This is a genomic window from Bacteroidia bacterium (genome assembly GCA_033391075.1).
In the GTDB taxonomy this organism is placed as follows: domain Bacteria; phylum Bacteroidota; class Bacteroidia; order J057; family J057; genus JAWPMV01.
Window position 1 is genome coordinate 4,208,261 of the sequence record JAWPMV010000001.1, and the last position, 57,671, is coordinate 4,265,931.

At 42.9% G+C, this 57,671-nt stretch carries 40 protein-coding genes (1 of these 40 cut by a window edge); 23 read left to right on the top strand and 17 right to left on the bottom strand.

The window, feature by feature from the left end:
- Both galU and R8P61_16745 read right to left on the bottom strand, forming a co-directional pair.
- Positions 1-688: the 5' portion of a UTP--glucose-1-phosphate uridylyltransferase GalU gene (gene galU / locus R8P61_16740; GenBank protein MDW3648717.1), read on the bottom strand. 221 nt of this gene lie to the left of the window's left edge; the window shows 688 of its 909 coding nt (coding positions 1-688); it begins with the start codon at positions 686-688; its stop codon lies beyond the left edge, outside the window.
- Positions 663-1,703: a GHMP kinase gene (locus R8P61_16745; protein MDW3648718.1), complete on the bottom strand. Its 1,041-nt coding sequence runs from the start codon at positions 1,701-1,703 to the stop codon at positions 663-665. The genes galU and R8P61_16745 overlap by 26 nt, the downstream gene beginning before the upstream one ends.
- A gap of 241 nt (positions 1,704-1,944) precedes the next feature.
- Here R8P61_16745 and R8P61_16750 point away from each other — a divergent pair, with 241 nt between their 5' ends.
- A complete protein-coding gene (locus R8P61_16750; GenBank protein MDW3648719.1) occupies positions 1,945-2,352 on the top strand; it encodes a hypothetical protein in 408 nt (135 codons plus the stop codon).
- A gap of 51 nt (positions 2,353-2,403) precedes the next feature.
- On the opposite strand, the gene R8P61_16755 is transcribed toward R8P61_16750, so the two are convergent.
- Positions 2,404-2,718, bottom strand: a complete 315-nt coding sequence (locus tag R8P61_16755) for a hypothetical protein (protein ID MDW3648720.1) — start codon at positions 2,716-2,718, stop codon at positions 2,404-2,406.
- Between the two features lie 204 nt (positions 2,719-2,922).
- On the opposite strand from R8P61_16755, the gene R8P61_16760 reads away from it, so the two are divergent.
- Both R8P61_16760 and R8P61_16765 read left to right on the top strand, forming a co-directional pair.
- Complete coding sequence (locus R8P61_16760; protein MDW3648721.1) at positions 2,923-4,644, top strand: sodium-coupled permease; 1,722 nt, start codon at positions 2,923-2,925, stop codon at positions 4,642-4,644.
- Between the two features lie 1,338 nt (positions 4,645-5,982).
- Positions 5,983-7,230, top strand: a complete 1,248-nt coding sequence (locus tag R8P61_16765; GenBank protein MDW3648722.1) for a tetratricopeptide repeat protein — start codon at positions 5,983-5,985, stop codon at positions 7,228-7,230.
- Position 7,231: 1 nt separating this feature from the next.
- On the opposite strand, the gene R8P61_16770 is transcribed toward R8P61_16765, so the two are convergent.
- Positions 7,232-8,419 (bottom strand): sialidase family protein, encoded by a 1,188-nt coding sequence (locus R8P61_16770; protein MDW3648723.1) that lies wholly within the window; start codon positions 8,417-8,419, stop codon positions 7,232-7,234.
- Between the two features lie 42 nt (positions 8,420-8,461).
- Between R8P61_16770 and R8P61_16775 the strand changes: the two genes are divergently transcribed.
- The 3 genes from R8P61_16775 to R8P61_16785 all read left to right on the top strand — a co-directional run bounded on the left by R8P61_16775 (position 8,462) and on the right by R8P61_16785 (position 11,218).
- A complete protein-coding gene (locus tag R8P61_16775; protein ID MDW3648724.1) occupies positions 8,462-9,607 on the top strand; it encodes a 5-(carboxyamino)imidazole ribonucleotide synthase in 1,146 nt (381 codons plus the stop codon).
- Between the two features lie 114 nt (positions 9,608-9,721).
- Positions 9,722-10,219 (top strand): 5-(carboxyamino)imidazole ribonucleotide mutase, encoded by a 498-nt coding sequence (purE, locus tag R8P61_16780; GenBank protein MDW3648725.1) that lies wholly within the window; start codon positions 9,722-9,724, stop codon positions 10,217-10,219.
- A gap of 231 nt (positions 10,220-10,450) precedes the next feature.
- Positions 10,451-11,218, top strand: a complete 768-nt coding sequence (locus R8P61_16785; GenBank protein MDW3648726.1) for a hypothetical protein — start codon at positions 10,451-10,453, stop codon at positions 11,216-11,218.
- 75 nt (positions 11,219-11,293) lie between these two features.
- On the opposite strand, the gene R8P61_16790 is transcribed toward R8P61_16785, so the two are convergent.
- The 3 genes from R8P61_16790 to R8P61_16800 all read right to left on the bottom strand — a co-directional run bounded on the left by R8P61_16790 (position 11,294) and on the right by R8P61_16800 (position 17,200).
- Positions 11,294-12,937: a PKD domain-containing protein gene (locus R8P61_16790; GenBank protein ID MDW3648727.1), complete on the bottom strand. Its 1,644-nt coding sequence runs from the start codon at positions 12,935-12,937 to the stop codon at positions 11,294-11,296.
- A gap of 211 nt (positions 12,938-13,148) precedes the next feature.
- Positions 13,149-15,878: an SUMF1/EgtB/PvdO family nonheme iron enzyme gene (locus tag R8P61_16795; GenBank protein ID MDW3648728.1), complete on the bottom strand. Its 2,730-nt coding sequence runs from the start codon at positions 15,876-15,878 to the stop codon at positions 13,149-13,151.
- 419 nt (positions 15,879-16,297) lie between these two features.
- Positions 16,298-17,200 carry an NAD(P)-dependent oxidoreductase gene (locus R8P61_16800; protein MDW3648729.1) on the bottom strand — a complete coding sequence of 301 codons (903 nt, stop codon included), beginning with the start codon at positions 17,198-17,200 and terminating at the stop codon, positions 16,298-16,300.
- A gap of 181 nt (positions 17,201-17,381) precedes the next feature.
- On the opposite strand from R8P61_16800, the gene R8P61_16805 reads away from it, so the two are divergent.
- The 7 genes from R8P61_16805 (at position 17,382) to R8P61_16835 (ending at position 31,061) form a co-directional block, all read left to right on the top strand.
- Positions 17,382-17,960 carry a sigma-70 family RNA polymerase sigma factor gene (locus R8P61_16805; GenBank protein MDW3648730.1) on the top strand — a complete coding sequence of 193 codons (579 nt, stop codon included), beginning with the start codon at positions 17,382-17,384 and terminating at the stop codon, positions 17,958-17,960.
- Positions 17,961-18,081: 121 nt separating this feature from the next.
- Positions 18,082-19,062 (top strand): FecR domain-containing protein, encoded by a 981-nt coding sequence (locus R8P61_16810; GenBank protein ID MDW3648731.1) that lies wholly within the window; start codon positions 18,082-18,084, stop codon positions 19,060-19,062.
- A gap of 126 nt (positions 19,063-19,188) precedes the next feature.
- Positions 19,189-22,701 carry a TonB-dependent receptor gene (locus R8P61_16815; GenBank protein ID MDW3648732.1) on the top strand — a complete coding sequence of 1,171 codons (3,513 nt, stop codon included), beginning with the start codon at positions 19,189-19,191 and terminating at the stop codon, positions 22,699-22,701.
- 10 nt (positions 22,702-22,711) lie between these two features.
- A complete protein-coding gene (locus R8P61_16820) occupies positions 22,712-24,583 on the top strand; it encodes a RagB/SusD family nutrient uptake outer membrane protein (protein MDW3648733.1) in 1,872 nt (623 codons plus the stop codon).
- A 69-nt stretch (positions 24,584-24,652) separates the two neighbouring features.
- The gene (locus tag R8P61_16825) at positions 24,653-28,012 is read left to right on the top strand and encodes a VCBS repeat-containing protein (protein MDW3648734.1); all 3,360 of its coding nucleotides are present in this window, start codon (positions 24,653-24,655) and stop codon (positions 28,010-28,012) included.
- A 5-nt stretch (positions 28,013-28,017) separates the two neighbouring features.
- Positions 28,018-29,361: a vanadium-dependent haloperoxidase gene (locus tag R8P61_16830; protein ID MDW3648735.1), complete on the top strand. Its 1,344-nt coding sequence runs from the start codon at positions 28,018-28,020 to the stop codon at positions 29,359-29,361.
- Entirely contained in the window at positions 29,358-31,061 is a 1,704-nt protein-coding gene (locus R8P61_16835) for a CRTAC1 family protein (GenBank protein MDW3648736.1), read from the top strand. Before R8P61_16830 ends, R8P61_16835 begins: the two co-directional genes overlap by 4 nt.
- A gap of 61 nt (positions 31,062-31,122) precedes the next feature.
- Here the strand turns inward: R8P61_16835 and R8P61_16840 are convergent, their stop codons facing one another.
- Both R8P61_16840 and R8P61_16845 read right to left on the bottom strand, forming a co-directional pair.
- On the bottom strand, positions 31,123-31,758 hold the full coding sequence (locus R8P61_16840) for a response regulator transcription factor (protein MDW3648737.1): 636 nt from the start codon (positions 31,756-31,758) through the stop codon (positions 31,123-31,125).
- On the bottom strand, positions 31,751-33,655 hold the full coding sequence (locus R8P61_16845) for a tetratricopeptide repeat protein (protein ID MDW3648738.1): 1,905 nt from the start codon (positions 33,653-33,655) through the stop codon (positions 31,751-31,753). The genes R8P61_16840 and R8P61_16845 overlap by 8 nt, the downstream gene beginning before the upstream one ends.
- A gap of 95 nt (positions 33,656-33,750) precedes the next feature.
- Between R8P61_16845 and R8P61_16850 the strand changes: the two genes are divergently transcribed.
- The 5 genes from R8P61_16850 to R8P61_16870 all read left to right on the top strand — a co-directional run bounded on the left by R8P61_16850 (position 33,751) and on the right by R8P61_16870 (position 38,188).
- Positions 33,751-34,473 carry a hypothetical protein gene (locus tag R8P61_16850; GenBank protein MDW3648739.1) on the top strand — a complete coding sequence of 241 codons (723 nt, stop codon included), beginning with the start codon at positions 33,751-33,753 and terminating at the stop codon, positions 34,471-34,473.
- Positions 34,474-34,599: 126 nt separating this feature from the next.
- A complete protein-coding gene (locus R8P61_16855) occupies positions 34,600-36,006 on the top strand; it encodes an RtcB family protein (GenBank protein ID MDW3648740.1) in 1,407 nt (468 codons plus the stop codon).
- 430 nt (positions 36,007-36,436) lie between these two features.
- Complete coding sequence (locus tag R8P61_16860) at positions 36,437-36,796, top strand: hypothetical protein (protein ID MDW3648741.1); 360 nt, start codon at positions 36,437-36,439, stop codon at positions 36,794-36,796.
- Between the two features lie 268 nt (positions 36,797-37,064).
- On the top strand, positions 37,065-37,256 hold the full coding sequence (gene rpsU, locus R8P61_16865; GenBank protein MDW3648742.1) for a 30S ribosomal protein S21: 192 nt from the start codon (positions 37,065-37,067) through the stop codon (positions 37,254-37,256).
- A gap of 101 nt (positions 37,257-37,357) precedes the next feature.
- Positions 37,358-38,188 carry a hypothetical protein gene (locus R8P61_16870; protein MDW3648743.1) on the top strand — a complete coding sequence of 277 codons (831 nt, stop codon included), beginning with the start codon at positions 37,358-37,360 and terminating at the stop codon, positions 38,186-38,188.
- Positions 38,189-38,192: 4 nt separating this feature from the next.
- Here R8P61_16870 and mnmE read toward each other — a convergent pair whose 3' ends face one another.
- From mnmE to glgP, 7 genes are all read right to left on the bottom strand, one after another.
- Positions 38,193-39,581, bottom strand: coding sequence for a tRNA uridine-5-carboxymethylaminomethyl(34) synthesis GTPase MnmE (gene mnmE, locus R8P61_16875; protein MDW3648744.1), 1,389 nt, complete (start codon positions 39,579-39,581; stop codon positions 38,193-38,195).
- Between the two features lie 190 nt (positions 39,582-39,771).
- A complete protein-coding gene (locus R8P61_16880) occupies positions 39,772-41,307 on the bottom strand; it encodes a DUF4301 family protein (GenBank protein MDW3648745.1) in 1,536 nt (511 codons plus the stop codon).
- Between the two features lie 70 nt (positions 41,308-41,377).
- Positions 41,378-42,394, bottom strand: coding sequence for a formylglycine-generating enzyme family protein (locus tag R8P61_16885; GenBank protein ID MDW3648746.1), 1,017 nt, complete (start codon positions 42,392-42,394; stop codon positions 41,378-41,380).
- 76 nt (positions 42,395-42,470) lie between these two features.
- Positions 42,471-43,961, bottom strand: coding sequence for an FGGY family carbohydrate kinase (locus R8P61_16890; protein ID MDW3648747.1), 1,491 nt, complete (start codon positions 43,959-43,961; stop codon positions 42,471-42,473).
- 14 nt (positions 43,962-43,975) lie between these two features.
- On the bottom strand, positions 43,976-46,045 hold the full coding sequence (locus tag R8P61_16895) for a transketolase (protein ID MDW3648748.1): 2,070 nt from the start codon (positions 46,043-46,045) through the stop codon (positions 43,976-43,978).
- A 196-nt stretch (positions 46,046-46,241) separates the two neighbouring features.
- The gene (locus tag R8P61_16900) at positions 46,242-47,405 is read right to left on the bottom strand and encodes an ABC transporter substrate-binding protein (GenBank protein ID MDW3648749.1); all 1,164 of its coding nucleotides are present in this window, start codon (positions 47,403-47,405) and stop codon (positions 46,242-46,244) included.
- An 8-nt stretch (positions 47,406-47,413) separates the two neighbouring features.
- Positions 47,414-49,066: an alpha-glucan family phosphorylase gene (glgP, locus tag R8P61_16905; GenBank protein ID MDW3648750.1), complete on the bottom strand. Its 1,653-nt coding sequence runs from the start codon at positions 49,064-49,066 to the stop codon at positions 47,414-47,416.
- A 309-nt stretch (positions 49,067-49,375) separates the two neighbouring features.
- Here glgP and R8P61_16910 point away from each other — a divergent pair, with 309 nt between their 5' ends.
- Positions 49,376-50,044, top strand: a complete 669-nt coding sequence (locus tag R8P61_16910; GenBank protein MDW3648751.1) for an SDR family NAD(P)-dependent oxidoreductase — start codon at positions 49,376-49,378, stop codon at positions 50,042-50,044.
- 406 nt (positions 50,045-50,450) lie between these two features.
- Positions 50,451-50,930: a hypothetical protein gene (locus tag R8P61_16915; protein MDW3648752.1), complete on the top strand. Its 480-nt coding sequence runs from the start codon at positions 50,451-50,453 to the stop codon at positions 50,928-50,930.
- Between the two features lie 71 nt (positions 50,931-51,001).
- Here the strand turns inward: R8P61_16915 and R8P61_16920 are convergent, their stop codons facing one another.
- Positions 51,002-51,403, bottom strand: coding sequence for a hypothetical protein (locus R8P61_16920; GenBank protein MDW3648753.1), 402 nt, complete (start codon positions 51,401-51,403; stop codon positions 51,002-51,004).
- A gap of 178 nt (positions 51,404-51,581) precedes the next feature.
- Between R8P61_16920 and R8P61_16925 the strand changes: the two genes are divergently transcribed.
- From R8P61_16925 to R8P61_16935, 3 genes are all read left to right on the top strand, one after another.
- Entirely contained in the window at positions 51,582-51,968 is a 387-nt protein-coding gene (locus R8P61_16925; protein ID MDW3648754.1) for a hypothetical protein, read from the top strand.
- A 72-nt stretch (positions 51,969-52,040) separates the two neighbouring features.
- Entirely contained in the window at positions 52,041-56,345 is a 4,305-nt protein-coding gene (locus R8P61_16930; GenBank protein MDW3648755.1) for a CusA/CzcA family heavy metal efflux RND transporter, read from the top strand.
- A gap of 11 nt (positions 56,346-56,356) precedes the next feature.
- Complete coding sequence (locus R8P61_16935; protein ID MDW3648756.1) at positions 56,357-57,526, top strand: efflux RND transporter periplasmic adaptor subunit; 1,170 nt, start codon at positions 56,357-56,359, stop codon at positions 57,524-57,526.
- Positions 57,527-57,671 lie beyond the last annotated feature (145 nt).

A 57,671-nucleotide genomic window follows, 5' to 3' on the forward strand; every position in this document is an offset into this window, starting at 1 on the left:
CTCCCCGGGGAACTATCTCCAGGTAATCAAAGATTTCGGGAGTAAGGAGATAACGGGCAGCAATGACCAGATTGGAGGGAGCTTTTTCTACCGGAGGTTTTTCTACAAACTGATCTACCTTCAAGACGCTTTCGGAGACAGACTTTCCTCCAACTACGCCATATCTATAAACCAGACTGGGGTCTACCCTTTCAAGACCGATTACGGATGAGCCATGCTCCTCATAGACATCTATGAGTTGTTTACTTACTGGCTGAGAGGTATTTGATCGAAGGATGCAATCTCCAAGAAGTACCATAAAGGCTTCATCTCCCACATGATTTCTTGCATGATTTACTGCATCTCCGAGTCCATTGAGTTCTTTCTGCCAAACGAAGTGTATCTGTGCTCCTTTACCAATAGAGCGAACCATATCCAGCAGTTCTTCTTTCTGGCTTTCCTCCAGCCTTTGCTCCAAAATAGGATGGCTATCGAAATGATCTTCTATGGCCCTCTTTCCTTTGCCTATCACCATCAGAATATCCGTCAAGCCAGATGCAATGGCTTCCTCGACCACATATTGTATGGTCGGGATATCTACGATGGGCAACATTTCTTTAGGGATGGCTTTGGTCGCAGGTAGCATCCTGGTTCCAAATCCGGCAGCAGGGATAACGGCTTTTCTAATAGCTTTGTGAGATCTCCTCATGTTTGGAAATAATTTCCGGTTTTATCACTTCTATATCTTCCTCGCTCAGGTTCCGTTTGAGTTCCTCGAACATGGATTCATTTTTATATGTACCAATAATTGCGCCACCAGAACCCGTAAATTTTGCACTAGCCCCTGTATTTCTTGCTAATTCGACCATCCGAAGATTTTCCTGGCTGATATTGATAATGCTCCGTCTCAGGTCAAAATTCTGGTCAATATAGGATCCCAGCTCATCATAAGCGCCATGAATCAGCATTACGCGTACATGATCAGAAATAGCTGTGAACTGTTGAATAGCTTCATGCACTTTTTGATCCCCTGCATTGTATCGGGCACGAAGATCATTATGTACGAGCTCAGAACCACTGGAAAGGCTTCTTCTATAAGCAATGTACAAAGGAGGTAGCTTATCAACCGGGAGGACTTCATAGGCACCGTACCCTCGGCTTTCCATCAAATCTCTATTAAAGTCCATGAATACCGGTACTTCAAAGGATTGAGCCACCCGATCCTGCAAACCTCCTTCTATTCCCAATTCTTCTCTTTCTGTAGCCAAGACCAGATTTGCCTGCAGGTGAGGAGGAATATCTATCTGATAATAGGTCTTGAGGGCTTTGATACAGGCAGTGATGATCGCACTGGAACCAGCCAGTCCCAGACGAAGTGGAATGGTACTTTGATAGCTGAGGCGAAAATTCTTTTTTTCAAGCTCTATTTCGCAGGATTTACAGTATTCTGAAAATCTTTTGATGGACGCTTTCAACAAGCGTACTCCTCCATAATATCCGAATTGATCGATATCTTCACACAACTCAGACATATTCTCAAATTTAAAGCGATCCCGGATGTGTGGAACGATTTCCAGTTTATCCGAAGGAGTAAGAACTACTTCCGCTTTAAAATTCTTAAAAACAAAGGCAATGGTTTTTCCGAAATATCCATCAGATGGATTCCCTATCAGGGCTGCTCTGGGATAAGAAGAACTTCGAATTTGGTTTTCTCTGTGCATCATTTCGTTAACAAATTCCAAAAATCTAAGGTAGAATTACTTAAAATCACGCTTTCAAGGGCCTTTTGAGCTGAGGTCTCTAAGTATCAGCCTTCCAAAAAAGCGGAACATTTTTGCTTTCTGTCAATTTTATTTCGGTACAATTTTGGTCTAATTCGGAATATACGGATGTCAAAATAATTTCAACAAGTGTTCAGTTCACAAATATGGAATCGCCTATTTTCCTCATGTCAAAAAGATCTCAATGGAAGAATCAAATAAACACTACGCGTACTTATTGATGCAAATCGAGAATTGGAAACAATTGAAAGAGGAGCTTTCCAATCATGATCGCGAAATCCTGGAATCCAGCTTATCAGATATATTCAGGCTCAAGTATGGCGATAACTTTCGATCTATTCTTCTCCATTCAGGCGAACTATTTCTTATCCTGAAAAATGAAGCCATAGAAAAAACCATCCTGAAAACTTCGGGTGAAATTAAACACCAACTGAAATCCGGATACGGATTAATTCCCCAGAAATTAGAAGTGTCAATTGTGATCGCAACCCGCCCCAAATTTATGGACTCTTATGAAGTCTTATTGTACTTGCGAAAAGTACTGAACATTTGTAAAAAAGAACAAACAAAAGATATCCTCTGTGTAGCCTAAGGCTATGCGGAAAAATATAGAAAATTCCCTTTATTTCCCACCAGAGACTTCTTATCGTTCGATATTGGCTTTAATCCTTTTACGAATATCACCTGGGGCATCTGCAAAGTCCGAAAGATTGCTGGCTTTCCAGGTATTTTTATCCTGAATTACCGGATACTGAAAAGTCGTCTTAGGGACAGATTCTTTTGCGTTGGATCTTATACTTGCAGGTACAGGAACCGTTTTCACGGGTATCTCTTCTGCGGGGACGCTTAACTGCGTTCTTTCATAACCGGCCAGCAATTGGCTACGGAAAAGTATGGCCAGGCTACAAATTGCAAGCACAGCTAGAATGAGAAGTGTATGATTAAAGAACGATTTCATACCTAATGAGGGCTATTTTATTTACCGATCTTAGAGAACCAGAAGGTTCTTTTGATCAGTACAAAATTATTGGATTTTATGATGCTTCGTAGGACTTCTTGCATGTTTGGTACAAATTATAACCGGAACAGGTTAAAGCCCTGTTTGTTTTACCCTAAATTCCTATCCACTATATTTGCATCCGATCTTGAATAGCCCAACAATATGAGTCTTTATGACTGGTTGGTATTGCTCCTGTTTTTCGCCTATATGATTTGGGATGGGAGCAAAAGCCATAGAAAAAATAATGATCTGGAAGGGATGCTATTGGCCAAAAGGAGTATGCCAGGCTGGGCACTTGGGCTTTCTATTATGGCAACTCAAGCTTCAGCCATCACCTTTATAGGCACAACTGGCCAGGCCTTTTTCTATGATATGCGATTTATCCAGGTCTATCTGGGTTTACCGCTGGCTATGATTGTACTTTCAGTTACCCTGGTTCCTTTATATAGAAGACTCAAACCTTTTACTGCCTATGAAGCTTTGGAGGAAAGATTTGGTCTGGAAGCCCGCCTGGCTACCAGTTTCCTTTTTCTCCTCTCAAGAGGTATTTCTTTGGGATTATCTATAGCTGCTCCAGCCTATCTGCTCGCCTGGATTCTTCAACTTTCTTTGGGATGGACCATCCTCATCATCGGGATCAGTACTACAATTTATACCTTATATGGTGGACTGGATGGGGTTATTAGAACGGATGTAAAGCAAATGGCGCTCCTGGTATTTGGATTGATCTTTTGCTTTAGTTGGATCATTTTAAAATTGCCGGAAGAAATCAGTATAGACAAAGCCCTTCACCTCAGTGGTGCGGCGGGTAAATTGAAAAGCATAGACTTCAGTCTTGACTCAGGAAATAAATATTCGGTGTGGAGCGGAGTTCTTGCAGGCTTCTTTCTGATGCTCTCCTACTTTGGGACAGATCAATCCCAGGTACAACGGTATCTCAGTGCAGCCAGTTTAAAAGATGCAAGAAATTCTCTCCTGATGTCTGCAGGTTTAAAAATTCCCATGCAATTTTTCATCCTGCTTCTGGGGGCCTTTTTATACTGCTTCTACTTATTTGCTGATCGTCCCTTAATGTTCCTGCCTGACAGATTACATGCCGAGCAGCCAACAGAGATCATCACTCCCCGGGATGCAGAATTTCAGTGCATACATGATGCCCGGAGAGACGCAGCCCTGACATATGCATCCAATTTAGAAGATAAACATGCACGCAGCGATTTTCTCAAACTGGACAATCAGGCCAATAAGCTTCGCAAAACAGAAATGATGTATCTGGCAGATAAGGAGCGAAACCTGAGAAATGACCTCAACTACGTCATGCCTTATTTTATCCTGCATGAACTTCCTCCCGGCATAATTGGATTGATCATAGCTGCCATACTTGCTGCAGCTCTCTCCAGTATTGACAGTTCCCTCAATGCCCTGGCAACAGTCAGTGTAATTGATTGGTACCGGAGATTAAGAAAAAGGGAAAGAAGTGATGCGCATGACCTCAAAATGACCCGATGGTTTACAGCTTTCTGGGGCGCTATTGCGACTTCTTTTGCCTTCCTCTTTGGGGAAACCGAGTCCATCATCGAACTTGTCAATCAGATGGGGAGCTATTTTTATGGACCTATTCTGGGAATATTTATCCTCCTGGCCTTTAAAAATATTAAAGGCAGATCAGCAGTAATGGGATTGGCAAGCGGTTTATTGGGGGTCTTTTTGATCGCAGGAATATTTGTAAATCGACTGGATGGAAGCCTGAGTTTCCATTTCCCCATAGGATTGATCCCTTTTAAATTCAGACCCTTGATTGAATACCTCTGGTTAAATCCCCTGGGCGTAAGTCTTACGGTTGGGACCGCCTTTTTCTACGATTTCGTCTTCCAAAAAGACTAAAAAATCAAGGGATTCATCCTTCCCTCTTTCCGTTTTTTTCGAGCAGAGCTAATTTCCCCAATAAGACAGTTTATAAGACCGAATACGGGGAATTTCTAGCTTTTCAGAAAAAGCTCCATAAAAAAAAGGCCTGAAATTTATTTCTTAGGGATAACAAAGAGAATTAAGTCGTTTAGTAGGTAAAGCTTAATTCTCCGTTCTTTCCACACCTTCTGCAATTTCTATTCAACATCCGGCAATCATTTGCTGATCGTACATGATCAGATCGCCACATATATGTAGGCGTTGGATATCATAGATACATTGAGTTTTGGGGAACGGACGGGGGAATAACGGGATAATAGAAAATTGCTTTAGGCCGGATGTCCCCTCGTCCCTTTAAAAAAGATAAAACCTCCACGTTGTTAAACGATGGAGGTTTCTTTTTTTAAAAACTAGGGGATTCAATCCCATTGGGAGAATCAACCCTAGCCCTTGCTCTTGTAATTCCAGGATTACCGTCCTGTTATGATTCAAAATTAGTAGACAGACTCATGACTGCAAGGCAAATTTCACTCCTTTAGTAACATACCCTCCCTCCTGGACAAAGCCTACGCATTTAGTCAAATCCTTTCATACGAAAATTGGAAATATCTTCTTTTTGAGTGAAATACTTTCAGTTTTTCAAATTCCCAAGAGTCAAAAAAAATTGGGAGCAGAACTAAATCTGCTCCCTGAATACAAACCCCAATCAAAGGTTCATTTATCATTTACCAGGCCTGTATCTGCTCTCTGCTTATTTCAGTCAGCCTATCGATGCTGCCCTATATAGCCCAGAGAGGCCTTTTTGTACTATAAATTTCTTGAATCGTGTAAAGGAAAGAATAAGAAAGGGGGTAAAGAAAAAACTAGGGGATTCAATCCCTTTGGGAGAATCAACCCTAGCCCTTGCTCTTGTAATTCCAGGATTACCGTCCTGTTGTGATACAATGATAGGAAGATTCTTTGGTGCATCAAGGTAGTTTTTACCTAAATGGTTACATAAAATACGCAGGATGTTTTTCTTCGATGTTGAACGGTTTTAGGCGGTTTTGGTCAAATTCCTACACCTGTGATGAAAAAAATACAGCAGGAATTGAGGAGTTCCCACAGGTCTTTATTTTGGGATTCCAAATTTTTATGCCGCTGAAAGGAAATACTATTGCCTTAAAGACTCAAAGATTATTCGGGACTCCAAACCCAGCTTAGATCTTTCCTTATTACTTAACCGACTTTCAGTAATATTTGCTGCTATTCTCATTATTTTTATTAATGGAATATACACATATTGGATTAATAGGGAAATTATTCAGAAACCAAATGAAAACGTCAGTTCTGATCATTCTCTTGCTCTCCACTCTCACATTCACCTTCTCTCAGGAAAGTGAAAAGAAAACATTACCGGATGTACACGATTACATAGCCGTAGATAAAGAACCACTTCCACTCAATCTTTATCTTGTTCAGGATAAAATAGGATATCCTGTAAAAGCCTTAAAGAATCGGATCGAGGGAAAGGTATTTAGTCGAGTGCTTGTAAACACAGAAGGGGATGTCATACAATTCGTTCTCACTCGAAACGACCATCCTGTCCTGGGTGAAGCAGTAGAAGCTGAGCTCGAGTCTCTCCGCTTTCAACCTGCATATCTTGATGGGGAGCCAATAAACTATTGGACGAATGTTCCATTCAAGTTTTACCTCAAACAGACCATAAATAGCCAGCCAAAAAAGCATAACTACCGAACGCTGGTTCAAAAAGTTTTCAAATCCAATCGCAGTAAGGCAGAACAACTGCTAACAGAAGGATTAGCCCTTTTTGAAAAGCGGGAGTACAAAATGGCTGGAAAGAACTTTAAGGAGTGTATCCAAAGAACTCCCAGGCAAAAGTCTAACAAAAGTCAGGAGATCCTGTTCCAGGCCCGATTGAACCTGGCACATGCCTATGTTCAATTGAAGAGTTGGGAATTTGCTGAAAGGCACTATACAGAAGCCATTGGATTGGCTCGGGCGATCAAATCCTCTGAGGTCGTTGATCAACATATCTGCAGCGCTTATCTGGGACGGGCTTATAGTCTTTTAAAAGCAGAAGACTACCTACGTTCTATTACAGATTATAATCATGTGAGTCGTCATTTTGAAGATAGGCTGCTTAGTCAAAAGGAAGGACAGTGGAGTTTTCCTTTCCCCTGGAGGCAGGATTTGGATTGGGTGATGTATCAAAGAGGCCTGGTTTACTTTCAACTCAATAAAAATCAGGAAGCTATAGAAAACTTCCAGAAAGTTTGCGAGTTGGAACCAGCTTCCCGTTTACAGCTGGTGGCTTTAAGTCATATGGGATTAGCCCAAAGTAAAATGGGTGATTTTGAAGCAGCTTTCAATAATATCCAGGCAGCCATCGAAATTGATGGGGATGATCCTCAGCCGTATTATTTCAAGGCAATGGTTTTGATGGAATTGGAAAGTCAGGACATGGCCTCTGACTTAATTCAACAAGCGCGAAAATTATTTGCAAAACTTGATGGAGACGGTAACGAAATCCCAAGCGCTTTTCCAGCCAATGAAGAATAATTTATAGAATTGCTTCCCACATACGGATGCGAGGAATATCTCCTTCTTCCGTGTATGCCAGATTCAGTCGGTTTCCACTTTTGATCATAATGGGAAATCCACTGGCTCTGGCACTACTCATTTCTCTCACAAGCTGAGGAGCTGTCAACGTTCCATTCTTAGTATACTTTCTTAACAGCAGCTCTCCCTGATTACTTTCATCTCTCTCCATCCAGCTGATAAAGATTTCTCCTTTATGCCAAAGTAGATCTACCCTCCCTATCGCATTTCCGCTATCTATCTGGATGGGTTTCCCAAAATTCTCTCCCCCATCCTCTGAAATAGCCAATTTTACCCTGGGGCTGTCATTAGCCATGGTGAACCAGCTTACGGCAACCCGATCACCTTCGGCTGCAACCGCCGGCCCATTGACCGGACATCCATTTATTTCCCAGCCGTCCTCAGATACCGGGCTCCCTTTGGTCCATTTTCCCTCCTTATAAATACTGCGATATATATCTCTAACTTCTCCATCGGTCCGGTCTCTGTACACCACGATTGCTCCAGAAGCCGTTTGGGTGGCATCTGTCTGACAACAATCACAGGTTCGGCCATCAATCTCCTCCTCCTCATAAAAAGAACCATCTTCCGCTATACGAGCAGTTCTCAAACTCATTTCCTTTTGCTCTGTTTTATACTTTCTGCCATCCAGCCAAACTACTGCAGGCCCGGCATTTGGAATAGAGAAAAAGCTCACAAACCCATGCTCAGTTTGAGAACTGTCTGTATAAGGCTTTCCCAAAAATTGAAAACTATCTGTTCCTGCCTTCTTTTTAGAAATGTTTACCCCATATGCATAGGTATCAGATCCTGTTTTAGCTAAATGATGGGCATAGATATCTCCATTTTCATCCATAAATATCTCTGGAAAATCAGCCCAGTTCACAAACCAGTCCTTTCCACTTGCCAGTTCCATCGTTTCAGACCAGACCTCTCCTTCACGAATCGCCATTTTCAGACGACTGATCTCCTCCCCTTCTTCTGTCCAACTCAGATACAACTTCCCATCCTTTTCCATCATTTGAGGAAAAGCACTCCCTGCTGCCATGGGTAGGTGTACCTCCGTAAAATTGAGTTTGCCGGGATTATCGGACTGAGAACAAGCAAATAAAAAAAGTAGGGCGATTATAGTAGCAAGTGTTCGGTGCATTTCCTTATTTTTTCGAGGCAATTTAATGATTAATTTCGCCGCATGAATAAGGAATTTTACAGTGGATTAAAATTAGGCGTTTTAGGCGGAGGTCAATTAGGACGTATGCTTATTCAGGCAGCAATTGACCTAAACGTTTATATAAAGGTGCTGGATCCTTCAGCGGAAGCCCCATGTAAAGCCTATGCGCATGAATTTGTAGAGGGCTCCTTGCAAGATTTCGATACAGTAGTTGCCTTTGGGCAGGACGTTGATATCCTGACAATCGAAATTGAAAAGGTCAATACAGAAGCATTGGCTGAACTTCAGCGTCAGGGAAAAAAGGTATATCCGGACCCTTCCATCATAAAACTCATTCAATCCAAATGTGCCCAGAAGCAGTATTATCTGGACCAAGGTCTACCGAGTTCTCCATTTCGCCTGATAGGCAATGCAGCTGAAATCAAGGATCATCTCGATATGTTGCCTGCTGTTCAGAAGCTGGATAGAGATGGATATGATGGCAGAGGGGTTCAGGTGCTAAAGACGGAAGCAGATCTTCCCAAAGCAATGGATGCTCCGGGATTGCTGGAGTCATTTGTTCCCTTTGAAAAGGAGATTGCCCTCATCATAGCCCGAAATGCAAAAGGAGAGGTAAAAAGCTTCCCTATAGTAGAAATGGTCTTTCATCCGGTTCATAATCTGGTAGAATATCTTTTTTCGCCTGCCGAAATCAGTCCTGCGCAATTTGAAGAAGCGGAAAACATAGGCAAACGTCTGGTAGAAGGCCTGGATTTCGTAGGATTATTGGCCATTGAAATGTTTGTAGGAAAGGAGGGAGAGATTTTGATTAATGAAATTGCTCCCAGACCTCATAATTCCGGACACCAGAGCATACGAGGAAATCTGACTTCACAGTATGAGCAACACCTCCGGGCCATCCTGGGATTGCCACTTGGAGAGACGGACATTCTAAGCCCATCTGCTATGGTAAATTTATTAGGAGCAGACGGGCATAAAGGCAAAGCTGTTTACAAAGGAATAGAAGACCTCCTGAGTATCGGAGGAGCTTATCCGCATATATATGGGAAAGCGGAAACCAAGCCTTTTCGTAAAATGGGACATGTAACTATTTTAGCGAAGGATTTGGAGCAGTTGCAAGAAAAAGTAAAGCAGGTAAAGGCGAGTTTAAGGGTAATCAGTGAGTAAGTGGGCAAGATTTAGCTTTGATGTAAAAACAAGGAATAAGAAATGGAAAGTGGGGAAGTATAGCCTGAGAATAGCGAAATTGTGGCTACACACTCAAAACCCAAAGAAAATCATATGAAAGCAAAAGTTGGAATCATCATGGGCAGCAAGTCTGATCTGCCAGTCATGTCAGGAGCGATAGAAATCCTCAAGGATTTTGACGTAGCCTTTGAAGTCAGTGTAGTCTCTGCCCACCGAACTCCCGAACGCATGATGGAATATGCAGCTTCTGCTCGTGATCGGGGCCTAAAAGTCGTAATTGCGGGTGCAGGAGGTGCGGCTCATTTGCCCGGCATGGTTGCCTCCGTCACAAGCTTGCCTGTGATTGGAGTACCGGTAAAATCTTCAAACTCTATTGATGGCTGGGATTCTGTTTTATCCATCCTCCAAATGCCATCGGGAGTACCAGTTGCAACCGTTGCCTTGAATGGTGCAAAAAATGCAGGCATACTCGCTGTGCAAATCCTGGGAACGCATGAAGAGGAGCTGGCAAAAAAGCTTTCAGACTACAAACAAGCCCTCAAAGATAAGGTCCAACAAATGGTCGAAGATGTTGAATCAGAGACATTTTGATTTTTCGCGAAGGAATTGAAAAAGCTTGCGTGAATGGCCTGATGAAAATTCCTCAAAAGCTTCAATTATCTTACATCGGTACCATAAAATGCTAAAAAAGGGAGTTCTAAAATGGAAACCGTAAAAATCATATGTACATTGTGGTACGATTGATTTAAATGTCTCTACTTTAGAACAATTGACTTGCTTTCATTTAGATTTGAATGTAATTCTGACTTAATCTTTCAGGCTATGAAGAACCTAAGATTTAGTTTTACCTTCTGTTTGGGTCTCTTTTCTATCTTACTCATATCTCAATCTTGCGGAGAACAAAGCCTAGCTGATTCTCAAAATACTATCAGTGGATTCGATACACTGGAAGAGGATACGATAAATATCCCGAGAGATAGTATTGCCATCTCAGTATGGGAAGGCGCAGGACTCAGGAGAGAACCGGGAAGACACCCCCAGACAAAGGATGACCAAAAGAACTTCATTACTGGTATAACTTACGGAGAAGCTGTTCGCATGCTCGGCATTACCGATACAGTAGTTAAAGAGGACAAACGTGTGTACATGAAAGTCCGACTACAGGATGGTAAAGAGGGCTGGACAGACGAATATCTCTTTGAAAAGAATGCCAGAAGAGGAGTAGTTGTTATTGAATCCGATATTTATCGCCGTCCAGATGTAATGACCCTTCGCCCGATAAAAATGCAGGGAGGAGAAATTGTTGTTACGATGGAAGAAAAGGATGGCTGGTTACATGTTTCCGGTCCCGAGAAACGAAAAAAGGGTTGGATCAAATTGGACCAGGGGCAACCCATCTCCTATTTAAAAAGAGATATCCAGCTCGCCAATGTATTTGACCAGGCCAAGGGGGTTCGTAAGCTTGATGAAAAGATAGACGCCTTAAAAGAAATTACGGAAGATGATCAATTCCGAGGCTCAATCTTGATGGCTATGGTTCAGCACCTACTCAATGAAGAGCTGATCAACCTGCAAAGCACAGAAAAGTAAAACCAAAGATTTAACAAAAAAGCCGATGCTAATTTCTTAGCATCGGCTTTTCTGATTTAGCTTCTTTTCATTCTCCTAATACCAAACCGATATACCGGCATGTATGGTATTGTCGAAGCTTCTGTGGTGAGATCCTCCCAGCGGATTGGCAAGGACCAGGGTGAAAGGCCTGCTTTCTTCCAGGAATCTTCCCCCCAGATAAACCTCCAGGTGCTTTTTCCGCAATCCAATTCTACTTTCAATAAAAAATACGTCCAGATCAAAACCAATGAATTGATTTGAGGGGTCTTTCAAGGGATCGGAGGCTTCGATCTGGTTGAAGGTTCTTTCCAGTCCAAACATTCCTTGCAAATAAAGACCTTTGAGAAATGCTTTCCTTGGCTTGTAATCCAGTCCTATGGCGAAACTTGCCGTGGCTCTGCGTGTACCTCTTCTCCAGTGAAGGGGCAGTGTATTTGTAATAGGATCAATGTTATCCCGAAGTTCTGACCAGAGGTGAGGCCTGTCATCCAGGGGATTGGCAACACGCCTTGGGAAATAAGTACCATCCATCATAAATTGCCAGCTGGGGCTCTTTTTGAATGGATAACGAATCTGAATATCCAATCCCATGGCATACTCCAGCAATTGGCCATCGTTTTGGATAAAAACAGGACCGCCTGCTAGTTGAAAATCTCGCTCAGTAGAGTCCACTTCCGGCTTGGGTTCAGCCATTTTTTCTACAAGAACCAAAAGGTTATTGATTCGGGCAGTGAGGGAATCACAACAGCCATTATTGACGATAACCGTATCACAAACTGGTGGCGGAGGGGGTGGCGGAGGAATACTATCTTCCTGAATGGTTATGGTTATGGTCGTATCATGTTTCTCTCCTTCATTATCCGTTACTTCCAGCCTTACCGGAAATTCACCTGCTTCAAAAAAGGTATGGGAAACAATACTTTCTACTTTACCTGATCCTCTTTCTCCAAAATCCCATTTATAGTCCACAATTTTGAAACCCTGCTCATCTCTGTCAGTAGAAAACTCTCCATTAAATTGGATCTGAACTCCTATTTTTCCATTGAAGGTAGAAGGTTTAATAATTGCCAGGGGAGGAAAAGTTGGCTCCGGTTCCGCACAATCACAAGGCTGGTTGCCTCTTTCAGGGTAAACCGCATTTTCATAACGTTCTTCAGCCTGAGGTTTAAATTCGAAAATATCTACTCCCAACAAGACATCCACTATTTCTATTACTTTCCCTGCTTCGATTTCAGCTACATATAGATTATTTTCCAGCGTATCTACAAGTAGCTTATACTCCACAGGCGTACTTCTGCATCCGAATTTCACATCACCACATACTTTCCCATCACATTCCAGGTAATAGCCAGCTCCTGTAATGATTTCGTACATTAACCTTCCAGAGCTGTTCCGAGCACTCCCTTCAGGCATAACAGCATTTGCCACTTTATAGGTAGCATTTCTTAACCGAGAGTCTTGCCTGAGTTGTTCTAATATGGCATTTGAGATAAAGCCATCCCCGATTTTTTTCTGTACGCCATTCACCAATTGACAGGGAATGGAAAATTCTTTTTTTCCTTGAAAATCAAACTCTACGCTTCTTTTTTCATCCGTTAGCATAAGACGACCGGACTCAGTTCTGCTAACCTGTGCCTGCACAAAGCCAATAGGAAACATGAAACATAAAGTGAAAAGTATCACAAGTGTTCTTAGCATGGAATGAGGGTTTTGTGTGTTTGAATATGGGATATTATCGCCAGGAATATAATTCAAGATATGACAATATCTTGTTTTGGCAAAAATTTGAAAGCTCCGTTTTTATCATTATTCAGAGAATAATCCATAAAAAGGGATAAAGAAGCCCCTTGCATGACAAGCATAGCTCGCCATGCAAGGTTCGGACTTAGCTTTTCCCTAATGCTAAAGTTTATTTTTTCCTGCGGATGATGCGGAAGCCGAGGTCGTTGGTGTACGGTCTTCCTTCTTTATTGTAAGTCGTGAAACTTTCGGGTTTCAGATCTCCTTGTGCTATAATTTTCGCATAGGCTTCCTTCCTATTAATTGAGCCTCCTTTGATAATCTTTCTTTTTCCATTATCTGTACTCACCCATTCCCATACATTTCCACTCATATCATAAATTCCAAGTCCATTAGAATCTTCCTTTCCTACTTTCTGGGCACGCTGCTTAACCCGGGTCCAGTAAACATTTGCCACTAGTCTTGAGACATTACTCCCGCTGTACTCAAAGTTTTCGGTTCCGCCCGCACTTGCAGCAAATTCCCATTCTGATTCTGTGGGCAAGGAAGCCATCACCCATTCAGCATAGGCATTTGCTCCATACCAGCTTACGCCAACAACAGGAAGTTCCTTATGATTTCTTTCTACTATAAAGGTTTTTCCTGAAAGTTCAATACCAGAATAACTTAACTCGATCCAATCCTCGGTTTTCTCATAATCCATCTTTGCATTGAGGAAAGCTGCATACTGCTCATTGGTGATTTCGAATTTACTAATGAAAAAGCTCGGTATTTCCTTACCCACGTATTTGGAAGATTTCAACCTTAGTTTACCACCTGGAACAAGAATCATAGCAGGTAAAACCTTCTGTAATTTAGCCAAGGCTATTTTTTCGGCCAGGTATCCGGCTTCATCAAACCTATCTTCGACTTTGGCTGAATCGTAAAATTCAAGTGCTTGTTCGTATGCACCAGCAATGAATAAGTCATCGCCAGCATTACTAATATCCAGGACAGTCTCTGCGACCTTTTCATGATCAAGTTTATCCTTTAGGAATTGCAATGTCTCATCTACCCGGGATTTTTGGTTCAGATCAAAGTGTTCGCTAAACAAGGAATCCAAGTGTCCATTTTCAAAACTTTTCAGGGTTTCATAGCCTTTTCCTAATAGGTTTTTGTATTCCCTAAAATGTTCCTGAGCTTTTACCCATTCTTTTTCATCCATCCAAAATTTCCCCAAGCTATCATTGCTCATCAGCTGGCGACCGATTTGACTTAGGTTATCCAGCCTAAGTAACTCTTTATTGTCTGGCATAGCTTCCTCAGCTTTTTCCAGAGCAACAATCACCTTAGTAAAATTCCCCTGGCGGATTTCGTATTCAGCGATGCCAATGTTTTTATCAAATCTCTCTTTTTTATTCTGTTCATTTCTGAACCAAATCACTGCGACCGTCAAAAATACCAGAAAAGACACCCCTGTAACAATTAATTGCATTTTCTTCTTTTGTTTCCTTTCTGCAGTATTCGCCAGCAATTCTTCAGCTTTGCCCAAATGAGGACTTTCCGGAAAATCTCCAATAAAAGCTTCGAGCATCTCAGCCTTTTTAGAAGCTTTTGCATGCTTCCAGGCCTTCAATTCCTTTAATTTAAAGGTAGCCTGTTCAAAAAACTCGCTATTGGGATATTCTTTGATAAAGTTTTCAAAGGCCTGAATGTTGTAAAAGGCTTCTGCTTCTTGCCAGGCTTTTAATCCTTTTGTTTGTTCGCGTTTTCGTTCGTCGGCCTCCTCTTTAAAAGAGCCATCCGGATACTTACTCAAGTAATTTTCAAATGCTGCCAGGCTATTGGATTCAAGCGCTTCTCTCCACACCCGATTTTCTGTAAGGGCAAATTTTATTTTCGAAACCTCTAAGAGGTCTTCGCCTTCAGGGAAGTTATCCTGATATTCCTGGCAAAGAGCTTCTGTAGGCTCTATGTTTATTTTGGAAAAAAGTTCTGCGGCCTTAATAACACCTATGCTTTTCTGAGCTTCCTTCTCAAATTTCCCTCCGCGAAAGTCATTTATAAATAAGTCAAGTATCTCAAGGGTATTGATGGTTTTAGCCTCTTTCCATCTTTCCTCTTCATTATCTCGGGGAAAAAATATAAACTCCCCGCCCTTATCACCCACATCTTTCAGAGGTTGACCAATAGGAGTTTGATCATAATTATGATTTACACGAGTTTTCAGGCGTTCTACGAGGGTACCCATCCGAATACCGGAATTGGATTCTCTATTAAGGATATCTAACAATTCTTTGGTAAAAGGACTATTTTCATTGATTGTTCCATCGTTTACTGGTTCATTTCGACCAGAGGCCAGCATCCACCTTGAAGGCTCTTTTGCAAAGACTTGTGAGTTGGGATCATGGGACCTTTTTTGGCTTACAAAAGCTGCACCCGAATAACAGGAATCTGCTATAACAACTGTATGATGGGTCTCGATTCTGTTGATCCTTTTCATCAGATCTTCATGTGAGAAATATTCTCCCAATGCCCGATCAGCACGCGCTTCAACCGGAACCCAATAGGCCGTATCCCATTCTTCGTCATAATATCCGTGTCCACAGAAAAATATGACCAGATTATCTGTTTCTGTTCTGATTTTATTTTTTAGCTCTTTAAAGGTATCGTCAATATTGTTTATGGTTGCCTCTTCGTTGATTAGGCTAAAGGTGTGTTCCTTTTTGAATCGATACTTCTCATTGAGCACTTTCGCAAAACTTCTTGCGTCATTTACAGCATTCCCTAAAGGGGTACAGTTTTGATACTCATTGATACCGATTACAAAGAGGTAGTTGTCCCTAAGTATGGTTTCTTCTTCCTGATTTTTCAGAAAACTTAGGTCGATTGCGCGTTTGTTTGATACAGAGTCAGACATAGCATTAGGTTTGTTGGGTATAAAAAATGTGTGCGTACGATTGTTGGTATCCTTATGAAGTCATAAGGAAAAACGGAGAAAAAGAGACAGAAATATGCTTTTCTCAAATGAGTCTCATTTGAAAAGGCTTATTGCAGGATGTAAAATGAAAACAGGTTCGTAAAGTACACTCCTTCCAAAGAGTGGTAAACTGTGCTTGCGTGCGTTCACATAGAGTAATTCAGATCCTCAAGTGAGCAGTAACCGTAGAAGTAAAGTTTAACTCAAAGGCGTTTGTTTGGCGTTAGAAGGAATGAGAAATGGGAGTTCTCGTACAACAGGACTCTATATTTTGTAACGGCCCATTTACCCTACATGTTACAAAAAAGTATAAATAATCGAAAATTTTACCTAAACAAAATAGGACATAGCCCCCTAATTCAGACCTTGACGTTAGAAATTTTCTCCAATGCCAGACTCAAGGCATGTGTTCCTTTCCGCCCATGTCCCTGAGCTTCTACGGCCTTATATAATTGGTGAACAAGGGCTAAACCCGGCAAAGCCAGATTCATAGCCTTGGCTTCTTCCAGTGCTATTTCCATATCCTTGATAAAATGCTCCACATAAAATCCCGGATCAAAATTTCTTTTCACAATTCGAGGTGCCAGATTACTCAAGGTCCAGCATCCGGCTGCCCCTCCACTGATGGCTTCCAGCATTACTTCCAGATTCAAGCCCGCCTTATATCCATATAGCAGGCTTTCACAAACCCCGATCATTGTCCCGGCTATGGTGATTTGGTTACACATTTTGGTATGCTGCCCCGATCCTGCCTTGCCTTCATACACCATGTTTTTGCCCATCAGTTCAAAAAGCGGCATGAGGGCATCTACCTCTTCTTTATCTCCCCCAATCATAATGGATAGCGTCCCGTTTTGGGCTCCAACATCTCCCCCAGATACAGGTGCATCAATAGATTTAACACCCTTTGCACTTGCCTGCTCATAAATTTTTACGGCTAGACTAGGACGAGTAGTCGTCATATCAACCAACACACTTCCCTTGCGAGCAGTTTTCAAAATGCCCTTTTCCCCAAAATAAACCTCTTCGACATCCTGAGGAAAACCCACAATTGTAAAAATCACATCAGCTGCTGCAGCTACTTCCATGGGACTGTCTTTCCATACCGCACCCGCCGCTATAGAACTCTCAGCTTTGGATTTTGTACGATTGTAAACAAAAGCACTATAGCCTTCATCAATAAGGTGTTTCAACATTGAGATACCCATTACTCCGGTACCAATCCATCCGATTTTAGTATTTTTTGACAGGCTGAAAGACATAATTCAATATTTGAGGATTTATATTCAGACGAAGGTAAAATAAAAGATGTAAAAAAATCATATGGACATAAACGTATATTATTTACTATATTAGTAAAAAGGGACCGATACACATACCCGGATTCTCATTCCGGATATCAATTTTGGACTACTGACTTATACTAATCGCTCTGCATTGTCGATGCCCAGGACTACTAACCTCATACAGCGGATCGCCACCTACGATGATAAACTCGCATTTGAAAGTTTGCTTAAACTTTATAGTGAGCGCTTGTTTACCTATGCAATGGTTCTGCTGAAAAAGGAAGAGTTGGCAGAGGAAGTAGTTTCTGATGTTTGGCTCAAACTCTGGAACAATCGAAAAAGACTCACGGAAATCATACATTTCGATTCATACCTCTACACAGCCATCAAGAATCAGGCCCTTAGCTATTCTGTTAAAGAGAATAGCTTGAATGGATCGCTACATAGGATTAGGGATTACCATCATCTTCCTATTGAACCTGCAAGTCTTGAGCCTGATCCATTTAAGCAACTGGAAGCCAAGGAATTGAAAGAGGTGATCATAGAAGTAACCAATCTATTGCCTCCACTTGGGAAGAAAGCATTTCGCATGGTTCGAGAAGAAGGTCGCTCCTATCAGGAAAGCGCAGATGCTCTTGGTATCAGTGTCAATACCCTCAAGACACATCTTCGTCGCGCGACCAAAAAACTCAGAAAGCAAATCAGCATACGCTTCTCTGAATTTACCCTTTTATAAAAAAATTCAACTGCCTTGTCACCCATTTGGGCAAGAACTCAGTCTTCTATAGTAAGGAGACATAATCTCTTTATTACAAAATTGAGCTGAGTTCAATTTTACCTAAATTACTACTGACGAAATGGATAATATAGACGACATAATCCTAAAGTCCCTTAATCACTCAGCAAATACGGAAGAATTGGAACAATTGGAAGCCTGGCTCAGCGCTTCCAAATACAATGAGCACGTATATAAAGAATTGCTAAATGCGTGGAGCCAGGGTAAGAAGACTGATTACAATAGGGTATCGAATATTTGGAACAAGTACCAGGAAAAAGCAGAAATCGGGAAAGAGGCTGAATCACTGTCGCCTCCTTTTCGGCCTAAGCGGCTATATTCACGAAGGAATTGGAGCATAGCTGCGAGCATAAGTGTACTGATCGCTTTAGGTCTGAGTGTATTTTTTATCTCGGAAAGAAATTCGCGGATCATATACCAGACTGCTTTCGGGGAAAAAATGGAAGTTGTCCTGGCTGACCAGTCTGAAATCACCTTAAATGCAAATTCCCGCCTTTGGCACTACAAAGGAAAACCCAGAGAAGTCTGGCTGGATGGAGAAGCTTTTTTCCATGTGAGTAAAAAGCCGGAAAGCGGAGCAAAATTCACGGTACTGACTTCTGATCTGGAAGTCGAAGTATTAGGAACTTCATTTAATGTGAATAGCCTTAAACAGAAAACCGATGTGTTTCTGGAAGAAGGGAAAGTAAAGCTCCACCTAAAAGGAAAGCAAAAGGATAAAATAGAACTGATCCCGGGTGATCTACTTTCTTATTCAGCCAATAAAGCAGGCAGTCTCACCAAAAGAAGAAATACCTCTCAAAACCTCACCTCCTGGAAAGATGGGGCAATTATTCTGGAAATGGTTGCAGTTTCAAAAGTCCTGGACGAAATGGAACGCATCTATGGGATCAGCATACAATTGAAGGACAAAAGAATTTTAAATAAAGAAATCATGCTGGCAATCCCGATCGAAAACAGAAGTATTGCCTTATCAGCCCTTGAAAATGTATTGGGCAGAAAGATCAAGCAGACGAGAGATAATGAATATTTAATAGAATAAAGGACCCGAAACCAGATTAAACAATAACACTTCAGATAATTATTTACACATTTTTTAACCACATTAACTATGGGTTTTAATCTACTACGAAAGAAGGGACTCATAATGCTGTTTAGCATACTCATTATGAGCAGCTCTTTCTTAAGAGCTGAGGAAAGACCGATACTTGAAGATCGACCTTTGATGGAGGTTCTAAAGGAGATCAGTGAAAAGTATCAGGTATTTTTCTCCTTCGATGCCAAATTAGTCCGCGAAATTAGCGTGGATTACCAATTTAAACAGGAAGAAAAGTTTGAGGAAGCGATCAATCGTTTACTCACCACAACCAGTTTGAGTTACAAATTCCTGGGTTCCAAGTACTACGTGATTTATAAACGCGACAGGAAAGGGATAAAGACTCTCAAAAAACTGGAAAGGAAAATCCTTCAAATCCAGAATCTTGAAGAAAATGGAAGCGTGCGCTTGCATCCTGCTGTTTCTGACAGAGCGGCCAGAATGCAAACCATTACCAATTCTACATTAGAAATGATGGAGAAGAATGTAAGCGGTACCATTACTGGAGAAGATGGAACAGCCCTGGTTGGTGCTTCTGTACGCGCCAAGGGAACCACCATCGGAGCCCTGACTGATCAGCAAGGGAAATTCTCATTGACTGTCCCTGACGAAGTTACTACCCTCTTGGTTTCTTACATCGGCTATGCTACTCAAGAAGTCGAAATAGGAAATCGTTCTGTTGTTGACATTGTCATGAATGCAGAAGCTTCTTCTCTTGATGAAGTAGTGGTAGTTGCCTATGGTACGCAGAAAAAAGCCACCATTACCGGCGCTGTTGTAGCTGTTGATGGAGCAGACCTGCTTCCTTCACCTTCTGTAGACCTGTCCAACTCACTCGCCGGGCGTCTGCCAGGTTTGGTTGTAATTCAGCCAAGTGGTGAGCCAGGTGCTGATGGAGCTATCGTGAGAATTCGGGGTCAGAACACCCTCGGGAACAGCAGTCCTCTGATTGTTATTGATGGTATTCCTGACAGAGATGGAGGCCTTGGACGTTTGAGTCCTCAGGACATTGAGTCTATCTCTGTATTGAAGGATGCATCTGCTGCGATTTATGGAGCTCGTGCTGCAAATGGAGCGATTCTGATTACTACCAAAAGAGGTAAATCAGGTAAACCTCAAATTCGCTACGATTTTAACAAAGGATGGTCTCAGCCAACGGTTGTACCGGAGATGTCAAATGCTCCTGAGTATGCCCGTATCATGAATGAGCTACCGATCTATCGTACTATCCCTGTTGAAGAATGGCAAACTGCCTGGAACAGCATCCAGACTACGGGTGTTTACGACTCTCCTACTCCTGGAGTAAGTACCCTCAATGCTAATTACAGCCCTGAAGCTGTACGTAAGCATGAAGATCAGTCCGATCCCTGGGGATTCCCTGATACGGATTGGTTTGGAGACGCCTTCAAAACATGGTCTCCTCAGGATCGTCATAACTTGCAGCTCTCAGGTGGAACAGAAGATGTCCAATACCTGGCTTCTTTAGGCTATGTTCACCAGGATGCAGTTTATCGCGAATCTGCTACCTTCTATGACCAGTTCAACATTCGTTTGAATCTGGATGCCAAGGTCAATGATTACATCAGGACCAGCATAGGAGTTATGGGTAGAAGAGAAGATAGAAACTATCCTACCGTAGGTGCAGGTGCTATTTTCCGTATGTTGATGCGGGGTCGTCCTGTAGAACCTGAAGTTTGGCCAAATGGTCTGCCAGGTCCAGATATTGAGAATGGTGAAAATCCATATGTAGTAACAACAAATGCTACTGGATATGATCGCCAGCCTACTGACTTTATCCAAACTAATGGAACTATCGATATCACCAATCCATGGATTGATGGTTTGAAACTTTCACTTTCAGGTGCAGTTGACCTCAATAGAGGTACACGCAAATTGTGGCAAACTCCCTGGATGCTCTATTTCTGGGATAGAGTCTCTACTGATGCAAATGGTGATCCTCTTCTTGAGGGAGCCGTTAGATCCCCTTTCTCTGACCCACGTTTGACGCAGTCCAGCAGTTCTGTATTGAATACCAATGTAACAGCTATTCTGAGTTACGATAAATCCTTTGGAGGAAGTAACCTGAATGTTCTTGCAGGGGTAACACGTGAAGAATTCACCGGTGAAGGATTTAGTGCTTTCAGAAGAAACTATATCTCCGCTGCCGTTGACCAATTGTTTGCAGGGGGATCACTCCAGCAAAACACAGGCGGTAGTGCCTACGAGCGTGCTCGTTTGGGATACTATGGTCGTATAGCCTACAACTACCAGGAGAAATATCTTGCTGAGTTTATCTGGCGTTATGATGGATCTTATATCTTCCCAGAGTCAGATCGTTTTGGTTTCTTCCCAGGTTTATTGTTGGGATGGAATGTTACCAATGAAGACTTCTTTGACGTTGGTGCAATTGATTACCTGAAAATCCGTGGTTCTTATGGACAGATGGGTAATGACCAGGTATTCTTCAACAATCAGCTCCAGGAATTTGCTTACCTGTCCACTTTTGGATTTGGTGAGTATCCGATCAACAGCCAGGTTGTTACAACTCTGCGTGAGACTTTGCTTGCCAACCCAAGCTTTACCTGGGAGAGAGCCAATAACCTCAACGTAGGTATTGATGCAGCATTGTTCAATAACAGAATTGATGTTACGCTTGAATACTTCAAGAACAGAAGAGATCAAATTCTGATTCAGGAAACGGGTTCTACCCCTGCTTCTTCCGGAATCAGTAGTCTTCTTCCTCCTGTAAACGCAGGAAAAGTAGATAATGAAGGATTTGAGTTCCTCGTCGCATACAACCATTCTTCCAATAATGGTGTTCAGTTCAGAGCTAGTATAAATGGTGGTTATGCCAAGAATACAGTAGTATTTATGGACGAAGTACCTGGTGCTCCTGATTACCAATTGCAAGAAGGAATGCCAATCGGTGCATACCTCGTTTACCAATCTGATGGTGTATTCAGAGATCAGGCGGAAATTGAGGCCAACAATATCGACTACAGTACAGTTACTTCTCAACTGCTTCCTGGAGACATGAAGTTTGAGGACGTTAATGGAGACGGAGTTATTAATGGAGATGACCAGGTTCGTATAGACGATAATGGTGTACCTACTTTCAACTTCGGTGCAACCTTCAGCCTGACTTACGGTGGATTCGACTTCAACTTATTGCTTCAAGGTGCTACCGGAGCTTCTCAGAGATTCCAAACTGAATCTGGAGACATCGGTAACTTTACCAAGTATGCACATGACAACCGTTGGTCTATTGACAATCCTAGTGGTGAGCACCCACGTCTTGCTAGCCGTGGTGATACTTACTATACAGGAGGTGCTTATGGAAACAATACCTACTATCTATTCAGCAAGGATTATATCCGTCTGAAAAACATAGAGATTGGGTACAACATTCCTGGAAGCGTATTGAATGATGTGAATTTCTTCAATAGCATCAGGGTTTATGCCAATGCACTAAATTTGATTACTTTTGATAAACACGGAATATTTGATCCGGAAGCAACGAATGGAGCGGGTACTTATTACCCACAAGCTCGCGTTCTGAACGCCGGTTTCACCTTAACTTTCTAAATTATAGACAATGAAATTAACCAGAATCATATTCTCGGTACTCTTTGTCGCTGCGATATCGTATTCATGTAGCAATGACTTCCTGAATACGCAGCCACTAGATAAAATATCCAGTGATGCTACCTGGGCTGATGGCCCGCTTTCCCAGGCCTTTGTTTTCAATGTATATTCTTTCCTGGGATATGGTGGATTTGAGGAAGAAGGGCTTTCTTCCTTCACTGATGAAGCTATGTTTACCCATGCGGGTAGAGGAATTAATACGTTTACAGAATCTACGATCAGCCCGGATAACCTCGGGAATCAAAGTAGTACCTTCGAATGGGGACAAATGTACCTGGCCATTCGTCAGGCGAACATCGCCATTCAGAACCTGCCTGCTTCTACCTTCAATGATGATGAGTTGCGTGATCAGCTATTAGGGGAATCTTATTTCCTAAGAGCCTATTACTATCATCAATTGTTGAGATTCTATGGAGGAGTACCCATTATTGACCGTCCTTACGAATTGAATGAAGATTATTCAATCGCCAGGAATACCTTCCAGGAATGTATCGAATTTATCGTATCGGATCTGGATCAAGCGGCTCAATTATTAAATGGAAAAAATCCTGAGGCAGGAAGAGCTACTCAAATAGCCGCTATGTCATTGAAAGCACGCGTATTGTTGTATGCTGCCAGTGATCTGCATGATGCAGCTACTGCTCAGGCAAATTCTTCTACCCTATCCGGCTTTTCAAATATCGAATTGCTCGCTTATGTAGGAGGAGACAGAAATGCCAGATGGCGTGCGGCCCAGGCTGCAGCTAAAGCTGTACTGGATGCAACTACCGGATACAAATTTGGATTGACTGCCCCGGTTTCAGCCGAAGAAGGAAAAGCCAACTATGTATCAGTTGCTATGGGTGGTGTAAGTAGTGTTGCTGACGCTGCTGCTGCTGCTGAATTGATTTTCCAACGTACGCATACTACCCTCTTTACCCAGGAAAACAACTGGCCTTTGGGTGGGATTCACTTTGGCGTAAACAATGGTCCTAATGGATACCATAACTGGGCAGGTAATACACCTATTCAGCAATTGGTAGATGACTATGAAATGATGGATGGATCCAGCTTTGACTGGAATGATCCTACCCATACAGCAGATCCTTATGCTAACAGAGACCCGCGCTTCTACGCAACTGTTATGTATGATGGAGCTGACTGGAAGCCCAGACCTTCTGATGTGGCAGGTATTGACCCGAATGACCAAATCCAATCCGGAGCCTATGATGACGGAGCTGGTGGATTTGTCAATGGTATTGATACACGTGAATCACCCATTGAAAACTGGAATGGTAGCCGTACTCACTATTACGTGAGAAAGTTTATTGATCCAGATCCAGGTTTACCTGATAGCCGTTCTGCAGGACAGGTTGTACCCTGGCCCTTCATTCGCTATACAGAAATGGCCCTGATTTATGCCGAAGCCAGCATTGCTTTGGGAGAAGAAACAGAAGCCAAAAACTGGTTAAACCAGGTTCGTTTCAGAGCTGGTATGCCTGAGGTAACAGATGCGGGAACAGATCTTCTAAACAGATTGATCAATGAGCGCCGTATCGAATTGGCTTATGAAGAGCATCGTTACTTTGACGGACGGAGATGGATGATGGGAGAAATGCTGCATCGCGGTATTAAAGCTATAGATGTAAAGGCTACTTTGAAGGCTGGATCAGCACCGCTTAGTCCCTATCGTCATGACAAGGATGTTTACGATTATACCTATACCGTTGTGGATAATACAGAAAATGAAAATCGTCAGTGGAATGACAAGATGTACTTCCGCCCGATTAGCCGCGACGAAATCAATCGTAATGCTCAATTGATTCAAAATCCTGGCTACTAAGCCAAAATATACCTAGAAATAAAGATCTATCTCCTGTTCTTTGGAGATAGATCTTTATCTTTACAGACTATGCTACTACCCTACTATAGCCGGATAAAACGGATACTGTGTATTTTTTTTCTGTTGGGCTTAATTGCTTGTGGAGAAGAAAAAAAGGAAGCTCCTGAGGAAAGCCCGGTCTCAGAGGAAAAGGCCTTATTTCAATTGGTATCTCCGGACAAAAGTGGAATTACTTTTCAAAACAGCCTCACAGAAGGACTTAATACCAATGTCCTCATGTATGAGTACTTCTACAATGGAGGAGGTGTAGCCGTCGGGGACCTCAATCAGGATGGAAAGGACGACCTCTATTTCACCTCAAATATGTCTCCCAATAAAATCTACCTGAATAAAGGTGAACTGCGCTTTGAAGATATTAGCCTGCCTTCAGGAGCTGCGGGAAGAGAAGGGCCCTGGAAAACAGGTGTCAATATGGTAGATATCAATGGTGATCAAAAACTTGACATATACCTTTGCTATTCCGGTGCCCTTCCCGACCCCAAAAGAGCCAATCAACTCTTCATCAATCTGGGAAATGACGAAAATGGCATACCGAAATTTGAAGATCAGGCAGCTCAATATGGACTCAACAGTCCGGCCTTTAGTAATCAATCCTATTTTTTCGACTATGATAGAGATGGAGATTTGGATATGCTCTTGCTCAACCACAATCCCAAAAGCTTACCGGTTCTGACGGAAGCTCAGACAGAAGAATCCCTCAGAATTCCTGATCCCCTCAGAGGCCTGAGATTTTTTGAGAATACGGGAGATAAGTTTCAAGATGTTACAGAAAGCAAAGGCATCAATGGTTCCGCTCTCAGTTATGGCTTAGGCCTGGGAATAGCTGACCTAAACAAGGATGGTTGGCCGGACTTCTATGTCTCCAATGATTATACCGTTCCCGATTTTCTCTATATCAACCAGAAAGGCAAAAAATTTAGCAATACCCTAAATGAAAGTCTGGGTCACAACAGTCATTTTTCTATGGGAAATGACCTGGCCGATATCAATAATGATGGATGGTCTGACATCTTTACCCTGGATATGCTCCCAGAGGACAATTATCGACAAAAACTTTTACTGGCTCCCGACAATTACGTCAAGTTTGACCTGAATATTCGCAGCGGTTTCCACTATCAGTATATGCGAAACATGCTGCAACTGAATAATGGGAATGATACCTATAGCGAAATAGGTCAAATTGCAGGCGTCTCCAATACAGATTGGAGTTGGTCAGCCCTTTTCTCAGACTTCAACAATGATGGCTGGAAGGATCTTTTCATCAGCAATGGATACAAAAGAGATTATACCAATCTCGATTTCATCAAATACATGGAGGATTTCGTCCAGAAGAAAGGCAGATTGATGCGGCAGGATGTCATGGAAATCATCAAAAATATGCCTTCCTCCAATGTCACCAATTATATCTTTTCAAATGAGCAGGGCAAAGGCTTTACAAACAAAGTAAAAGCCTGGGGAATGGACCGGCCCAGCAATAGTAATGGAGCTGCATATGCAGATCTGGATAATGATGGAGATCTGGATTTGATCGTAAATAATGTCAATAAAGCTGCCTTCATTTACGAGAATACCAGCGATCAGAATAAGGACTCTCATTACTTGCAAATAGAGTTGAAAGGAGAAGGAAAAAATACTGCTGGCATAGGTGCGAGAATAGAAGTTTATTCAGATAATGGGACACAGAGTCTGGAGCAATATACGGGTAGAGGTTACCTTTCTGCGGTAAGCCCTGTTTTGCATGTGGGACTGGGGAAAAATACATCCGCCGATTCTCTACACATCTTTTGGCCTAGTGGAAAAGAAGAAATCATCAAAGCAGTTCAGGCCGACCAAAAACTGCTGATCGAGGAAAAAAATGCCTCCAACTACCAGGAGATTCGACTACAAAATGAAAAGCAAGCACTGTTTGTAGAAAAAACTTCCTCTATTCGCTCTACTGATAAAAGCCTCCCCTATCGAGATTTTGACCGACAATTACTCCTCATCAACGAATTGTCACATGAAGGCCCCTGCATGATCCAGGGAGATATAAATGGGGATGGAGCAAATGACCTTATCCTTGGGGGTAATCAGGATCAGGCTAGCAGGCTATTTATCAATAATGGAAAGGATAGTTTTCAGGAGAAAAGGATTTCTGCCTTTTCAGCAGATAAAGCCCATATCGATGCCGCCATGGACTTGCTGGATGCGGATGGAGATGGAGATATGGACCTATATATTGCCAGTGGTGGATATCACAAGCTTACGCCCACAGACAAAGGTTTACAGGATCGTCTTTATCTCAATGATGGGAAGGGAAATTTCAAACGGGCAGTCGATGCTTTGCCCACGATTTCCAGTAGCGCTGGAGCTATAGCTATAGGCGATATAAATGGAGATAAAAAACCGGACATCTTTGTGGGAGGTAGAGTAATACCCGGGGCTTATCCGGAAATACCGACTTCCTATCTCCTTATCAATGAGGGCGAGGGAAAGTTTGAGAATAAAATCAATCAATTTCTTCCTGAGTTGGAAAAAGGTGGGATGATCACCGATGCAGCCTTTTCTGACCTGAATGCTGATGGTTCAGAGGAATTGATCATTTTGGGCGAATGGATGCCCATCCTGATTTATGAGAAGACTGCTACTAAATGGACAGATCAGAGCGAAAAGTATCTGGGTAAAGCCTATAAAGGTTGGTGGAACAGCCTGAAGATTTCAGATGTAAATGGAGATGGAAGAATGGATTTGCTGGCGGGGAATGTGGGACTAAATATCCAGTTTCAAGCCTCAGATTCAGAACCTGCCCAATTGTATTATAGCGACTTTGATAAAAACGGCTCTGTAGATCCTATTTTCTGCTACTACATTCAGGGTGAGTCCTATCCCTTTGTAACCAGAGATGAATTGCTCGGGCAATTGGCAAAACTGAAGTCCAAATACACTTCTTTCGCCAGTTATGCCAATCACAAAATGATCAACATCTTTACCCCGGATGAACTAAAAGAAGTTCAAATTCTGGATGCCAATCATATGTCCACCAGTCTTTTCCTCCAAAAGGAAGATGGAAGTTTTGCTTATGTGGAATTACCCAAAGAAGCTCAATATTCTCCCATCTACAGCATGGAAATTTGGGACATAAATAAAGATGGGAATCAGGACCTTCTGCTTTTTGGCAATAATAGCTTTGCCAAATTGAGATTGGGAAAATTTGATGCTAATTACGGACAAGTATTTTTGGGGAACGGGAAAGGAAACTTTAGCTATTTAGCCCAAAATCAATCCGGCTTTAACATAACTGGTGATATCAGAGCCAGTCAGATTATCGGAGAGGGAATCTATCTCACAAGAAATTCCGGCTCCCTTTTGTATTATCAATTGAATGAGTGAGGATCATGCAAAAGAAACACCTAAACAAATTCACAGGAATCCTTTTGGGACTTGGCCTTATGTTTCAGGCATGTGGACCCAAACGCAGTTTTAGCGAACAGGAGGTCGTTGTGGCATGGAGTGAAATGACTTTATACATCACCCAATTCACCCCTGCCAACTCCCCTACCTATGCCTCGAGAGCAGTAGGCTATATAGGCCTGAGCATGTATGAGTCCATCGTTCATGGCTTTCCCCAATATCAGTCCATCGCTCCTCAACTCAATGAGCTGGGCGAATTGCCTAAACCTGATCCCCATCAAACCTACGATTGGCAAATGGCCCTGAATAGTGGACAAGCGGAGATCATCCGTAGCATCTACAATCAGACGTCCGATCAGAATAAAGCAAAGATTGATTCCCTGGAAAAATTGATCTATGACTATCGACTCTCGCAATTGGAAGACAAAAGCATAGCTAAAGTCTCAGTAGACTATGGAAAAGAGATTGCGCAGCGAATTTTCGAATGGTCCAAAACAGATGGAGGGCATAGAGCCTATCTCAGAAACTTTGACAAAAGCTTTGTCCACCCTCAGCATCCCGGTCAATGGAAACCTCCACTCTACGCCCAATCCTTTAGCCACAATCCCCTGCATCCCTATTGGGGCGAGAACCGAACTTTCCTCAAGGAAAATACTGATCTTGAAATCCCTTATATGATTCCTTATGATACAACAGAGGGATCAGAATATTACCAGCAGTTCATCGCGGTTTATGAAAAGGATCTTGAGCTCACGCAAAAAGAAAAAGAAATCGCCATTTGGTGGGGAGATGATCCGGACGATACCTTTACCCCGCCCGGACACTCATTTTATATCGCAAATCTGGTCGTAAAGGCCAAGCAGCCTTCCCTGATCCAGTCTGCAGAGACTTTCGCCAAGGTAGGTATTGCAGTAGCAGATGCTTTTATCAATTGCTGGAAATGGAAATATCACTATTTCTCCGAAAGGCCCAATACCTTTATTCCGGAGTTTATAGATAGAAACTGGGAATCCTTTTGGCCCGATCCTCCTTTTCCTGCCTTTCCTTCCGGACATGCCATTCAGGCTGCTGCATCCAGTCGGGTACTTGAAGAAGTTTATGGAAATGCTTTTACTTTTATAGATAGCTCACATGTGGGTCGTGAAAGAGATGAGGTAAGAGATGTGGATTTTGTGGAAAGGCCTTTTGAGACTTTCTGGGGAGTAGCTATTGAGACTGCTGATTCCAGGTTTTTCGGAGGTATACATACACCTCAGGATAATGAAATAGGTTTGACAGAGGGAACACGTATTGCCAAACATGTAACGGATCTGAAATGGAAAAAATGAGCCTGAAAAGTTGGGGATTCATGCTTCTCCTCCTGATTCCTTTGAGCAGTTTTTCACAGTATGAAAAATTTGAAGGCCCCATGGCCTTTACAGATATTACGGATTCGGCCGGAATACATCATCAATTTAAAGTTTATGAAGGCATGTTTGGGGGAGGAATATGTGTCTTCGACTACAACAAAGATGGATTTGAGGACTTATTCATCACCAGTGGGATGAATGATGATGTGTTGTATCACAACAATGGAGATGGAACTTTTACCAATGTGTATGAAGGTTCGGGCCTGGAAGATACACGAGCTTTTGTAACGCAAGGAGTAGCAGGAGCAGATGTAAATCGCGATGGATGGATCGATCTCTTTATTACCACCATTACGGTTAAGGATACAGCTAATAAAATTCCACGGGCCATGAATCTCCTTTTCCTGAACAATGGAGATAATACCTTTAGGAATGCAACAGAGGAGTTTGGTCTGGACGAACTCATTACCTTTAGTACAGCCCCCAATTTTGGAGACTTCAATGCAGACGGATATCCGGACCTCTTTGTCGGTAATTACTTTCACGAATACGAGGGCGGACTGGACCATATCAGCGACGCAACCATTGTCAATGAGCATCAGACCGCCAAAGGACATTTGCTCCTCAACAAAGGCGGCAAAAGCTTTGAGAATGTATATGAGGATTATGGACTTAGCCACAAAGGTTTTGGCTTTGGGGGCGTTTTCACAGATTTCGACAATGATGGAGATCAGGACCTATTTGTCAATCACGACTTTGGTTACAAAAGAACCCCTGACCTTTTGCTCGAAAACCTCTATCCTAAAAAAGAATTCAGAGACGTAGCTGACGAGTATAACATGGATTTGAAAATCAATTCCATGGGTACGGCCATTGCAGATATCAATGATGATGGGCTCCTGGATTACTACATTTCCAATATCAAATTCAACTGGTTCATGCTGAGCCAGGGAGAAGGAAAGCCGTATCGGAATAAACTGAAAGAAAGAGGCATGAAGTATTTCGCCATCAGTTGGGGAAGCAATTTTGCCGATTTTGATCAGGACGGAGATATGGACCTTTATGTATCCAATGGCGATTTGAACCCTTATTGCACGCCTATGGGCAATTTCTATTTTGTCAATGAGGGCGGACAATTTACAGAGGATGGATTGGCGAAAGGAGTGAAGGATTATGGCATTGGAAGAGGGTCAGTCATATTTGATATCGAAAATGATGGCGATATGGATATCCTGGTAGTGAATCAACAAGCGGTCAGTCATTATCCCATTCCCACCATGACCCGCCTCTACCGCAATGATTCAACTAAAGGAAACTGGATGAAGGTAGCGCTGGAAGGAGTAGAGGCCGAAAGTCATGGACTGGGATCACGAGTGGAACTTCACTTGAATGGAAAGAAGATGCTACGAGAAATTGATGGGGGAGGCTCTAGTCATATGTCCCAGAATTCTCGTATCGCTCACTTTGGTTTGGGAAATGCAGAGCAGATAGATTCTATTGTCGTACGCTGGACAGGCGGAAATGTACAGGTAGTCAAACCCGAGGGCGTGAATCAGCTCATAAAAATCACAGAGATTCCTCAAGAAAAAAGCAGCAATTCGATGCTATGGATTTTGTTGGGAGCTTTGATACTCGGGGGTGTTTTTGTTCTTAGGAGAATGAATGGGAAAGAGGCTTAAGTAAAGGTGTTAGTGTATTTGAATGTTAGGGTGTTAGAGTTGAATACAAACCCAAGAACACCTACCACTTCCCATAATATTTATTGATCGCCTCCGTCCGTGAATGCACATGCAATTTCCCGTAAATATTGTAGACATGCTTTTTCAGGGTCTTTTCGCTGATATGCAAAGTATCCGCAATCTGGATATAGGAGTGTGCTTTGGATAAAAGTTCGAGGATTTCTTTTTCACGGGCAGTCAACTTATAGCTTTCTTGTTGGCTTTTCTTTCGGTGGAATACGGAAACGACTTTCCGGGCAATATCGCTACTCATAGGAGAGCCGCCCTGATGGAGTTCTCGAATGGCATCAAGGAGGAAATCAAATTCACTACTCTTTAGCATATATGCATGCGCACCCGCTTCTAAGGCCCGAAAGACTTTTTCGTCCTCGTCATAGACCGTGCAAATCATGAATTGAAGTTGAGGATTTCCGCTTTTCAATTGCTTTATACATTCGATTCCATCTATACCCGGCAAACCGATGTCCATCAAAACGATATCCAGATCCATATGAGGGATCTTTTCCACTGCATCTTCTCCCCTTTCAAAAGCTGCCAGGCAATGGATATCTTCTACCGTTTTGAAAAGCGCTAATAAAGCTTCCCGTATATCGGTTCTATCCTCTACTATGGCTATTTTGATTTCAGATTCACTCATATTGAGCTTGGCTTAGCGGAAAAATGAGTTCAAGTCGTGTTCCAGCTTCATCCGAGATATATAATTCGGCTCCCAGTTTTTGGGCTCTTTCCTTCATATTGCTGATTCCATTTCCCTTTCCTTCCTCCAGTCGCCCGCTTCCATTATCCCAGATCAACATTTTCATCCAATCATCTTCCCACCTAAAAGCCAATTGAACCTGGCTGGCTCCTGCATGTTTGACGACATTGTGCAGCGCTTCTTTGAAAATTAAATATACATTTCTTCGCTGATCCCCTCCTATCGGCAAGTCAATATCCAAATTCGGCAAGTCCCATTCCCCCAGAATCTGATGGGTATCCAGAAATTTCCGAGAGAAGTTCACGCAATAGGAAATCAAAGACTGCAGGCTATCATTGCTGGAGGCATTTGCCCAAATGACCTCATTGAGGTCCTGCATTACCTCACTGGCGTAATGGAAAATCTTGCTTATCTCTGGATAGCGATCCACATCCAGTTTCCGCTTCAACAATTCACTCTGGAGGGCAATGGTTGTTACGGAAGCCCCAATCTCATCATGAAGTTCTTTCGAAATTCGATCCCTTTCGTCCAACTTACCTTTTAACATAGCCTCCCGCTCTATGAAAAGATTCTCTTGCCGACTTTGCAGCAATTGAAAGCGAAGTCTATCTCTTTTACGCTTCCAAATACTGAAAAGGATTACCGCCAATATTCCGAGTATAAGACAAATACCTAGCAATAGATTAAACTGCCTGCTCTTCTCGAGATACATAATCTGATTCATAAATCCCTCCATGGCAAGATTCCGATTTTCCAATTGCTTATTCAGGCGTAGGGCATATTCATTACTTTCCTCCGAAATCTCTGCTTCCTTCAACTTCAAAAAGTCAGGCAGAAGCCCTAGAGCACGAACCGGTTCTCCTTTTGCCTGAAAATATTCCATTTCCATTTCGTACAGCAGTCGCCGTAACTTTAGGGGCATCGCAACCTGAGCACTGTCGCGAATAACCTGATCTCTGTAGTTACTTGCCTCAGTCAGTCGATTCATTTTTATCAGGTTACGGGCAATGCCTATTCTACTGTGCAAATTCAAAGTCGGATTCGCTTCGCTTTTCTGGAGTGCTTCCTCGAATAATTGAAGCCCTTTACTCAAATCTCCCTTTTCTATATAAGCATAAGCGAGATTATGAGAAATCTGGACAAAAGAGGCCTTTTGGGAACTGGCTTTGGAAAGCTCATAGGCTTGCGATAAGAATTGATAGTTCTGTTCTGCATCATCTTCCAACAAAGCAACATTGGCAAGGCTAAGCAAACTAGTAGTAATGCCCAAGGTATCCTTTTCTGATTGGTAAATCTGCAAGGCTTCTTCTGCATAGTTTTGAGCTGGCTGAGGTAATTTCAACTGATCATAAATGCTGGCCAGATTTCCCAGCACAACAGGATAATTAGGGTGCTGATGATCCAATGCTTGCAGAGCCTTTTCATAATACGCAATGGCAGAATCCAGTTCGGTATAGGCCTGAAAAAGGATGGCCTTACTTATCCAGACAGCAGGGACATTTTCTGGCATTTCTTTGCGGCTAAAATTAAGAGCTTCTTCTGCCAGCTCTTTCCCCATATCCTTATCGCTGAGCAAAACGCCATGTAAATAGATTCCCGTGCGATAATATTCTTTTTGGCCAGCGATATAGCTATGCTTATCACTCCAGCTTCCCAATTCTTCCCACAATAAAATGGCAGAGTCGAGATGCTGAAATTGTAGTCTTTCTATATGGTCGACATAAGATTCAGCATCTACCTGATCCTTAATAGGCGCTATTTGTGCCTCTGTTTGTGTGTTGCACAGCATAAACAGAACGAGTAAAATCTGTGCGTATATGTGTTCTCGCTTTTCCATAAAACCAAAGCTAGTGCCTTTCCCAATCTGAGGAAATACTGATTAAGTAGTATTGTTGAGTCAGTTGAGAATCAAGAATTTAGGCAAAAAAGATTATGAAAACCTTTTGTTATCTCCTTTTTAGCCTATTTGGCCTTTCGGCTTTCGCGCAAATCCCGATTTACAACTATAGTAGCGGAACTTGGAATACGACTAGCATGTCCATCAACAGTGGCCTGCAACAAACTACCATCAGTACCTTCAATCGAGCTCATCGGGATAAACTCAAGAAAAAGTACAGTCGTCCCGATCAAAGAAACAGGCGTAGCGCTGGCATTTCCAACAATGGGACGCTGGCAGCCGCCCAAAGTAGTTTTTACCGATCTTTCAATTGTCTGACTTGCACAGCTTTGGCAAATAGGGGAAATCGAAGCGTCTCTTACTACCATAACCTCATCCTGGATTTTGATACAGAGCTTTTACTACGTGGCGGGAAGGTTGATGATCTGGTGGATATCCTTAGCCAGGTCTATATTCAGGCATGGCAAGTTAAAAAGCCTGGACAGAACCTGAATGAACATCAAATCGCTTCCCTAAAGGAATTGATCTGGGAAGCCCTGGTGCATCCGAGAAATAAACTCTCTCGAGCCAGTGATAGAGAAAAACAGGAAGCTTATGAAGACTTTGCCTTCAGAACCCAGCAGATGTTGAGCTATAATCAATCTGTATCGAGCAGAATCTTTGCGGTAAAACGGGCAAATGAACTCATTCAGGACTGCCTCAAGCCCTTAAACATCTACTCTTATGAATTAGAAGCTGATGGCTTCAAAAAAAGATGATATTATTTTCTACTGAATATCAGCCAGTTACAAAATAATTAATCATTTTTTTCTCATTAGCAGCTACTGCGCAAAAACATTGCGCAGTAGCTTTCCTACTTTGTATCACAACGAAAGAAAAAAGATATGGAATTCACAGGAACAGAAATTTTGACACTCGGATACCCAGAAGGAAAAGTCATCGGAATTATCCTGAAAACAGTGGCCAAACATTTCACAGCAGAAGAAAAAGATGAGGCCCTTGCTTTATTGGCCGAAATTCTGGAAGCACCAGAGAATTATCTGGAAGATGAAAAATTCGGATTGATTGCACAAGAATTGCTAAAGCCAAAGGATACCACCATTCCTTTGAATGAGGAAGTTCTGGAATACAAAATCTACGGACAGGAAGGAATTGAGGAAGGAGCCTTGAAGCAGATCAATATTGCCATGAAATTGCCAGTAGCTGTGGGAGGCGCATTGATGCCAGATGCTCATCAGGGATATGGCTTACCTATCGGCGGAGTATTAGCAACAAAGAATTCCGTGATTCCATATGCAGTGGGCGTAGATATCGGGTGTAGAATGTGTATGAGCCTTTACGATTTTCCAGAAAGCATTTTGGAGGATAAACGGGCCAATTTGAAAAAGATGTTGATGAACAACACCCGTTTTGGAAGAAAGACCTTTAAGCGAAAGATGGATCATGAGGTGATGGAAAGTGATTTGTTCAAGGAGGTGAAAGTCATCAAGGACTTGAAAGATAAGGCATATAGCCAGCTAGGTACTTCAGGAGGGGGAAACCACTTTGTCGAATTCGGAATCACAGAGATTCTGGATGAAGAGAATGAATTCGGATTGCCATTGGGAAAATACCTGGCTGTCCTCTCCCACTCCGGTTCCAGAGGCTTTGGCGGAACTTTGGCCAACTATTACACAAAAATGGCCAGAGAGATCTGCAAACTGCCTCAAGAAGCCAAGCATTTGGCCTGGTTGGACCTGGATACCGAAGCCGGACAAGAATACTGGATGGCCATGAACCTGGCGGGAGACTATGCTTCTGCCTGCCACCAGCAAATCCATGAGCGTATGGCTGTAGGTTTGAGAGCGACTCCATTGGCGATCATCGAAAACCACCACAACTTCGCCTGGAAAGAGTTGGATGCAGAAGGCAATGATATCATCGTCCACCGTAAAGGTGCAACTCCAGCAGGAAAAGGCGTACTGGGAGTGATTCCAGGATCCATGACTGCTCCAGGCTTTATTGTGAGGGGTAAAGGAAATCCTGAGTCTATCAACTCAGCCTCTCATGGAGCTGGCAGATTGATGTCAAGAACCCGTGCGAAAAACTTGCTGGATAAGGCTGAAGTAGCTGCCTTCCTACAAAAAGCAGGAGTTGAAGTCATCGGTTCAGGCCTGGATGAGGCCCCAATGGCTTACAAAGACATCCATAAAGTTATGGATCACCAAAAGGACCTGATTGAGGTAGTCGCACAATTTCAACCTAAGATCGTGAGGATGTGTGGAGAAAATGCCTTCAGAGAATCCGACTGATCTTTTTATCAGGCACAATCATGAATGTTGATGTATAAAGCTGCAGCACCGAAGTAATCCCGCTTCGGTGCTTACTCAGTTTTTCGAGGCCTAAATAGAAAAATACGGATTTTTCCTGAGAAAAATTACCAAAGTGCCCTTGATTTATAGAAATATTAAAAAATTCCGAATCAAATCCCCAAAGAAAATTCCATAGTTTGTACTTATGCATTATCTTGCAAAAGATTTAGGAGGAGAGAGCCAAAAAGAAGAGTAATGGATTTCGCGCTTATTCCCCTAACCTGATTTAAGTAAAGGTGTTGCACGAGTTTGACTTTGTTTATCGATTCTACAAAAATTTCTCGCCTTTGTAGCAGCTTATCTAATTTAATTCCTTGCTATTGTCCTGGAATTATAAATCGAGTGCAACTTATATCCCAAAAACTGAATTATGACAGATGTAACACTTATTGAAAAAGCTGCAGCTTGGGCGAAAAGCCAGGGTTTTGACCAGATCAAAGCTAATTCCGAGGGCTATGATACCCCTACCCAGTACACCATGAAGGATCAGGATAAAACCTTTACTCCTGATTTGACTGGAGTCTTTCTGGGAAGAAAGAATTACGTCGAAGTCATCACCAAGAACATGGATAAAGAATTTCTTCTTTCCAAGTATAAGTTGCTGAGCACCCTGGCCAAGGTTAAAAATGGACAATTCATCCTTCTTGCACCTACAGGCCATAAAAGTTTTGCGGATAAAATGGTAGAAGATCACCAGCTAAACGCAAAAGTACACAGACTCTTAGGTTAATAATTTTTTCTCAGGAATTATTTCGCGTAATTGCGGGCGAAATTGCTTAGGCAGTCATTTTGGATCAGTCGGTGCATTTTGGATAAACAGAAAGCCATCTTGCCTCATAATTTTTCCGGAATACTGATTTTAAGCTTTTCATTAGAATAAAAGGTCTTCCCATGATGACCTTGTGGTTTCAAGCGGAGACTTCAAAAGATACTGGGGTCTAAAAAGAGATAAACCACGTAATTCAATTAATTGGCTACAGTCAACAAATAAAAACCATATGCTAATAGTACGTAAAGGAGTAAATGAAACGGTAGATAGGCTGATCAGAAGGTATCGCAAAAAGCACAAGGATACGCAGATGATGAGAGAGATCAGAAAGCGCCGTGAGTTTACCAAGCCTTCCACCAAGCGCAGGCAAGAAGTAGCAAAAGCGAAGTATAAGCTTCAAAAGCAAAGCGAAGGGGCCTAGAGGTATTTAGCCTTATAGGAATACATAAATCTCCTATCCCAGCTAAAGCAAATAAGATTTAAATCGTAGTTTGAGTAGGAATTAGTTCTAATTCCTACTTTATGACCATATACAGGGGTTTCATCATTTGGATTGTAGCCATTGCCCTGATCCTGGGAGCATTTCTTTTATTTGTCCAATTAGGTTGGCCGGGACAAGCCAGCGATTGTATATACAAAAGCCCGAATGGCTGTTTTTGTGAATCATTTGATATAGCAGAAGTAAGCTCCGGAGCCCCGGGCGTTCGTCAGCCAGTAAATACCTGGTTCAATCTCTATTCTCTCCTCAGCTCCTTTATCGTAGCCTTTTATGTCTATGCGGATCGCAGAGATCTTGCCGGGAGTCCTCCTCCCAATCAGATGCGTTCCCATAGTTGGTTACCCGAACTCTATATTTTCGCAGTCTTGTTTTTGGGCTTAGGCAGTATGTGGTTTCACGCCTCCCTGACCCAATGGGGCAATTTCATTGATGGAGTTTCCATGTACGTATTTGCCGCCTTTTTGGCTAGCTATTCGCTGCGACGAATCTGGGAGTCAGATACAGCCTTTTGGATCATTTATTCGCTAAGTCTGGTTTTATTCAGCATCCTTCACCTCTTTATTCCTTCCTTCATCAATATTCTCATCCTGGTAGTGGCCTACTTTGGCGTCGAGATTTACATTTGGCTGCATACAGGCAAAGTCATGCAGGGCAAATCGAAGACCATTTGGCTTTGGTCCCTTTCCATCTTCTCCATCCTGGTTGCGACCTTCTTTTGGTGGGCCTCTCATAGCGGGAACTTTCTCTGCGATCCCGATAGTTTCTTTCAACCGCATGGGCTGATCTGGCATCCTTTGGCGGGAGTGTCAGCGGTCTTGCTGTATTTTTATTGGAGGGATGCGGAGGATGTGTAGGGGGTTATTTTCCAATACAAAACTTCGAAAAGATATTCCCCAATACCTCATCCGTACTAATCTCACCCGTGATTTCGCCGATGTGATGCAATACCGTACGGATGTCAATGGACAACAAATCTCCGGAAACGCCCAATTGCATGGCATTTTGTACGTCATAAAGCGCCGTTTCTGCTTTTTGTAAGGCAGAAAGATGACGGGCATTGGAGATGAGGGTATGGCCCTCATGTACGTTTGAGAAGTTATTGACCGCATCGAGCATGAGGGAACGGAATGCGTCCATATGCAGCTTGTCCCTGGCTGAAATAATGATCCAGGGGTATTGGCCGGAAATGTCAGTATCATGCTCCTGGGCGTAGGCTTTGGGATCTGTAAGGGCATCCAGCTTGTTCCCGATGGAGAGCACCTGTACCTCATCTGAGAGTTCGAGTCTATTGATGAAAGTTGCGGCTTGCTCTGGGGTTTCTGTTTGGCAGTCGAACAGGTAGATGAGCAGGGAGGCAGAATGAGCCAATTTTAGCGTCCGTTTTACCCCTTCCGCTTCTATCACATCTTCGGTTTCCCTGACTCCTGCGGTATCCATCAAACGAAATTCTATCCCCTCGATCACGACCCTGTCTTCGATCACATCCCGAGTCGTTCCCGGAATATCTGATACAATGGCTCTATTGTCGTTGAGCAGGGTATTGAGTAAGGTAGATTTGCCGGCATTGGGTTTGCCAATGATGACGGTGGGGACGCCTTGTTTGATGGCATTCCCCAATCGGAAACTTTCGATCAAGGTCTGTACTTTCGCCAAGATCTCCTTCACCAATGCCTCCAATTGGCTTCGATCTGCAAACTCAACATCCTCTTCCCCAAAATCGAGCTCCAGTTCAATCAGAGATGTGAAATTGAGTAATTGCTCACGCAAGGCTTTAAGCTCCGAAGAAACTCCACCCCGCATTTGATTCATGGCCAGTTTATGGGCTCCGGCTGATTGGGAAGCAATGAGGTCTGCTACGGCTTCTGCCTGCGCCAAATCCATGGCTCCATTCAAATAAGCCCTTTGGGTGAACTCACCCGCTTTCGCCAGCCTTGCTCCTTTCTCCAAAATCAATCCCAAGACTTCCCGCAGGATGAAAGGACTCCCATGACAGGAAATTTCTACTACATCTTCTTTGGTAAAAGATCGAGGTGAACGAAAAACCGTAGCCAGTACTTCATCCAGAATTTGTTCTCCCCTTTTTATCTGCCCAAAATGGATGCTGTAACCTTCCGCCTTAGATATATCTTTGGAAAATATCCCATCGACTAGGGATATCGCATCAGCTCCTGAAACACGAATTACCCCTAAAGCTCCAGAGCCTTGAGGCGTACTGATCGCGACTATGCTATCCTCATGATGAATCATGGGGCAAATATAAGGATTTGTAAACGTGTTGGGGTGTTAGTGTATTAGGGAAAAAGACATGTTCCTGGCTTCTTGTGGGTCGGGAAGCAAGTGTTGTAGTGTTTTAGTGTTGTTGTTAGTATTCAATAGTTCCAACTACTGCACGAAAACACCACCAGAAAACGTGAACACTAGAACACATGAACACGTCTTACCCTTGATGCTGCTCCCGCAACAAATCATTTACGGTTTTGACAGGATTGAAGGTTATGATCGGTACTTCTACAAATAGGGTGATCCAATTGGACATGGCGCCATTCCAAAGGCCGGGAAGTTCCTGGGCTTTGAGGTCTCGTCCATTTTTGGATTTATTGGAAATGAATCCCGTTTGAGGATCGGTAAATTGAGTGAGGTCAAAAGACTTGCCGTGGCGATCACGAGTCGCACATACCAAATCCACCGGATTGAAGTGGGTGGCATGCTGCATTTGGCTCAATTGAGCTGCGTCATTTTTATCGATCTGGGCGGACTCAGCGATTTGAAGGGATACACTATTATCTGGATTCCAGGCCCAGAAAGGCCCTCCACCGGGTTCGCCTTCATTTTTCACCATACCACAAACACGAATGGGACGATTGAGTTTTTGAAGAAAATAGTTTTTCTTTTCCTCTACCCCCCAATCTGCATAGTCTTTCGGAGGTTTGACGCATAGTTCGTTTTGGAGAAAGCTCTCGATTTCTTTGAGAATTCTTTCTTCTCCATTTTCTATGCGTTCCAAATAAGCGAATATGCGCTTCTGGTAATTCAGGATAACTCCTGCCAGGGCTTTTTTATAAAAATAGGTCTGGGTCTTTATCAGATCCGGGACCACATTATCTACATTTTTGATGAAAATGATATCCGCATCAATTTCATTGAGGTTTTCGATCAAAGCTCCATGTCCTCCTGGTCTGAAGAGAATGCTTCCATCTTCTTCACGGAAAGGATTGTTTTCCAGATCTACCGCTATCGTATCTGTAGAAGGTTTCTGGATGGAATAGGAAATGTCGAACTGTAGGTTGTACTTTTCTTCGTAAGATTCTTTCACCTCTGCTACCAAAGCCTCAAACTTGGGCAGATGCTCAGGAGATACGGTAAAATGAAGATAAGCTGTACCTCCTTGTGCAGCTCCATAGTTTGCCGCCTCAACCAGATGCTCCTCAAGCGGAGTTCGGGAACTATCTCCGTAACTATGAAACTTCAAAAGACCTTTGGGAAGGCTTCCATATGCTAGTCCCTCTTCATTAAGCAAATGATTGAGGATATCGACATGACGATTTTCTTCTATTAAGGATTCCAAACTGCTACCGTTGAAGCTTGCATCCAGATCATTGGCAAAAGCAAAATCACGAATTCGACTAAAAAAGCTTTTTAGGTCGCCATTATTTTCATCCATCAAAGCCTCAGCAACTCCATTATTTCCTTCATAAGCAGCGGCAAAAGCAAACAATGCCTTAAACATCCTACTTGCGGCTCCCGAGGCAGGAACGAATTTAACTACTTTTTTACGGGAGAGTTCTCCTTCATATTTGGCAATATAGGGAGCAATCCCATTTTCACTCAATCGAATGATACCATTGCCAATAGTTGCAGCTTTTACAACCTTCAGGAAAGGAAATCCTTGTTTGAAGTTCTCTATTTGCTTTTCTATAGCGGCAAGGCTACTACCTCTTTCTTCTATTTGACGGAGATCGGCGTCTGTGAACATAGAGTGTGTTTTGAAAATTCGTGTGCAAAAATAAAGCCGAATGGCCAAAGTTCCAGTAATTAATTAGTCTTTATGTTTCAATATCTTTCACACATCTGAAACCCAGGTGAAATAAGGCAGATTCCGGAGAGGTTCCAGATCTACCAGAAACCCTGTAACCATGACAAAAACCCGGTTCGCACATGAAAGATCCTCCTCTCATAACGCGTTCTCTTTGCCCTGGAGTTGTCTCAATATATTTGCCGTCTTTGCCATACATTTTATACCAGTCTTCACACCATTCCCATACATTGCCAGCCATATCAGTCAAACCCAGGGGTGTTGCACCAAATTTGCCTACAGGTGAGGTGTAGAGGAAACCGTCTTTTTCTTCATTTACAAAAGGGAAAGATCCCTGCCAGTAATTTGCCTTATAAACCCCTTTTACCTTTATCTCTTCCCCCCAACTATATTTCTGACGGGAGTTATCACCATTTCTTGCTGCGTGCTCCCACTCTACTTCTTTGGGTAGTCTTTTACCTGCCCACTTACAATAGGCACGGGCATCATTATAGGAAACCTGTGTAACGGGGTGATTATCGGGAGCTTTCCCTCCTTCAGGACCTCTGGGAAATTGCCAATTAGCGCCATCCACCAAATGCCATTCCTTTTGGCCCCGCATATCATGAACAATGCTATTGCCAAATCTTTCGGCTTCTGTTGTATAGGCAGTCGCTTCAACGAATTTCCGATATTGCCCTACCGTAACAGGGCTTTTATCCATATAAAAAGAGTTCAATTTGTGATAACTGGTCGGCTTTTCTCGTGGCAAGCCTTCGATAGAACCTAATTCAATCTCCCCTGCAGGTATTTGGATCATGCCCTCATAAGGATTGTCAAAATTGCCCGGAACGATCTTTTTAATATCTCCTTCAACAGCAGCCATATGAGCTTGCATGGGATTAGGAGGAGCTACGGACTGAGGAGGCGTCTGATCGACAATCTGAGCTTTTGCCTGCTTTTGATCACAAGCAATGAAGAAACTGCTTATGAATAGTAGTAGCGTGATGACTGAAAAGGATGAGAATCCTCTTGAATTTGAATACATAGAGAGTTTATTGCTAATTAAATTTAGCGATTTCTTTTCCTAAAATTTACCCCATTTGGAAGGAATAAAAAAATATTTATTCAACGGCAGAACTATGTTGTTTCAGCGCTTCCAGCCATTTTCCATAGGCTTCCTGATAAGCAGAAGACTTTTCCGGATCGGGATTGCATTCTTCCAGCAGACTCAGTCCTTCAAATGCCTCCTCAAATGAGCTATAATGTCCAACTCCTATTCCTGCTGCGCGGGCAGCCCCCTGAGCCCCATCTGTATTATATAGTTCGATAGGCGTTTGGGTAATTCCTGCCAGGGTTTCTCTGAAGATAGGGCTGAGGAACATATTGGCTTTTCCGGCTCGAATGACAGAAGGGTTGATGCCCATCTCCCGCATGATATCCATGCCATATTTAAAGGAGAAAACAATACCTTCCTGTGCAGCTCGAATCAGATGAGCTCTTTTGTGGCGGTTAAATTCTATTCCGAAGAATTGACTTCCGGGATTTTCATTGCACAATACCCGTTCGGCACCATTCCCAAAAGGCAGAATAATCACCCCATCAGAACCAATGGGTATTTCCTCTGCTTCCTTATTCATTTGCTCATAGGTCAGATGTGAAGCCAAATTGTGCTTCATCCAACTATTGAGAATACCCGTCCCATTTATACATAAAAGTACCCCGAGTCGAGTTTCAGCTCCGTGATTTACATGAGCAAATGTATTTACCCTGGATTGAGAATCATACCTTACTGTATCACTTACCCCATATACAACTCCAGAAGTACCAGCTGTGGCAGCAATTTCCCCCGGACGGAGTACATTGAGAGACATGGCATTATTGGGTTGGTCGCCAGCTCGATAGGTAATCGGTATTCCCGGCTTTAATCCCAACAATTCTGCGGCCTCTGAACTCAATTCTCCTTGCCGGGAAAAAGTATCCACGGTCTCAGGAATCAAGGAAGCATCAATGCCATAATGATCCAGGAGCATTTGAGCCAGGCTATTTTCCTTAAAATTCCAGAAAATACCTTCAGATAAACCTGAAACGGTCGTTCGGATATCTCCGGAAAGTTTCATGGCTATAAAATCGCCCGGAAGCATGATCTTATGAATCTTATCATAGATTTCCGGCTGATTTTCCTTGACCCACTTTAATTTGGAAGCGGTAAAATTGCCGGGAGAGTTCAGGAGATTGACCAGGGTTTTGCCAACTCCAATACTCGTAAAGGCTTGCTTGCCAATTTCTACGGCCCTGCTATCGCACCAGATAATAGAAGGACGAAGGGCCTGCTGATCTTTATCTACTACTACCAGACCGTGCATCTGATAAGAAATGCCGATGGCCCCGATTTGAGATGTATCGAGTCCATCGGCTGTAAAAAGTTCCTTGCAAACTTCCTGGATACAGCTCCACCAGGTTTCCGGGTCTTGTTCGGCCCAACCAGCCTGAGGGGCATGGATTTGCAATTCTTTTTTGGGGTAAAAGCAACTAGCAAGTACTTTACCCGAATTTCCATCCAGGACAGCTCCCTTTACAGAGGAACTGCCTATATCCAATCCTAGTAGTAGCATAGGTTCATATTTGCTTATCCGGCATAGTCTGCTAAATAGGAGACTGCCTGATTGTATACATTTTCGCCGGTGTAGCCCAGCTTTTCATCCAATACAGTATAAGGAGCTGAATGACCAAAGTGATCCAGGCCGATAACTTTTCCAAAGGGTCCAACCAATCCCTGCAAAGTAACAGGCAATCCAGCTGTCATTCCCATTACCGGGATACCATCAGGAATTACACTTTTTTGGTAGTCAGCAGATTGTTCGCGGAAACGTCCTTCAGAAATGGCAGATACCACACGAACTTTCAATCCTTTCTCTGCTCTCAGTTTATCCGCTCCATCGATCAGGGTCGCTACCTCAGATCCATTTGCCACAAAGATGATATCAGGGCTTCCTTCTGTATCCTGAACTACATAGGCTCCTTTTTCTGCACGTAAGGCAGAAGTATAAGCATCTCCTTCTACGGGCAGGTCTTTAATATTCTGACGAGAGAGAATCAGACCTGTTGGGGTAGCAGTATTCTCCATGGCCATTTTCCAGGCTACGGTTGTCTCATGTGCATCAGCAGGACGCAAAGCGAGGAAACTGCTTTTGCCCGAGTGGTTTTTCAATTGCTCAAGCAAACGAATCTGTGCTTCCTGCTCAACCGGCTGGTGAGTAGGTCCATCTTCTCCTACGCGGAAAGCATCATGTGTCCAAACATATTTCACAGGCAGTTCCATGAGGGAGGCCAGACGAATGGCAGGCTTCATATAATCAGAGAATACAAAAAAGGTAGCCACTACAGGAATTACCCCTCCATGCAGAGCCATTCCATTTGCTATTGCTGCCATGGTCAGCTCTGAAACTCCGGATTGTAAAAATGCTCCACTGAAATCACCTTTTTTGAAAGTGGTGGTTTTATTGAGGAAAGCATTGGTTTTATCGCTATTGGAAAGGTCGGCAGAAGAAACAATCATATTGCCTACCTGATCAGCATAATGTGCCAAAACGGTACCGGATGAATTACGGCTCGCATTATTAGCTTTTTGCTCGATAGATGCATAATCAATGGCTGGAACTTCTCCACTCAAATAGCTATTGAGTTTTGCTGCAGCTTCTGCGTTTACCGCTTCCCATTTTGTCTGAGCTGCTCTTTTTACAGCTACTTCTTTACGACGGCTTTCTTTTACTGCCGCATACATATCAGCAACTTCGGGGAAGATGACAAAGGGATCTTCTGGATTACCTCCGAGATTCGCTATGGTTTTGGCGAAAGATGCTCCCGCTTTACTCAAAGGTTGGCCGTGGGTTTCAACTTCTCTTTCAAAGCTCTCACCTTCCTCCGTAACTGCACCTTTTCCCATGATCGTTTTTCCGATGATCAAAGAAGGGCGCTCCGTTTCGGCAATAGATTCTCTCAAAGCTTTACGGATGGCTTTGGGATCATTACCTTCTATGGTAATCACATGCCAACCCCAGGCTTCGTATTTCTTTCCTGTATCCTCATCCATAGCATCAGCCACAACAGAAGACAACTGGATATCATTTGAATCATAAAACATGATGAGATTTCCCAATCCCAAAAATCCGGCTATTCTACCTGCTCCCTGAGAAATTTCTTCCTGGACACCTCCATCAGAAATAAAGGCATACGTCCTGTGTGCGGTCCACTCACCAAAGCGATCTGCCAGGAAGCGTTCTGCAATAGCGGCTCCTACAGCAAAGGTATGCCCTTGCCCCAGCGGTCCTGAAGTATTTTCAACTCCTCTTGCAAGGTCTACTTCCGGGTGGCCGGGAGTAGGACTTCCCCACTGACGGAAATTTTTGATATCCTCTATGGAGTAATTGCCCAATAGCCCCAAAATAGAGTACAGCATAGGAGACATATGCCCGGGATCCATATAAAATCTGTCCCTGAATGGCCATTGATTGTCATCAGGATCAAAATTGAGAAATTCGGAGAACAAGATATTTACGAAATCAGCTCCTCCCATGGCACCACCGGGATGACCCGATTTGGCTTTCTCAACCATGGCAGCAGAGAGGATACGGATATTGTCGGCAGCTTTGATGGAAATCGCTGTATCTAGCGTGGGATAGGTAATTTGCTCTGACATAGAGATGTGTTATTTATTTGGCGCAAAATAACGAAGGAATTTCGCGAATTGCTATCCTTTATCAGACACTTTTTCATCTTTTCACAAAGGGTCCGAAATAGAGGATCATTCCCTGCTGTTCTGGATCACTACTGAGGGGCAAATTACAGAAAATTAACTTATGGTCAAAATGACCTTTAGATAGTAGCGTTTCTTTCTACTCTTCCAGGGCTTCAAAATAAACCCGTGTATAGCCTGGAAGGAGTTCTGGATGAAAGATACTAACGAGGTCTTTGAGAATAAGGTGAGGATTGATTACTCCGGATTCCCAATAATCATTTCCCCCTGTTTGCAGTGATCGTTTATAATTGTGATATACTTTATTGTTTTGGACAGACGAAAAATCTAAAAATCTTTCATCCTGAGCTATCAGGGCTTTGTAGGATCTTATGGCTCCCGGGCTGATCCAGATATTTGCTTCAAGGCCCGCTGGATATACTGCTTCGAAGGAAAGGGGAATACTAGCTGTCCCTTCTTGATCTCTCCAGTAATATCTGGCTCCTGCATCCTGATACAATTTCGCCATATAACTATCGCCCCCAGGTACGGACCAGATTCCTTTAAAAGGTAAACTACTAATGATGACAGGCTGCCTGGAAAGGGGCTTAACCTGAGCTACTACCTCCTGATATATTTGATCAATTTCCAGAAAAATACTGTCTGCCTCTTTTCTTTTTCCCAGTAGAGCCCCGAATACCTTGATCCACTCTGCCCTTCCCAGCATGCTATATTCCTGCCACTCTGCCAAAGGCAAGGTTTGAGTTCCCAGAGCTTCCAATTGTTCCAGTTTGGAGGATTGGGAACCAGGAAAGGCTGAATACAAAAGAATATCTGCTTCCAGGCTCAGGGCCTTTTCGACATCCAGATTAGGACCTCCCCCCAATTCCGTCAAAGCCCCCTGACTTAATTTATCCCTAACAGATGCACTATAAACAAAATCACCCTGATCTATCGCGACCAATTTATCCAGAGCTTCCAGCTTTTCAAGCATAGCTGCATAAGGACTGGCGAGAGAAATGATCTTTTCGACAGGTACCGTGATGAGGGCATCCGCTTGTTTATCTTTTTCAAGGGAAGAAGACCTGGGTTGCAATTGATAGCTTAGGGTATCGATCGCTTTCTCATAATGCCTGAAGAAGTGGAGCAATTGGTAATCTCCTTTATCTTCGATATCAAAACCCTGAGCATAAGCAACGGATGTTCCTGCCGTTTTGGTTTCAGGTACAGACGCCTGCTTACAGGATAAAAAAAAGCACAGCCCCATCAGTAAAATGAGACTGTGTATATATCTTCTTGATGATAAGTCTTTATAAAAGGGCATGCCCCAAATTAGGCAAAAAGTCTTTTATAATACTCATCAGCCATACGGCCAGAATCAAAAAACGGAACTACATCATTCATTCCATTTTTCACAATTTCCCACCATTTACCTTCTTCAGAATAATAAGCAGGGATAATCTCACTGGTAAGCACACGCATCAGATGGTGATAATCATGCTCATCCTGAATCTCTATAGATTGCGTTGTGTCGGCTTCAGGAATGATAAAGCTGTTGGCTCCATGTTTGGCAAACTCCGGAATCCATCCATCGTTTACAGATAAATTTACAGAACCATTCATAGCAGCAGTCATCCCACTGGTTCCGGAAGCTTCCATAGGTCTGCGCGGGGTATTCAACCAAATATCCGAGCCTTTTTTGAGGGCGGCAGAAAGGTTCATTTCATAACCCGTCAAAATAGTAGCCTTATCACTCAGGCGAGTCAATTGAACCAAACGATTGAAAGTATCTTTGGCTGACTCATCATGTGGATAGGGTTTACCTGCCCAAATTACCTGAATAGGGTCTTTGGCACGCATCAGCAATTCATAAAAACGCGTATGATCTCTCAGGATGAGGTCAGCACGCTTATATCCTGCGAATCTCCTTGCCCAGACAATTGTCAAAAGGTCGGGATCTAAGATTTTTCCGGTTTGATCAGCTACGATCTCGAAGAGCTCTTCTTTCATTTCGCGCTTCCGAGCCTTGAGAGCATCCATATCATCTGCATCCAAAGCCGCTTTCAGGCTTTTATCCTGCCAGTATTTCTGGTTTTGAGAATTGGTAATACCAATAATCTCTGGTTTCTTCTTTACGCCAGCCCACATCTCATTAGACACTTTGGCGTGCAGTTGAGAAACTGCATTGGATTTTCCAGCCATAGTGAGTGCAGCCGGTGTATAGCCAAAATTATCTCCTTCCGTATCAGTGATCTTACGTACTGTATCGAGATCTAATCCATCAAAAAAGCCCATTTTATCCAGCAGATTGATGTCATGCTCTTCGTTTCCGGCTTTTACAGGAGTATGTGTTGTGAATACCAATTGATCCGAAAGTTTTTTCAGGTCTTTGGATTGCTTGTAGAGATGAAATGCCATAGGAAGGGCATGGGCCTCATTCATATGATAAACATCAGCTCCCCCCAATGCTTGCACAAGCTTTGCTCCACCGATCCCCAAAACAATACTCTGGGCAATACGTGCCGCCAGATTGGGATCATAAAGATGATGGGTAATGCTACAGGAAAGGTAATCATTGAGGTTTTCACGGTCCGTACTCAGGAGGTACATAGGAACCGTTCCAAATACTTCCGGAGCCAGGTAAAAAGCCTGTACATTTACTGTATGTCCATTGATTTCGACAGGAAAAATCAAATCAGTTTCTTCCAGAAATGAATAATAGCGCTCACGAGAAAGTACTTTCATGGCACTATTATGATCTCTTACCTGGTCATAATAACCAAGTTTCCATAGCATGCCTACCCCGATCATATTTTGCTTGAGCTCATAGCCACTGCGCATATGTGATCCAGCCAGATATCCTAATCCTCCGGAATAGATTTTCAGAGCGGTATCCACTCCAAATTCCATCGAAAAATAGGCGACTTTTTTGCTATATTTTTTTGGGTAGGTATAAGGGTGTTCCCATTTGCAATCTTTTTTCATTTACTGCTAAATAATTTGATGGGTTGTTTAATATATCTATCTTTGATATCGGCAAAATTAGAGGCTTTGAGGACAATTACAACTTCCTTGATCCTCGAATGTTACAAAGTCATGCAGGTGCATTTTCTGGCTGGTTTTTTGCCGAAAAAAAATATATAATTTTGGCAGACTCTGAGTGACCCATTAAAGAGAAGGCTGTCTTAATTACATCACGATCTCTGAATAATGGCTTGAGGAATAGAACTGAAATTTAATGACATGAAGGAAAATAAGACATTACCCTCCATGTTCAATGCCAAACACACTAGTATGCAAGCCTTAATTGTCGGGGCTTTCGATGGAATAGGTCAGGATTTTGCGAGGATGGCCGCCCTAAAAGGAAAGCAGTTGATAATGGTGGACTCGGACGAAAATAGTCTGATACAGTCCAGACAGATTCTTATGCCCTCCTTTCCCGACACGAGCTTCAAAATCATATCAGAAGAGCTAAGTGGATTTGATAGCGCAGACAATATTTTTGAATCTGTCCTGTTTACCCAGGCTTTTTCAGAAAATGTGGAAAGCATTGGAATGTTGATCAATATCCTCGAGTTCCAGTTACCTTTTGAAGATATTGCAGATTTTCAGGAAGAAGATTTTGGGAAACACCTTGATTTCCTTACCCTTTCTGAATTGAATGAACTCTTTGCCACCGAAATGCTTCGCAGTGGTCAGGGAGAGATTCTCAATGTCCTTACAGGCCCTGAGAATATGCACGACTGGGCATTGGATCACTACAAAAGTACTGAGCGAATGCTCATGACTTTCTCCAAAACCTTGCATAATAAGGTAAGGCATAAAGGAGTAAGTGTTCATGCGCTATCCTATTCTGGCTCAGGATTGGTTTTCCTTTCACCAGACGCCACAGCTGCTCCCGGACAGGCCCCTAGTTCGTATTCTATGGATTACGTACAGGAACTCCTGACCGCTATGAGTTAATCTCTACTTATTTTTGGAAAGGCATTTCGGATCGAAATATCCGAGAGGATTCTTTTGTAAAAAAAAGAAGAGGGAAAGCAAAGCTCTCCCTCAATGAATCTACCCAATTTAAGAATTGTATGCGTTAAACCAATTCTGCATATACAACGCGACCCAAATCTGATTATTGTAAGATTTTCTATTTTTTTTCTCTTTTCAGTAATATGTCTGCCTCAGTACTAATGCTGCAGGCCCATTCACAACATCCCCTCTCCCGCTTGGACAGAAATATTGGCTGTTAGGTTTTTTAACTTAATTTATTTTTGTTCATGTAATATTTAAATCATAAATTGTACAATAATTACAACAAACACCAGAACCACCTCCCGAATTCCTAATAAACCATTTACCGATAAGGAAGCTATTTATGAAAAGCTGGCAGGAATTCAGACAAGCCGAACCCCTTCTACAAAGAATTGAAAGAAGATTTACCCAACTTCAGGAATTTGAGAACAAGCATAAAGAAGAATTGGAAAGTGAAAGTTCTCAATTTAGTGCTGATGATATTTTCACCGCCAAAAAGGCCCTACTGGAAAGTATAAAAGCGGAGGCAGAGAATTTGCCGGGAAAAGTTTACTACTGGCTTTACCCCTTTTATGGAGGAAACTTTTTGCAATTGGTAGCTGCACTTGGAAGTTGTGGAGTAATGGATAAACAAAAAGACGATCCCGAATCCAGGAGCGCCTTTTATAAATTTTTCAGAACGGTTCCTATGAAGGAACGCCTTATGCTGGGCCAAAAACTCGAGCAGCCCGAATTAACCGAACAGGCCATCCGTATTCAGCGGAAGATACAGGCCAAGAGGAACGCCGTGCGTACTCATATAAATAAAAACCATTCAAACTAGGGTTGGTTACAAAGCGTGTGAGTCCCTGGTGTCGAAAAGGAGTTTGAGACGCAGACAAATATTAGACTGCATTATTTCCGTTCAAACAGCGTTTCAAACTTCATACAGGAACCGGATCTCCATTTTAGTTTACTGAGTTCTACCATTCCGTCTACTTTCACAACTTCGGCATAAAACTCCACGCTTTTGTTTCCACCTGTTCTGGCATTTCTGTAAGTCACTCCTGCCTTACCCCAAAGCCTCAGGGTTCCGTTTACCGTCATATTTTTGGTAAACTTCAGCTTATTGGTGTAAAAGTGAGAAAAGCCATTGTGCTCACATGTTTTCGATGGATACAATTTCTTCAGATAAGTCTGCAGGCCTTTATTGACCTGATTCTTAACCTGTTCATTTGTCGATTGTGCGTATGTGTGAGAAAGAGGTAATGTGAAGAGGCAGAAAACAAGGATCAGCCCCAAACGATTGATTTTCATAGGTTTCTGTCTGTTAAGTGTTTATTGAAAATAACACTATTCTTCCATTTACCCTACCAGAAATCTTGAAATAGGCGGAAATCCTCAAATCATGGCTACTTTTAGAATTGTTCTTTATAAGGATAATTTAGGGCATCTTTTACATATAGTCCTTAATTTACAGCCAAATTGATTTCGGGTGAAACCAATCCTGCTCATATTATCCATCAACATATTTCTGGGAAGCCTGATTCCCAACCTGGATTTTAGCCAGTTTTACCGCCTGGCGCAGGTACGGCATCATTATCTGGAACATATTGAGGAGGGTAAAGCGGAAAGCGATGATTTTCTGGAATTTATCTGGTTACATTTCATCAATACCCAGGAGCACCAGGAACCCAATCACGAGGACGATCATAAGAAATTACCCTTAAACTCCCTGGACCTCAGTCAGAGTTTGACCCTGTTTTTTGTTATTCCCAATAAGAGCTTTCAGGCAAGTACGGTATTCCCCTATAAGGAATTTGAGCCCTATTACCTTTTGCCGAAAGGATTTCCCTCTATGGTTTTCCACCCTCCGATCTAATCTCTTTTTTTTCTTGTTTTCATGTTTGTGCTGAGTACAGGACAAACGATGGTTTCATCTTGATAAAAGAGTATGATCAATCGCATCATAGAATTTTCTATAAAGAATAAATTATTAACGGGCCTCATGGTGTTGGGCCTTATCGCCTGGGGGATTTTTTCCCTCGGCAGATTGCCAATAGATGCCGTTCCGGACATCACAGACAACCAAATCCAGGTGATCACCACTTCCCCCTCACTGGCTGCCCAGGAAGTGGAGCAATTCATTACTTTCCCCCTCGAAATGCAGCTTGGAAATATTCCACGCGTAGAAAATGTGCGCTCCATTTCGAGATTTGGGCTATCTGTTATTACGGTGGTCTTTGAGGAAGACATGGATATCTATCTAGCCAGGCAGTTGATTTCCGAGAGACTTCAATTGGTTAAAGAGGAAATCCCGGCATCTTTCGGTCAACCGGAGATGGGACCGATTACCACCGGCCTGGGAGAAATCTATCAGTATGTCCTCTATGCAAAAGAGAGTCATAAAAAGGAATTCAGCCCGATGGAATTGCGGAGTTTACAGGACTGGGTGGTGAAACGCCAACTCATGGGGATAGACGGAGTCATCGAAATCAACAGCCTAGGTGGATTTCTCAAACAATATGAAGTCGCCATCAATCCCGAAAAGCTCAAAAGTCGCAAGCTATCTCTGACAGATGTATATGAAGCCCTGGCAAACAATAATGCCAATACGGGTGGTTCATATATAGAAAAAGCCGAGCAAACCTATTTCATCCGGGGAGAAGGCTTCCTCAAGGACGAATCAGAAATTGAACAGGTGTTGGTAAAACAGGTTGACGGTCTTCCGATCCTCATTAAAGACCTGGCGAAAGTACAATTGGGTCATGCTCCCAGATTTGGAGCAGTAACCATGAATGGAATGGGTGAAGTAGTCGCCGGACAAGTGCTCATGCTCAAGGGAGAGAATGCAGCGGAAGTTACGCGCAAAGTAAAAGAGCGAATGGAACAGATCCGATCCTCTTTACCAGAAGGAGTGCTTATGGAAGCTTATCTGGACCGAACGAAACTCGTCAACCAAACAACAGAAACCGTAATTACCAACCTGATCGAAGGGGGACTGATTGTAATTTTTGTACTGGTTTTACTCCTGGGGAATCTGAGAGCAGGTCTCATAGTGGCATCCGTTATCCCCCTTTCTATGCTCTTCGCTGTATCCATGATGAATGTATTTGGCGTTTCGGCCAATCTGATGAGTCTGGGTGCCATAGACTTTGGGCTGATTGTCGATGGAGCGGTAATTATTGTTGAAGCCATCCTCCACCATTTGGGTCTCAAAAGCTTCAAGGGACAGATTTCACAGGATAAAATGGACAATGAGGTCTTTCAGGCAGCTTCAAAAATCAGAACATCTGCAGCATTTGGGGAAATAATTATCCTTATCGTTTATCTGCCGATTCTATTTTTAGTAGGTATTGAAGGAAAGATGTTTCGGCCCATGGCCCAAACGGTAGGTTTCGCAATCCTGGGAGCCCTGATTCTCTCCCTGACCTATGTGCCCATGATATCGGCCCTTTTCCTTAGCAAAAAACCTATCCAGATTGCTCCTTTCTCCCAAAAGATCATCGCTTTCTTCCAGCAATTGTATACGCCCGTTTTGGCTTTTGCTTTCCGCTTCAAAGCTATTTTCCTTCTGGCCACGCTGGGACTCTTTATCCTCAGCATGCTGACTTTGAGAAATATGGGAGGAGAATTTATCCCAACCCTGGAAGAAGGGGATTTTGCCCTGCACCAAATTCTCCCTCCAGGTAGCTCGATCGCACAAGGGGTGAAAGTTTCGGCCGAACTACAAAACATGATCCTGGATAAATTTCCAGAAGTCGAGAAAGTCGTAACCAAGATCGGAACAGCAGAAATCCCCACAGATATAATGCCTTTGGAAGCGGGAGATATTTTTGTCATCCTCAAACCTAAAAGCGAGTGGACCAGTGCAAAAAGTCGAGAGGAGCTCTTCGAAAAGATGGAAGAGGAGATGAATCAGTATCCCGGAGTTATTTATGAATTCACCCAGCCCATCCAAATGCGATTCAATGAATTGATGACCGGGATCAGGCAGGATATAGCCATAAAGATATTTGGAGAGGATCTCGGAATCCTGGCGCAAAAGGGAGAAGATGCCAAAGAAATCATGGAGGGAATAGAAGGAGTAGGAGATATACAGGTAGAACCAACAGCAGGACTTAGACAAATGTTGGTGAAATATGAACGCTCAAAAATTTCCAAATTCGGTCTGAGCATAGAAGAGATCAATCGCATCATCCGGGGGAGCTTTGCCGGGGAAAAGGCAGGAGTGATGTTTGAAGAAGAAAAACGATTCGATATTGTAGTTCGGCTTGATCCGGAATTCCGGCAAAATATTCAGGACTTGCGCAATCTATATGTTCCTCTTCCATCCGGAGGGCAAATTCCTCTGAGCGAATTGGCACAAATTGATTTCGAAGATGGGCCAACTCAGATTTCCAGAGAAAATGCCCAAAGAAGAATCACCATCGGCGTAAATGCGAGGGGAAGAGATGTAGAAAGTCTGGTTACTGAAATTAAAGAAGAGCTAGCGGAACAACTGGAACTCCCCGATGGGTATTATGTCAATTATGGTGGGCAATTTGAGAATCTGGAAAATGCCCAGGCCAGGCTGGCGGTAGTTGTACCTGTCGCACTCGCCTTAATATTCTTTCTCCTCTTCACCACCTTCAAAAGCCTGCAACAGAGCCTGATCATTTTCACAGCTATCCCTATGTCGGCCATTGGTGGGATATGGGCACTTTACCTCAGAGGTATGCCATTCAGTATTTCAGCCGGAGTAGGCTTTATTGCCTTGTTTGGAGTAGCAGTGCTCAATGGAATCGTACTACTCTCCTATTTCAATACCCTCAAAGGACAAGGGATGGATGATCTTATGGAACGTATCAAAGCAGGCACGCAAGTACGATTGCGACCTGTGATCATGACAGCTGCTGTTGCCTCTCTGGGATTCCTGCCTATGGCTGTGTCTACTGCAGCTGGTGCAGAGGTCCAGCAACCCCTGGCTACAGTCGTAATTGGTGGCTTACTTTCGGCCACTTTCCTCACCCTAATCATTTTACCGATACTATACTTTTATGCTGAAAAGACTATGAAAAGCGCAAACTCCAAAGCCAGTTTGATTGTCTTATTCCTATTGATAAGTGCTCCTCTCAGCAATTATGCACAAAGCAGCATAAGCCTGGAAGAAGCTATTTCTATTTCTCTCCAAAATGCACCCAATCTCAAAAGAGATGCTTTCATGCAGGAAGCAGTAGAGAAACTGAGTAAGGGAAGTCTGCTCAATCCTCGTACAAATCTGTTTACCAGTGGAGAAGAAATCGACAATAATTTTGACAATGGAATTCGATCTATTGGATTCATGCAAACATTCAACCTTCCCGCTGCAAATAAGGCCAGCAAAAACTATTACCAGGAAAATACCAAAAGAGCCTTTGAGCAGTTGGCCCTTTCCCAAAGATCCCTGAAACAAGCTGTACGCAAAGCTTATTATCAATGCACCTATATCTGGGAGCTAGACAGTCTTCAAAAAGATTGGCTGCGGTACTATGAAGAGTTTGCAGACATAGCTCAAATCCGATTTGAGGCTGGAGAAAGTGGAAAAATCCCTTTACTCAATGCCCAAACACGAAAACAGGAAATCCTCTTTATGGCTGAGCAGACAAGTTTGTCCAAAGACATTTCCCGGCAAGAACTCCAAAAATGGTTGTTCTCCGATAGCAGTTTTCAAGTGAAGCAGCGAAATTTCTCCCGGGTAGAATCCTTAAATTCTAGCCCAGGCCAAACTCATCCCTTCCTGAATATGCGCAAACAGGAGCTTGCCATGGCCCAGGCACAGGTGAAAGTCCAGCAAAGCAAACTCTTGCCACAGATACAGGCAGGAGGAAGATGGCAGACTATCAATGGGAATAGTCCTTTTTGGGCGTATCAAGCCGGAATCAACATCCCTTTATTCCGAAAATCCTATCGCAATTTTGTAGAGTCAGCCAGGGTTTCAGTTAAGGCGAAAGAAGCCGAGTTGAGCTATCAGGAATCTCTGCTTGCCAAAAACAGAAGCATCCTGGACCAGAGGCTACAAAGAAGCCTCCAGGCCATCAAAGTGCTGGAAGAACAATTGCTGGTCCTGGCCAGCGAACAACAAAGTATCAGTCGCGAGGCCTACCAAAAGGGAGAAATCAATTATGTCCAGTACATGCAAAGTCTGGATAAATGGATGGAGCTTAGGATGAAGCATCTCCAAAGCCTGTATGAATGGCACCTGCTCTATGCAGACTTTCTTTACCTAAATGAAGCCTAATAAAGAAAATCATGAGAATTTTACTATATATATTTATCATCATCAGCCTCTTTGCATGTGAGGAAGAAGCAGACTCACATGGACATTCACATGCTCCAGAAGCTGCAGAAGAACATGAAGGAGAAATTTCCCTTACGGCCATGCAAATGAGTAAAATCGGCTTAAAATTGGGGAGTTTTGAAGAAATCAACCTCAAAGGAGTAATCCGTGTGAATGGCGTATTGGAACTGCCTCCTCAAAACAAAGCCAGTGTTAGCACGCAGTTAGGGGGAATTGTTCAAAGAATTCACGTAAAGCCAGGTCAGTTTATCCGAAAAGGAGGGCTGCTCGCCAGCATCCAGTACAAAGAACTTCTGGATTGGCAGGAAGAGCTGGGCGTAGTTGAGGGACAACTCTTGTACATTCGTAAAGAATATGAGCGTCAAAAAGACCTAGTCGAAAAGGAGATTGCTGCTCGCAAGCAGTTTGAAAAGGTCGAATCTGAACTTAAAATAGCAGAGACTAAACGAAAAGCCTTGCGGTCCAAATTGGGTCTATTGGGGCTGAATCCGGATAAACTGGAAGGGGATCTTATCTCCAGCCTGGGACTTCGTTCTCCCATAGGAGGTTTTGTCAAAGATATCAATGTAAATACTGGCACATTCGTCCAACCCCAGGAAGTCCTCTTTGATATTGTAGACAATCATCACTTGCATATCGACCTCAAAGTATTTGAGAAAGACCTTCCCTATATCTCTTTGGGCCAAAAGATTGACTTTAGTTTGCAAAGCGATCCCAGCAAGATTATGCAAGCCAGTATTTTCTCGATATCCAAAGCCATGAATGAAGAAGACCGAACTGTCATGGTACATGCGGAAATAGATAATAAAGATGAACGCCTCATTCCGGGTATGTACATTGAAGCTCGTATAATCGTTGACGATCAAAAAGTTATGGCTTTACCCGAATCAGCCATTAGTACAGATAAAGGGCTTGACTTTATTTTTGTAAAAGAAGAGACCAGTGGAATGGAGACTCACTTTAAGAAAGTCCAGGTACTTACGGGAAAGCGAGATATCGGATATGTGGAAGCAGAAGCTCTTGAGAAATTGACGGGTAAAGAAGAAATCGTGGTAGAAGGAGCTTTTTTCCTGATGGCACAAAGCAAAAAAGGAGAAGTTGGGGGAGGCCATCACCACTAAATAGGAAAGACAGATCAAATTCAAGCTTCAAGTGCAAGAGTCGATTTACGAGAACTTGAATTTGACATTTGCACCTGGATTAATAATGCGACTTGAGCATTATTGATGAAAAGGATATACTAAAAAAAGGCCCGAATGAATGATC

Coding starts and splice junctions, on each gene's coding strand:
- R8P61_16755 (MDW3648720.1), bottom strand. CDS start 2,718: ATGAAATCGTTCTTTAATCATACACTTCTCATTCTAGCTGTGCTTGCA.
- glgP (MDW3648750.1), bottom strand. CDS start 49,066: ATGAAAAAAGATTGCAAATGGGAACACCCTTATACCTACCCAAAAAAA.
- R8P61_16860 (MDW3648741.1), top strand. CDS start 36,437: ATGACAGATGTAACACTTATTGAAAAAGCTGCAGCTTGGGCGAAAAGC.
- purE (MDW3648725.1), top strand. CDS start 9,722: ATGAAAGCAAAAGTTGGAATCATCATGGGCAGCAAGTCTGATCTGCCA.
- R8P61_16805 (MDW3648730.1), top strand. CDS start 17,382: ATGCCCAGGACTACTAACCTCATACAGCGGATCGCCACCTACGATGAT.
- R8P61_16880 (MDW3648745.1), bottom strand. CDS start 41,307: ATGTTCACAGACGCCGATCTCCGTCAAATAGAAGAAAGAGGTAGTAGC.
- R8P61_16915 (MDW3648752.1), top strand. CDS start 50,451: ATGAAAAGCTGGCAGGAATTCAGACAAGCCGAACCCCTTCTACAAAGA.
- R8P61_16930 (MDW3648755.1), top strand. CDS start 52,041: ATGATCAATCGCATCATAGAATTTTCTATAAAGAATAAATTATTAACG.
- mnmE (MDW3648744.1), bottom strand. CDS start 39,581: ATGATTCATCATGAGGATAGCATAGTCGCGATCAGTACGCCTCAAGGC.
- R8P61_16845 (MDW3648738.1), bottom strand. CDS start 33,655: ATGGAAAAGCGAGAACACATATACGCACAGATTTTACTCGTTCTGTTT.
- R8P61_16910 (MDW3648751.1), top strand. CDS start 49,376: ATGCAAGCCTTAATTGTCGGGGCTTTCGATGGAATAGGTCAGGATTTT.
- R8P61_16795 (MDW3648728.1), bottom strand. CDS start 15,878: ATGTCTGACTCTGTATCAAACAAACGCGCAATCGACCTAAGTTTTCTG.
- R8P61_16815 (MDW3648732.1), top strand. CDS start 19,189: ATGAGCAGCTCTTTCTTAAGAGCTGAGGAAAGACCGATACTTGAAGAT.
- R8P61_16895 (MDW3648748.1), bottom strand. CDS start 46,045: ATGTCAGAGCAAATTACCTATCCCACGCTAGATACAGCGATTTCCATC.
- R8P61_16825 (MDW3648734.1), top strand. CDS start 24,653: ATGCTACTACCCTACTATAGCCGGATAAAACGGATACTGTGTATTTTT.
- R8P61_16900 (MDW3648749.1), bottom strand. CDS start 47,405: ATGCCCTTTTATAAAGACTTATCATCAAGAAGATATATACACAGTCTC.
- R8P61_16785 (MDW3648726.1), top strand. CDS start 10,451: ATGAAGAACCTAAGATTTAGTTTTACCTTCTGTTTGGGTCTCTTTTCT.
- R8P61_16745 (MDW3648718.1), bottom strand. CDS start 1,703: ATGATGCACAGAGAAAACCAAATTCGAAGTTCTTCTTATCCCAGAGCA.
- R8P61_16935 (MDW3648756.1), top strand. CDS start 56,357: ATGAGAATTTTACTATATATATTTATCATCATCAGCCTCTTTGCATGT.
- R8P61_16850 (MDW3648739.1), top strand. CDS start 33,751: ATGAAAACCTTTTGTTATCTCCTTTTTAGCCTATTTGGCCTTTCGGCT.
- R8P61_16800 (MDW3648729.1), bottom strand. CDS start 17,200: ATGTCTTTCAGCCTGTCAAAAAATACTAAAATCGGATGGATTGGTACC.
- R8P61_16830 (MDW3648735.1), top strand. CDS start 28,018: ATGCAAAAGAAACACCTAAACAAATTCACAGGAATCCTTTTGGGACTT.
- R8P61_16840 (MDW3648737.1), bottom strand. CDS start 31,758: ATGAGTGAATCTGAAATCAAAATAGCCATAGTAGAGGATAGAACCGAT.
- R8P61_16885 (MDW3648746.1), bottom strand. CDS start 42,394: ATGTATTCAAATTCAAGAGGATTCTCATCCTTTTCAGTCATCACGCTA.
- R8P61_16820 (MDW3648733.1), top strand. CDS start 22,712: ATGAAATTAACCAGAATCATATTCTCGGTACTCTTTGTCGCTGCGATA.
- R8P61_16855 (MDW3648740.1), top strand. CDS start 34,600: ATGGAATTCACAGGAACAGAAATTTTGACACTCGGATACCCAGAAGGA.
- R8P61_16810 (MDW3648731.1), top strand. CDS start 18,082: ATGGATAATATAGACGACATAATCCTAAAGTCCCTTAATCACTCAGCA.
- R8P61_16890 (MDW3648747.1), bottom strand. CDS start 43,961: ATGCTACTACTAGGATTGGATATAGGCAGTTCCTCTGTAAAGGGAGCT.
- R8P61_16765 (MDW3648722.1), top strand. CDS start 5,983: ATGAAAACGTCAGTTCTGATCATTCTCTTGCTCTCCACTCTCACATTC.
- R8P61_16760 (MDW3648721.1), top strand. CDS start 2,923: ATGAGTCTTTATGACTGGTTGGTATTGCTCCTGTTTTTCGCCTATATG.
- rpsU (MDW3648742.1), top strand. CDS start 37,065: ATGCTAATAGTACGTAAAGGAGTAAATGAAACGGTAGATAGGCTGATC.
- R8P61_16920 (MDW3648753.1), bottom strand. CDS start 51,403: ATGAAAATCAATCGTTTGGGGCTGATCCTTGTTTTCTGCCTCTTCACA.
- R8P61_16790 (MDW3648727.1), bottom strand. CDS start 12,937: ATGCTAAGAACACTTGTGATACTTTTCACTTTATGTTTCATGTTTCCT.
- R8P61_16750 (MDW3648719.1), top strand. CDS start 1,945: ATGGAAGAATCAAATAAACACTACGCGTACTTATTGATGCAAATCGAG.
- R8P61_16835 (MDW3648736.1), top strand. CDS start 29,358: ATGAGCCTGAAAAGTTGGGGATTCATGCTTCTCCTCCTGATTCCTTTG.
- R8P61_16775 (MDW3648724.1), top strand. CDS start 8,462: ATGAATAAGGAATTTTACAGTGGATTAAAATTAGGCGTTTTAGGCGGA.
- R8P61_16770 (MDW3648723.1), bottom strand. CDS start 8,419: ATGCACCGAACACTTGCTACTATAATCGCCCTACTTTTTTTATTTGCT.
- R8P61_16870 (MDW3648743.1), top strand. CDS start 37,358: ATGACCATATACAGGGGTTTCATCATTTGGATTGTAGCCATTGCCCTG.